General features: G+C 63.8%; 57 protein-coding genes (2 of these 57 cut by a window edge). 29 read left to right on the top strand and 28 right to left on the bottom strand.

What is annotated here, in order from left to right; genetic code table 11:
- Positions 1-24, top strand: the 3' portion of a protein-coding gene (locus ACFR99_RS15625) for a HesB/IscA family protein (RefSeq protein WP_390289089.1). Its footprint begins 351 nt before the window's first position; the window shows 24 of its 375 coding nt (coding positions 352-375); the start codon falls outside the window, past its left edge; the stop codon is at positions 22-24.
- Between the two features lie 147 nt (positions 25-171).
- On the opposite strand, the gene ACFR99_RS15620 is transcribed toward ACFR99_RS15625, so the two are convergent.
- The 4 genes from ACFR99_RS15620 to ACFR99_RS15605 form a co-directional block, all read right to left on the bottom strand.
- Positions 172-372, bottom strand: coding sequence for a dodecin (locus ACFR99_RS15620; RefSeq protein WP_008014475.1), 201 nt, complete (start codon positions 370-372; stop codon positions 172-174).
- Between the two features lie 63 nt (positions 373-435).
- Positions 436-1,095: a DUF2238 domain-containing protein gene (locus ACFR99_RS15615; RefSeq protein ID WP_390289086.1), complete on the bottom strand. Its 660-nt coding sequence runs from the start codon at positions 1,093-1,095 to the stop codon at positions 436-438.
- A complete protein-coding gene (locus ACFR99_RS15610) occupies positions 1,088-1,705 on the bottom strand; it encodes a hypothetical protein (protein WP_390289082.1) in 618 nt (205 codons plus the stop codon). Before ACFR99_RS15610 ends, ACFR99_RS15615 begins: the two co-directional genes overlap by 8 nt.
- Positions 1,706-1,779: 74 nt before the next feature.
- A complete protein-coding gene (locus ACFR99_RS15605; RefSeq protein ID WP_390289080.1) occupies positions 1,780-2,766 on the bottom strand; it encodes a metal-dependent hydrolase in 987 nt (328 codons plus the stop codon).
- Between the two features lie 190 nt (positions 2,767-2,956).
- On the opposite strand from ACFR99_RS15605, the gene ACFR99_RS15600 reads away from it, so the two are divergent.
- Positions 2,957-4,168, top strand: a complete 1,212-nt coding sequence (locus ACFR99_RS15600; RefSeq protein WP_390289077.1) for a pyridoxal-phosphate-dependent aminotransferase family protein — start codon at positions 2,957-2,959, stop codon at positions 4,166-4,168.
- Positions 4,169-4,199: 31 nt separating this feature from the next.
- On the opposite strand, the gene ACFR99_RS15595 is transcribed toward ACFR99_RS15600, so the two are convergent.
- Together ACFR99_RS15595 and ACFR99_RS15590 are read right to left on the bottom strand one after the other, a co-directional pair.
- Positions 4,200-4,508 carry a DUF7116 family protein gene (locus tag ACFR99_RS15595; RefSeq protein WP_390289133.1) on the bottom strand — a complete coding sequence of 103 codons (309 nt, stop codon included), beginning with the start codon at positions 4,506-4,508 and terminating at the stop codon, positions 4,200-4,202.
- A 241-nt stretch (positions 4,509-4,749) separates the two neighbouring features.
- Positions 4,750-4,989 carry a DUF5816 domain-containing protein gene (locus tag ACFR99_RS15590; protein ID WP_390289075.1) on the bottom strand — a complete coding sequence of 80 codons (240 nt, stop codon included), beginning with the start codon at positions 4,987-4,989 and terminating at the stop codon, positions 4,750-4,752.
- A 265-nt stretch (positions 4,990-5,254) separates the two neighbouring features.
- On the opposite strand from ACFR99_RS15590, the gene ACFR99_RS15585 reads away from it, so the two are divergent.
- Positions 5,255-5,665 carry a universal stress protein gene (locus ACFR99_RS15585; protein ID WP_390289072.1) on the top strand — a complete coding sequence of 137 codons (411 nt, stop codon included), beginning with the start codon at positions 5,255-5,257 and terminating at the stop codon, positions 5,663-5,665.
- 47 nt (positions 5,666-5,712) lie between these two features.
- On the opposite strand, the gene ACFR99_RS15580 is transcribed toward ACFR99_RS15585, so the two are convergent.
- Both ACFR99_RS15580 and ACFR99_RS15575 read right to left on the bottom strand, forming a co-directional pair.
- Complete coding sequence (locus ACFR99_RS15580) at positions 5,713-6,156, bottom strand: universal stress protein (RefSeq protein ID WP_390289069.1); 444 nt, start codon at positions 6,154-6,156, stop codon at positions 5,713-5,715.
- Positions 6,157-6,273: 117 nt separating this feature from the next.
- Entirely contained in the window at positions 6,274-7,278 is a 1,005-nt protein-coding gene (locus ACFR99_RS15575; protein WP_390289066.1) for a mechanosensitive ion channel family protein, read from the bottom strand.
- Between the two features lie 139 nt (positions 7,279-7,417).
- Between ACFR99_RS15575 and trmB the strand changes: the two genes are divergently transcribed.
- The 8 genes from trmB to ACFR99_RS15535 all read left to right on the top strand — a co-directional run bounded on the left by trmB (position 7,418) and on the right by ACFR99_RS15535 (position 16,380).
- Complete coding sequence (gene trmB, locus ACFR99_RS15570; protein ID WP_390289063.1) at positions 7,418-8,485, top strand: HTH-type sugar sensing transcriptional regulator TrmB; 1,068 nt, start codon at positions 7,418-7,420, stop codon at positions 8,483-8,485.
- 408 nt (positions 8,486-8,893) lie between these two features.
- Positions 8,894-10,363: an extracellular solute-binding protein gene (locus ACFR99_RS15565; protein WP_390289060.1), complete on the top strand. Its 1,470-nt coding sequence runs from the start codon at positions 8,894-8,896 to the stop codon at positions 10,361-10,363.
- Positions 10,353-11,390 carry a carbohydrate ABC transporter permease gene (locus tag ACFR99_RS15560; protein ID WP_390289057.1) on the top strand — a complete coding sequence of 346 codons (1,038 nt, stop codon included), beginning with the start codon at positions 10,353-10,355 and terminating at the stop codon, positions 11,388-11,390. The genes ACFR99_RS15565 and ACFR99_RS15560 overlap by 11 nt, the downstream gene beginning before the upstream one ends.
- The gene (locus ACFR99_RS15555; protein WP_390289054.1) at positions 11,390-12,421 is read left to right on the top strand and encodes a carbohydrate ABC transporter permease; all 1,032 of its coding nucleotides are present in this window, start codon (positions 11,390-11,392) and stop codon (positions 12,419-12,421) included. The genes ACFR99_RS15560 and ACFR99_RS15555 overlap by 1 nt, the downstream gene beginning before the upstream one ends.
- A 9-nt stretch (positions 12,422-12,430) precedes the next feature.
- A complete protein-coding gene (locus ACFR99_RS15550; protein ID WP_390289051.1) occupies positions 12,431-13,615 on the top strand; it encodes an ABC transporter ATP-binding protein in 1,185 nt (394 codons plus the stop codon).
- A gap of 268 nt (positions 13,616-13,883) precedes the next feature.
- Positions 13,884-14,951 (top strand): Gfo/Idh/MocA family protein, encoded by a 1,068-nt coding sequence (locus ACFR99_RS15545; protein WP_390289047.1) that lies wholly within the window; start codon positions 13,884-13,886, stop codon positions 14,949-14,951.
- A gap of 129 nt (positions 14,952-15,080) precedes the next feature.
- Positions 15,081-15,326, top strand: coding sequence for a DUF7127 family protein (locus ACFR99_RS15540; protein WP_390289044.1), 246 nt, complete (start codon positions 15,081-15,083; stop codon positions 15,324-15,326).
- An 85-nt stretch (positions 15,327-15,411) separates the two neighbouring features.
- Positions 15,412-16,380, top strand: coding sequence for a sugar phosphate isomerase/epimerase family protein (locus ACFR99_RS15535; protein WP_390289041.1), 969 nt, complete (start codon positions 15,412-15,414; stop codon positions 16,378-16,380).
- 12 nt (positions 16,381-16,392) lie between these two features.
- Here the strand turns inward: ACFR99_RS15535 and ACFR99_RS15530 are convergent, their stop codons facing one another.
- Complete coding sequence (locus tag ACFR99_RS15530) at positions 16,393-16,698, bottom strand: HalOD1 output domain-containing protein (RefSeq protein ID WP_390289038.1); 306 nt, start codon at positions 16,696-16,698, stop codon at positions 16,393-16,395.
- 153 nt (positions 16,699-16,851) lie between these two features.
- A complete protein-coding gene (locus ACFR99_RS15525; RefSeq protein WP_390289035.1) occupies positions 16,852-18,249 on the bottom strand; it encodes a cryptochrome/photolyase family protein in 1,398 nt (465 codons plus the stop codon).
- Positions 18,250-18,526: 277 nt separating this feature from the next.
- Between ACFR99_RS15525 and ACFR99_RS15520 the strand changes: the two genes are divergently transcribed.
- The 3 genes from ACFR99_RS15520 (at position 18,527) to ACFR99_RS15510 (ending at position 21,183) form a co-directional block, all read left to right on the top strand.
- Positions 18,527-19,690, top strand: coding sequence for a tubulin/FtsZ family protein (locus ACFR99_RS15520; protein ID WP_390289032.1), 1,164 nt, complete (start codon positions 18,527-18,529; stop codon positions 19,688-19,690).
- Positions 19,691-19,879: 189 nt separating this feature from the next.
- Complete coding sequence (locus ACFR99_RS15515; protein WP_390289029.1) at positions 19,880-20,875, top strand: MBL fold metallo-hydrolase; 996 nt, start codon at positions 19,880-19,882, stop codon at positions 20,873-20,875.
- Between the two features lie 122 nt (positions 20,876-20,997).
- Entirely contained in the window at positions 20,998-21,183 is a 186-nt protein-coding gene (locus tag ACFR99_RS15510) for a hypothetical protein (protein ID WP_390289026.1), read from the top strand.
- A gap of 44 nt (positions 21,184-21,227) precedes the next feature.
- Here the strand turns inward: ACFR99_RS15510 and ACFR99_RS15505 are convergent, their stop codons facing one another.
- From ACFR99_RS15505 to ACFR99_RS15490, 4 genes are all read right to left on the bottom strand, one after another.
- Positions 21,228-21,935: a 6-hydroxymethylpterin diphosphokinase MptE-like protein gene (locus tag ACFR99_RS15505; protein WP_390289023.1), complete on the bottom strand. Its 708-nt coding sequence runs from the start codon at positions 21,933-21,935 to the stop codon at positions 21,228-21,230.
- Between the two features lie 200 nt (positions 21,936-22,135).
- Positions 22,136-23,329 (bottom strand): dihydropteroate synthase, encoded by a 1,194-nt coding sequence (gene folP / locus ACFR99_RS15500; RefSeq protein ID WP_390289020.1) that lies wholly within the window; start codon positions 23,327-23,329, stop codon positions 22,136-22,138.
- Between the two features lie 57 nt (positions 23,330-23,386).
- Positions 23,387-24,598, bottom strand: coding sequence for an AMP-binding protein (locus tag ACFR99_RS15495; protein ID WP_390289017.1), 1,212 nt, complete (start codon positions 24,596-24,598; stop codon positions 23,387-23,389).
- A gap of 175 nt (positions 24,599-24,773) precedes the next feature.
- Positions 24,774-26,003 carry a Cdc6/Cdc18 family protein gene (locus ACFR99_RS15490; RefSeq protein WP_390289014.1) on the bottom strand — a complete coding sequence of 410 codons (1,230 nt, stop codon included), beginning with the start codon at positions 26,001-26,003 and terminating at the stop codon, positions 24,774-24,776.
- A 900-nt stretch (positions 26,004-26,903) separates the two neighbouring features.
- On the opposite strand from ACFR99_RS15490, the gene ACFR99_RS15485 reads away from it, so the two are divergent.
- A complete protein-coding gene (locus tag ACFR99_RS15485) occupies positions 26,904-27,680 on the top strand; it encodes an RNA methyltransferase (RefSeq protein ID WP_390289011.1) in 777 nt (258 codons plus the stop codon).
- Between the two features lie 95 nt (positions 27,681-27,775).
- Positions 27,776-28,804: a hypothetical protein gene (locus ACFR99_RS15480; protein WP_390289008.1), complete on the top strand. Its 1,029-nt coding sequence runs from the start codon at positions 27,776-27,778 to the stop codon at positions 28,802-28,804.
- Positions 28,805-28,831: 27 nt separating this feature from the next.
- Here ACFR99_RS15480 and ACFR99_RS15475 read toward each other — a convergent pair whose 3' ends face one another.
- On the bottom strand, positions 28,832-29,491 hold the full coding sequence (locus ACFR99_RS15475; protein WP_390289005.1) for an HTH domain-containing protein: 660 nt from the start codon (positions 29,489-29,491) through the stop codon (positions 28,832-28,834).
- 70 nt (positions 29,492-29,561) lie between these two features.
- Positions 29,562-30,512: a DMT family transporter gene (locus tag ACFR99_RS15470; RefSeq protein ID WP_390289002.1), complete on the bottom strand. Its 951-nt coding sequence runs from the start codon at positions 30,510-30,512 to the stop codon at positions 29,562-29,564.
- Positions 30,513-30,693: 181 nt separating this feature from the next.
- Between ACFR99_RS15470 and ACFR99_RS15465 the strand changes: the two genes are divergently transcribed.
- The gene (locus ACFR99_RS15465) at positions 30,694-31,176 is read left to right on the top strand and encodes an Lrp/AsnC family transcriptional regulator (protein ID WP_390288999.1); all 483 of its coding nucleotides are present in this window, start codon (positions 30,694-30,696) and stop codon (positions 31,174-31,176) included.
- Positions 31,177-31,212: 36 nt separating this feature from the next.
- Here ACFR99_RS15465 and ACFR99_RS15460 read toward each other — a convergent pair whose 3' ends face one another.
- Both ACFR99_RS15460 and gatE read right to left on the bottom strand, forming a co-directional pair.
- Entirely contained in the window at positions 31,213-32,295 is a 1,083-nt protein-coding gene (locus ACFR99_RS15460; protein WP_390288996.1) for a DUF1214 domain-containing protein, read from the bottom strand.
- A 275-nt stretch (positions 32,296-32,570) separates the two neighbouring features.
- On the bottom strand, positions 32,571-34,439 hold the full coding sequence (gatE, locus tag ACFR99_RS15455) for a Glu-tRNA(Gln) amidotransferase subunit GatE (protein ID WP_390288994.1): 1,869 nt from the start codon (positions 34,437-34,439) through the stop codon (positions 32,571-32,573).
- 181 nt (positions 34,440-34,620) lie between these two features.
- Here gatE and srp19 point away from each other — a divergent pair, with 181 nt between their 5' ends.
- The 3 genes from srp19 to ACFR99_RS15440 all read left to right on the top strand — a co-directional run bounded on the left by srp19 (position 34,621) and on the right by ACFR99_RS15440 (position 36,251).
- Positions 34,621-34,902 carry a signal recognition particle subunit SRP19 gene (srp19, locus tag ACFR99_RS15450; RefSeq protein ID WP_373616772.1) on the top strand — a complete coding sequence of 94 codons (282 nt, stop codon included), beginning with the start codon at positions 34,621-34,623 and terminating at the stop codon, positions 34,900-34,902.
- Between the two features lies 1 nt (position 34,903).
- Positions 34,904-35,152: an H/ACA ribonucleoprotein complex subunit GAR1 gene (locus ACFR99_RS15445; RefSeq protein ID WP_390288990.1), complete on the top strand. Its 249-nt coding sequence runs from the start codon at positions 34,904-34,906 to the stop codon at positions 35,150-35,152.
- Between the two features lie 94 nt (positions 35,153-35,246).
- On the top strand, positions 35,247-36,251 hold the full coding sequence (locus ACFR99_RS15440) for a presenilin family intramembrane aspartyl protease PSH (RefSeq protein ID WP_390288988.1): 1,005 nt from the start codon (positions 35,247-35,249) through the stop codon (positions 36,249-36,251).
- Here ACFR99_RS15440 and ACFR99_RS15435 read toward each other — a convergent pair.
- The 4 genes from ACFR99_RS15435 to ACFR99_RS15420 all read right to left on the bottom strand — a co-directional run bounded on the left by ACFR99_RS15435 (position 36,248) and on the right by ACFR99_RS15420 (position 40,807).
- Positions 36,248-37,366, bottom strand: a complete 1,119-nt coding sequence (locus ACFR99_RS15435; RefSeq protein WP_390288985.1) for a PAS domain-containing sensor histidine kinase — start codon at positions 37,364-37,366, stop codon at positions 36,248-36,250. The two genes, ACFR99_RS15440 and ACFR99_RS15435, sit on opposite strands and share 4 nt — an antisense overlap.
- Positions 37,367-37,534: 168 nt before the next feature.
- A complete protein-coding gene (gene cysS, locus ACFR99_RS15430) occupies positions 37,535-39,037 on the bottom strand; it encodes a cysteine--tRNA ligase (protein ID WP_390288982.1) in 1,503 nt (500 codons plus the stop codon).
- A gap of 59 nt (positions 39,038-39,096) precedes the next feature.
- Positions 39,097-40,143: a PAS domain-containing sensor histidine kinase gene (locus ACFR99_RS15425; protein WP_390288980.1), complete on the bottom strand. Its 1,047-nt coding sequence runs from the start codon at positions 40,141-40,143 to the stop codon at positions 39,097-39,099.
- A 160-nt stretch (positions 40,144-40,303) separates the two neighbouring features.
- Positions 40,304-40,807 (bottom strand): DUF7523 family protein, encoded by a 504-nt coding sequence (locus ACFR99_RS15420; protein WP_390288977.1) that lies wholly within the window; start codon positions 40,805-40,807, stop codon positions 40,304-40,306.
- A 110-nt stretch (positions 40,808-40,917) separates the two neighbouring features.
- Between ACFR99_RS15420 and ACFR99_RS15415 the strand changes: the two genes are divergently transcribed.
- Both ACFR99_RS15415 and ACFR99_RS15410 read left to right on the top strand, forming a co-directional pair.
- A complete protein-coding gene (locus ACFR99_RS15415; RefSeq protein ID WP_390288974.1) occupies positions 40,918-41,244 on the top strand; it encodes a NifU family protein in 327 nt (108 codons plus the stop codon).
- Between the two features lie 64 nt (positions 41,245-41,308).
- Positions 41,309-41,569 carry a BolA family protein gene (locus ACFR99_RS15410; RefSeq protein ID WP_390288971.1) on the top strand — a complete coding sequence of 87 codons (261 nt, stop codon included), beginning with the start codon at positions 41,309-41,311 and terminating at the stop codon, positions 41,567-41,569.
- Between the two features lie 27 nt (positions 41,570-41,596).
- On the opposite strand, the gene ACFR99_RS15405 is transcribed toward ACFR99_RS15410, so the two are convergent.
- On the bottom strand, positions 41,597-42,409 hold the full coding sequence (locus ACFR99_RS15405) for an enoyl-CoA hydratase/isomerase family protein (RefSeq protein ID WP_390288968.1): 813 nt from the start codon (positions 42,407-42,409) through the stop codon (positions 41,597-41,599).
- Positions 42,410-42,438: 29 nt separating this feature from the next.
- Here ACFR99_RS15405 and ACFR99_RS15400 point away from each other — a divergent pair, with 29 nt between their 5' ends.
- Together ACFR99_RS15400 and ACFR99_RS15395 are read left to right on the top strand one after the other, a co-directional pair.
- Positions 42,439-42,615 carry a hypothetical protein gene (locus ACFR99_RS15400; RefSeq protein WP_390288965.1) on the top strand — a complete coding sequence of 59 codons (177 nt, stop codon included), beginning with the start codon at positions 42,439-42,441 and terminating at the stop codon, positions 42,613-42,615.
- Between the two features lie 20 nt (positions 42,616-42,635).
- Positions 42,636-44,051, top strand: coding sequence for a class II fumarate hydratase (locus ACFR99_RS15395; protein WP_390288962.1), 1,416 nt, complete (start codon positions 42,636-42,638; stop codon positions 44,049-44,051).
- Positions 44,052-44,092: 41 nt separating this feature from the next.
- Here the strand turns inward: ACFR99_RS15395 and ACFR99_RS15390 are convergent, their stop codons facing one another.
- The gene (locus tag ACFR99_RS15390) at positions 44,093-44,509 is read right to left on the bottom strand and encodes a universal stress protein (protein ID WP_390289130.1); all 417 of its coding nucleotides are present in this window, start codon (positions 44,507-44,509) and stop codon (positions 44,093-44,095) included.
- A 249-nt stretch (positions 44,510-44,758) separates the two neighbouring features.
- Here ACFR99_RS15390 and ACFR99_RS15385 point away from each other — a divergent pair, with 249 nt between their 5' ends.
- From ACFR99_RS15385 to ACFR99_RS15365, 5 genes are all read left to right on the top strand, one after another.
- Positions 44,759-44,992, top strand: coding sequence for an HVO_2901 family zinc finger protein (locus tag ACFR99_RS15385; protein WP_390288959.1), 234 nt, complete (start codon positions 44,759-44,761; stop codon positions 44,990-44,992).
- 317 nt (positions 44,993-45,309) lie between these two features.
- Positions 45,310-45,798, top strand: coding sequence for a PH domain-containing protein (locus ACFR99_RS15380; protein ID WP_390288956.1), 489 nt, complete (start codon positions 45,310-45,312; stop codon positions 45,796-45,798).
- Complete coding sequence (locus ACFR99_RS15375; RefSeq protein ID WP_390288953.1) at positions 45,795-47,384, top strand: PH domain-containing protein; 1,590 nt, start codon at positions 45,795-45,797, stop codon at positions 47,382-47,384. The genes ACFR99_RS15380 and ACFR99_RS15375 overlap by 4 nt, the downstream gene beginning before the upstream one ends.
- A gap of 1,414 nt (positions 47,385-48,798) precedes the next feature.
- Complete coding sequence (locus ACFR99_RS15370) at positions 48,799-49,194, top strand: DUF5805 domain-containing protein (protein ID WP_390288950.1); 396 nt, start codon at positions 48,799-48,801, stop codon at positions 49,192-49,194.
- Entirely contained in the window at positions 49,184-50,230 is a 1,047-nt protein-coding gene (locus tag ACFR99_RS15365) for a tyrosine-type recombinase/integrase (RefSeq protein ID WP_390288947.1), read from the top strand. The genes ACFR99_RS15370 and ACFR99_RS15365 overlap by 11 nt, the downstream gene beginning before the upstream one ends.
- A gap of 449 nt (positions 50,231-50,679) precedes the next feature.
- Here the strand turns inward: ACFR99_RS15365 and ACFR99_RS15360 are convergent, their stop codons facing one another.
- The 4 genes from ACFR99_RS15360 to ACFR99_RS15345 form a co-directional block, all read right to left on the bottom strand.
- The gene (locus tag ACFR99_RS15360) at positions 50,680-51,606 is read right to left on the bottom strand and encodes a hypothetical protein (RefSeq protein ID WP_390288944.1); all 927 of its coding nucleotides are present in this window, start codon (positions 51,604-51,606) and stop codon (positions 50,680-50,682) included.
- Between the two features lie 188 nt (positions 51,607-51,794).
- Complete coding sequence (locus ACFR99_RS15355) at positions 51,795-53,816, bottom strand: midas domain-containing protein (protein ID WP_390288941.1); 2,022 nt, start codon at positions 53,814-53,816, stop codon at positions 51,795-51,797.
- Between the two features lie 56 nt (positions 53,817-53,872).
- Complete coding sequence (locus tag ACFR99_RS15350) at positions 53,873-54,706, bottom strand: MBL fold metallo-hydrolase (RefSeq protein WP_390288938.1); 834 nt, start codon at positions 54,704-54,706, stop codon at positions 53,873-53,875.
- A 157-nt stretch (positions 54,707-54,863) separates the two neighbouring features.
- Positions 54,864-55,193: the final stretch of a DUF7344 domain-containing protein gene (locus ACFR99_RS15345; RefSeq protein ID WP_390288936.1), read on the bottom strand. 450 nt of this gene lie beyond the right edge of the window; only the last 330 of its 780 coding nucleotides appear in the window; its start codon lies off the right edge, out of view — the gene reads right to left on this strand; the stop codon is at positions 54,864-54,866.

Genomic DNA, 55,193 nt, shown 5'->3' with positions numbered 1-55,193 from the left:
TGTGGCGAGTCGTTCCGCACGTAACCGCTCCCTTCGCCATCGACCGACGCAGCCCCATCACCTCGAGAACGCACGACACAGCTTTTCCCTCGTCTCGGACCCGACTGCTCGAAAAAGCAGCGACCGGCGAGTGGCCGATCGACTCCTCGCATCGACTCGACGGCCGTCGCGTTACTCCTCGAGTTCGAACGCGACGGTGACTTCGGCCTGGTACTCCCGGTCGTCGGCGCTTGCGATCTCGACGCCGAGTTCGTCGACTTCGATCCAGTGGACGTTCTGGAGGGTTTCTTCTGCGCGGTCGATGGCGTCGTCGGCCGCGGCGTCGAAGCTTTCGGGGCTGGTTCCGATGAGTGTGATCTTTTTGAATACCATCGCCCCCGTTTCTACACCGTAACCCGACGTAAAACTGCACGTCGTTTCCGGGCCGTGGGAGTACTACTCAGTTCGCGCCTCGAGGCGCTCACGGATCGCGCCGGAGACATCGGTGAGGTAGGCACCACCCCACAGCGCGACGATCAGACCGCCGATCGAATTGAAGACGAAATCCAACATCGTGTCGTTGAGGCCGTACTGCGTGAGCACGGCGTCGATACCGAACGCGTCGGCCGACAGCGCAATAGCGAACTCGAGGACCTCCCAGAGGACGCCGAACGCGAGGACGAAAAGCAGGATGAAGACGGCGACGAACCGCCGGGGGAAGTGGATCCCGTCGGCGTGTTCGTGGAGCGCGCGGACGGTCGCATAGCCGACGCCAGCAACCAGCGACGCCGATAGCGCGTGGGTCATGTGATCCCACCACCAGACCTGACTGTAGAGCGTCCTGGTGGCGCCGGGGAGTCCGACAGTGCCGAAGGCGTGGAGGAAGACGGCGGTAGTGATCCAGAGCGTGAGCCGCGGGTCCATCGGAATCTCGTAGTCGCGCTCGAGGATCGGCGGGAGTTGCGTTACGGCCAGCGCCACGCCGGTGTTGATTACGATGCCGCCGTTGCCCCGATCGATGCCGACGAACAGCATGCCGACCAGCCCGAGTTCCATGAGGTAGGTGAGCTGGCGCTGGCGCTCCCGGGATGGCAGTAACCTGGCGAGGTTACGCATTGTTCCCCTCCGCGATGGACGTCTCATCGGGTGGATGACACTGCTCGTGGCGGCCAAGCCGCCGGAAATACAGTTCGAAGACGATACCGGCACCGAGCCCCGTGATCGTGGAATAGACGAACTCCCACATCACAGCGTCGTGGTCGGTGGGGAACGGGACGCCGAGGAGTCCGGCGGTACTCCACCGAAAGAGCGCCCAGAGGGCGGCGGCGGCCATCGTCGTGACGGCGACGAAAATAACCGCGAAACTCGAGGTCATCCGCACGGTCGTAAACGTCTGCAGTTCGACGGCGAAAACGAGGGCGATCGCGGCGACCGAGAGGTACGAGGCGACGTGGCCCGTCAGCCGGTCGGAGCCAAGCGCCAGTCCGAGGACGGGCAGCGCCGCGAGCAAGAGCACCTCCCAGGGAATCATCGCCTCCCACGACCGGACGGTGATCGGCGGCAGCAGTGCGAGCGCGACGAGCGCCACCGTAAACGTCGCCCAGAGGGTGCCACCGGTCACGAACTCACCGAGACCGATGAGCGCGATCGCAGCGACCAAGAGCCACGAGAGAACCGCGTTGGTCCGGCCGTCGACGATCAGTTCTTCGAGTGAAGCCTGAGACACACTGAATCGTACTGACCGTTCTCACAAAAACGTAGTCGTCATGCGGTGGCCCGGCGCAACGGCGATCGAGGCGATCATGCTGGGACGACGAGTAGGTAGACGGCCGCATACGCGGCCAACGCGACGGCGACGGCTGCCACCGTCGTGAGTCCGGTCTCGAAGACCGCGTCGACGGACGGACGCCACCGATCGCGCGCACCGAAGGGACGCCAGTAGGTATCCTGGACGACGCCACAGAGGAGGCCGACGCCGAGGATCGAGAAGACGAAATGATAGGAGACCTCGAGCGTCGGCGGCGTCACGGCGAGCGCAGCGACGCCGTAGGCAGCGCCGACGGTGGCCCGACGGTCGACGAACGCGAGGATCGATCGGTCGGTGAGCCGGCAGATTACGGCAGCCGCGAGCGCGATCGTCGCGAGTTCGATCGCGAACGCACCGAGCAGGTGTAGCGTCGGGTCCGGATGGAGGGCAACGCGTGACTCGAGGCCCGGCGAGCCGAGCGGGAATAGCCAGTCAGGGGGCGCTCCAGTGACCAGATCGCCCCACGGGTGCGACCAGAGTCCCCAGAGTGCGGCAAGGGCCACCGTCGTCGGTGCCAGCGTCGATAGCCGTGCGACTCCACGGGAGACGAGGACACCGCTGGCCGCGAACAGCACCATCACGAACGCGGCGAGGGGGCCGTCCCAGACGAGCGCGACCGCGACGAGGGCCACGAGGGCACCGAGCCCGGCGATGTGGCTGGCGCGCGAGCGCGCCGAGCGCCCGCGGACGGCGAGCAGCCCGAACGCCGGCGCGGCGACCGCCCCGACGACCAACGAGTGGGTGACCGACCGGTGGATGACCCGGCTCGCGCCCCAGAAGGCTGCCGGCGCTCCGAGCTCGCCACCGAGGGCCTGCCACTCGAGGAGGCCGACGAGCGCGTACGCGACGTCGATATCCGGGATCGCGGCGAAGGCGCCCGCGATGACGCCGACGAGCAGGGCCGGCCGGCGGTCCCAGCCCCGCCAGTCCGCGACCAGCGCCGCGACGGCGAACGCAAGCAGAGCGTGCCCGACGAACATGATATATCGGGTATGTGGCGGGTCGGCTTAAGCGACTCGCCGCTGTGTCAATAGCCAGCACGCATCGTCTGCGGACGGAAATCGGCGGTAGAGGTCGACGGAACCGAGCACACGGCCGTCGGTGTCCAAACGGTAGCTATCGTTCGGCGATGTCGGTAGGCCTTTGCAAGTAGCACGCGAGCACACGCCCATGGCTCAGCAACCGTCGACCGACATGGATCGCGCGCCAACCGTTGGTGAACTCACTCCACCGGATCGGACCCTGATGGGGCCCGGCCCGAGCGATGTCAACCCGCGTGTGCTGCGGGCGATGAGCACTCCTCTTGTGGGCCATCTCGATCCCTCGTTCATCGAGATCATGAACGAGGTCCAGGAACTGTTGCGCTATACCTTCCGGACGGACAACCAGTGGACGATCCCGGTCTCGGGGACCGGCTCGGCCGCGATGGAAGCCGCGATCGGCAACGTCGTCGAGCCCGGCGATACGATGCTCGTCCCGACGAACGGCTACTTCGGCGGCCGAATGGCCACAATGGCCCAGCGAGCCGGCGGCGAGGTCGTCGAAGTCGACGCGCCGTGGGGCGAACCCCTCGAGCCCGACGTCGTCGCGGACGCATTAGCCGAGCACGACCCCGATATCTTCGGGTTCGTCCACGCCGAGACGAGTACGGGCGTGCTTCAGCCCAACGTCCCCGAACTGACGGCTGCAGCCCACGACCACGACGCGCTGGTGATCGCCGACACCGTCACCTCGCTGGGCGGCGTCGAACTGCGCGTCGACGAGTGGGACATCGACGTGGCCTACTCGGGCCCACAGAAGTGTCTCTCCTGCCCGCCTGGAGCCAGCCCGCTGACCCTCTCGGACGAGGCGATGGACAAAGTCCTTTCGCGCGACGAAGACCCCCGCTCGTGGTACCTCGATCTCTCCCTGCTCGAGGGCTACTGGGGCGACGAACGTTCCTACCACCACACCGCGCCGATCACGAACGTCTACGCGATCCGGGAGGCCCTGCGGCTCGTCGCCGAGGAGGGTATCGAACAGCGATGGGCCCGTCACGAACGGCTCGCCGGCGCGCTGAAAGCCGGCGTCGAGGCGATGGGCCTCGAGATGAACGCCCCAGACGAGTACTGGTTGCCGAGTCTCAACGCCGTCCGCGTCCCCGAAGGCATCGACGACGGCGCAGTCTGTGATGCCTTACTCGAGCAGTACGACCTCGAAATCGCGGGTGGACTGGGCGATCTCGCCGGCGAGATCTTCCGGATCGGCTGTATGGGCCACTCCGCACGTCCCGAGAACGTGATCTACGTCGTGACGGCGCTGGGTGACGTCTTGGAGTCGATGGGCGCAGACGTCGAGCCGGGCACAGCCGTAACTGCGACGCGACGTGCGCTGAAAGAATAGGGCGGTTCGCAACTGCGGTATTCTGCCGTTTCTACGCCGATACGCGGGGCCCTGGAGGCGCTCGTTCGACCTGATAGTCTTCCCCGTCGACGACGATGATGGCCCACTCGTAGTTCGGGTTCGTCCGTTCGAGCCGTGTCTCGAGGTCGTCGGCATCCTCTGGTTCGGCGACGAAACAGTGGAACTGTCCCGACGATGCGGACGGAAGCTCCCCTGTCTCGAGAACGGTGTTTACGTGGACGACTTTCCACGCACGCTCGGCGCGGAATTCGGGGCCGTTGCCTTCGACGGTGTAACCCAACTCTGCGAAGATCGACCTGGCCTGCTCGACGAGTCGCATGTTAACAGGACCCATTCGATACCATCTATGGGGCCGTCCCTCATAAATGTTAGTACGTGACAATAATCCGCTGTTTCACTGCGCGTCTTCGAATCGACTCGTGGTGTTTTCGCTCGTCTGTATAGCAGTTGCGGGCGTCGAGGGTAGTAATCAGGTGTTATGGATCGGCGCAGCAGGTTCGGGATCGGCGACGAAACGCGTATGGGACGAACGACAGCCGCGAGAGCGACGGAGACGGCTGTTACTCGTGAGCGGCGTCCCACTCGGTCGGCTTGCGGAAGTTCCCACACTGGTTGCACTTGATTCGGCCCATCGCATCCATCGCGGTGTCGAGTGACTCACAGTTCGTACAGAACCAGCCATAGCGGCGCTCGGCGTCGCTGGACTCGTAGGCGACGAGGAACGGTCCCTTCGATCCCCTGTCGCCCTCCGTCTCCGAGATGTAGACGGTATCGCCGTCGTCGGTCGACCAGGTTTGCATGCCCTGCTGTAGCGTCGCTTGCGATAAATGACTGTCTTTCCGTTGTGGATGAGCGGACACACGACAGTAACTATAACCATAGAGACAACTGAAACGGTTGACACACTGATCGCACGACAGCCCCGCAATCGGTATGGTCGTCAGTCGGGACGCTGACTCGTATTCGACTGAAGGCGCGTGCTACAGCCTACCGCATGTGATAAGTCCTCAATAAGGACAGTCCGTACTGAAAGGTTTACCCGCCCGGAAATCGTCCGATTGGCTAATGTCGCTGGTCGTCGTTCCTGTTCGATATCCCTTGTCAAAGCACTCGCGGCGAACGCTCGAGCGGGCGATCGAAATCGCCCGCACGCGAGATGCAGCGTTGACGGTTCTCCACGTTAATCTCTATCAGAACGGAAAGAAGGTGACGCGGGTCGATCTGAAAAACGCCGTCGAGAAGGCGTTCGGTCGGATCGATCGGGCCCGATACGTCGTCCGAACCGGCTTTCTCGTCGAGGAGAGTATCCTCGACGAGGTCGCTGCGGAGGGCGCCGACGTCGTCGTGATCGGCTCCAAACAGGCAAGTCGACTCCGGCGGATCTTCCAGCGATTCACCGACAACCCGGACATCGACCGGTATCTGCGGAGCCACCTCGACTGTGAGGTGATCACGGTCGAAAGCGCACGCGCCTGATACGGGCTGCTGTCTCTGTTTCCCGGCTATTGTCACAGTCTCCCGACTTACTCGTGTTCGCCCGCGTTCCGGACGACGAACACCGGAACCGAGGCGTTGTCGACGACTCGTTCGGACACACTGCCCAGCGAGGTAACCTTCTCGCGTGGACTCTTGCCCCGCGTTCCGATGACGATCAGATCGATATCCTGCTCGTCGGCGTACTGAAGGATCGTCTTCGACGGCGTTCCCTGTCGAACGTCACTGACGGTCTCGAGGCCCTCGTCGACCGCTCGCTCCTCGACCTCGGCGACGGCCGCCTGCCCTTCGTCCTGCAGCGAGCGTTCGAGGTCTGCACTGGTCTCGTCGTCGGCGGCAGCGGTGATGCGGCTGTCGACGACGTACAACGCGTGAACCGTCGCGTCGTTGTCGGCGGCGATCGGGAGTCCGTGAGTGAGCGTCTCGGAAATCGTGTCGCTTCCGTCCGTGGGAATCAAAATATCGTCGTACATCTGTCGGTCGAGTTTGGAATTGGGTCGGACCCAGTATAAATTACACCCACACTACGAGTCGGTGGGAGCGACCCGGCCGGACGAACGCTGGATCGGCTCGCACAGCAGCCGGGGCGATCACTGGTCCGCCGGATCCGCGGGACTCTCGCTCGGCTCGACGGCCGAGTCGGTCGGCGACCGTTGGAAGCCCGATTCGTCGACGGCCAACCGGGCGACGCCGCTGGTCTCGTCGAAGACGTGGTGGCGGCGGGGGTAGGCGAACTCGACGTCGAGGTCCGCGAATCGCTCACCGATCTCCTCCTGGACCGCCGACCGGATGATCGGCTGTTTGTATGGATGTTTCATCCAGAAGTAGAGTTCGAGGGCGATCCCGTGATCTCCGTACTCATCGATCACGCAGTTCGGGGCCGCGGCGTACCGGGCGCTACCGATTCGAATGTCAGGCCCGCCGGAAATGACGTCGTCGACGGCCCGAGCAGCCCGCTCGGCGGCTTGCCGTGCCGCCTCGAGGTCGCTCTCGTAGGTGATATCGAGCGTCAGCGAAACCCGCGTGCGCTCGTCTTCCGCGGAGTAGTTGATGACGTCACGTTCGTAGATCGCGGAGTTGGGAATGACGATAAAGGTGTTCTGGAGAGTGAAGATCTTCGTGTACCGGATCGTGATGTCCTCGACGAACCCACGGTGGCCAACGTCGGTCACCTCGATCATGTCGCCGATCTCGTAGGGGCGGTCGGCCAACACGTAGAACCCGTTGATTAGACTGCCGACCACGGGGGCGAGGACGACCGCGATCACGGCCGAGATGACGGTCACGGACAGGAGGATCTGTGTATTGCCGACGCCGAGGATGCGGGCAGCGATGGCCACGGTCCAGATGAGGGCAATGGCTCTCACGCCGCTGAGAACCGATCGTGTGACGCTCGGTCGTTTGATCCGGCGTGCGACCGTCCGGCCGGCGAGGCGAACGATGACCTTCGAGAGGTACCAGCCGGCGGCGAGCACGACGAGTGCGAGGACGATCTCGATCACGTCCAGGGGAACCGTTCCCGGGAGGAGGTCTTGGATCACCCTGGCTACCGAATTCTCGGCGGTACCTTCGTTGGCCTGAAGGACCCCGCGCATGCCAACATACTCAGGCCCGCTGTGGTTAAGCGTTCTGACCCTCTCTCCGAGCGACCGGTCTCGGAACAACCCGATTTCGAAAACGCGTGCTACTCGATGTATAATAAATCATTTAGTCATTGGTGTCGTAGGGTTGGGTATGGCACCAGACGAACTTCGCTCGACGGTCGAACGCGTCGGCGACCGGTTTAATCTCGGCGAGTACGAAATCGACGCCTATCTCACCGTCTTGGAGCAGGGACAGCTCACTGCAAGCGAGATCGCAGACCGGACGGAGATCCCCCAGCCCCGCGTGTACGATACCGTTCGCAGCCTGAGCGACCGCGGCCTGGTCGAACTGCGCGAGTCCCGCCCGATGAAGGTCGTCGCGATCGATCCCGCGGAGGCCTTCGACGATGTCCAGACCTCATTCGAGCAGATGATCACCGAACTCGAGGCCCGCTACACCGCGCCGGCCAGAGATACGGAGGCCGTCTCGCTGGTCAAATCGCGGTCGACGATCCTGCGCTATTTGGAGGAGGTCATCGACAGCGCCGAGTTCGAACTTGCACTGTCGCTGACGCCGGACCTGCTGACCCGGTTCGAAGCGGACCTGCGTGATGCGGTCGAGGCCGGCGTGAGCGTCGACCTGATCGTGACGCCGGCGAGCGAGGCCCCCGATCCGGACGAGTTCGATTACGGCGCGGTCGCATCGACCGCACGCGCTCGACGCGGGATCACGACGCCGGTCGTCGCCGTCGCCGACGGCAACTACTCGATGTACGCGACCCAGGACGCCCTGCGCGACGATCAGGACCGCTACGGCGTCATCTTCAACCGGTCGGCGCTTGGCTTCCTCATCTCTGGCTTCTTCGGGACCGTCCTCTGGACGACCGCCGAACGAACGCTCGGCGAGGACGACACCGCCCGTACCTATCCTCGCAAATACGCCTCGATCCGCCGGTGCGTTAAAGACCTCATGGACGAGGGCGGCGAGTTCTACGCGACCATCGACGGCCGCGACGTCGAAGTCGGCGGTCAACGGATCGTCCGCGGCCGCATTCTCGATATCTCCTTCGAGATCAGCGAGGAAGTCGCCAGCCTCACGATCGAAACCGAGGAGGGCGAGGAGGTCTCCGTCGGCGGCCGTGTCGCTGCCCTCGAGGACGTCGAGGCCCACGAGATCCACATCGGTCGGACCGAGCCGCCGACGCTCGAGGACGCCTGATACGGGCTGCTGTCACTGTGGCTCGGCGTATCCGCAACTCGTCATGTGGGTGCGTCGGCACTGACTGACAGGAGTCCGTATGGGGCCGGTCGATCGACACGAGTGACAGGACTCCCACGATCACACGTACTCGGTCGTGGGGGCACTCGAGCGTCACTGGTGTCAGAGAAGCGGCCCATACCTCCTTGCTTTGGTGATATATCCGTCGTCTGCTGGCACCTGCCGACCGCCGAACGACAATGAGCGATTAGAACGTCCAATATCACTGTCGAGCAGGAATGTACTCGTCCGGCGCTGGCGTGGGCGTTGACCGGTTCGTCGGAACCGGCACGACGACTCGACAGTCATGCTTTATTACAATATTTATAACCAACAACTAAGTTCGGGGCCGTGGACTGATTACTGGTCATGGGACGCGATACTGCCGGCGGACGCGACCGGTCGCGCCTCGAGCGGCGGTCGTTTCTGAAGGCTGCGTCAGGAGCGACTGCGGCCGGCGCCATCGCCGTCACCGGTTGTCTCGGACGTGGTCGCCAGCCGGGAACGGTGGTGATGACCGCCGCCTCGGACGTCGCGGGGATCATGCACAGTGACGGCGACGGGCCGTCGATCCAGCAGGCGCTCTGGGACGCTGGCCTCGACCAGGACATCCGCGTCGAGATCCAGACCGTCGTGAGCGATTCCGCATCGCGGATGCAGACCACCCAGTCGGCGCTCGAGGCGGGACGTTCTCCACCCGACATCCACATGATGGACAGCGGCTGGACAGTTCCCTTCATCCTTCGGAACCAGACTGTCAATTTGAGCGAACAGTTCACGGACGAGACGCTTCAGTACGTGAATGATAGTTACCTCGAAGCGATCCTCGAGACGGCGCGTGATCCCCAGAACGGCGACCTCCACGCCCTACCGCTGTTTCCGGACCTCGGCTTTACCCTGTACCGTCAGGACCTCATCGAGGACGCCGGCTACAACACGGGCAGCTGGGGAACCGATCCACCGAGTTGGGAGGAGTTTTCGGCGGCGGTGCGCGACGCGAGGGACCAGGCCGACCTCAACTACGGGTACACGACGCAGGCGGCCGCCTACGAGGGACTGTCCTGCTGTACGTTTAACGAGGTAATGACCTCGTGGGGCGGGGCGTACTACGGTGGGACCGAGAACCTGTTTACCGCCGGGGAGCGACCGATCAGCGTCAACGAGCAGTCGACCATCGACGCGATCCGGATGATGCGCTCGTTCATCGAGGGAGAGGAGGACAACACCCTCGATGGCTACCCTCAGATCTGTCCGTCGGCGATCGTCCAGTGGACGGAACAAGAGTCACTCAATCCGTTCTCGAACGGCGAAGCCGTCTCGAACCGCAACTGGTCGTACGCAATCGCGGAGACAGGGACGGAAGACGCCTTCGGTGAGGACCTCGGAGTCATGACGAGGCCGTATGCGGTCTCCCAGGAGGAAGCCGAGTACGAGGGAACCGGCGGAACTACCGCGGCACTTGGCGGCTGGAACCTCGCGGTGAGTCCGTTTTCGAACCGCCAGGAGGAGGCGCTGCAAGTCCTCGAGGCGTTCGCCACCGATACGGTCATGCTCAGCGTCTTCGAGCTCGGCGGCTTTCTCCCGCCGAACCTCGAGCTGGTCGCGGAAGCCGATCAGAGCGACGTTGGTCCCGTCGCTCGCTACGCCGACGTGGTCCAGTCGGCCAGCGAGAACGCGATCCCACGGCCGGCGACCGACCTCTGGCCGGAACAGTCGGCGCTGATCTATCAGGGGATCAACGCGGCCTATCGCGGCGTACAAGCGCCCGAAGTGGCGATGAACGATCTCGCGAACGAACTCGAGCAGAGCGAAGCGGAGGTACAAGCAAATGGCAACTGATACGGACGGATTGATCGGCGGAGAATCCGAACGGAGACCGGATCGTGAGCGGACGGGCAATGCAGTCATCAACTGGATGGAAGGCCTGAGCGAGGCGGCCTACGCGTACCTGTTGTTGTTGCCGGCCTTTGCGCTGCTGACGCTGATCGCGTTCTATCCGATGGTGCGGACGTTCCTCATGTCGCTTCGCGCAAACCAGACGCGGGGACTGGACCCGCTCGGTGGCTTCGTCGGCATCGAGAACTACGTCGACATCCTCGCCGGGAACGCACGGCTCGCCCGGCAGTTCCTCGACGTGGGGCTGACGTCGTCGTTCCCCTTTATCGAGCTCGGTACCCCGTTCTTCCAGCAGGCGCTGTTCGTCACGCTCGCGTTCGCGGTCATCAGCGTCGTCGTCGAGACGGTGATCGGGTTCGGGCAAGCCTACGTGCTCGATCAGGAGTTCACGGGGCGGCGCTGGGTCCGCGTGGCGATCATCCTCCCGTGGGCGGTGCCGATCGTCATCCAGGGGATGATCTTCTTCCTGCTGTTCCAGCCGACGGTCGGGTTCGGCTCCGACCTCATGCAGAGTCTGGGGCTCTTCAGTGCGACGCCGCTGGCCAACAGCCGGGATGCCTTCATCATCATTCTGGTGGCCGACATCTGGAAGTCGTCGGCGTTTATGGCCTTGCTGATCCTTGCGGGGCTCCAGAGCGTCGACCGGAACCTGTACGATGTCGCACGCGTGGCCGGTGCGTCACCGTGGCAGCGGTTCAAGATGATCACGCTACCGCTCGTCATGCCCGCACTTCTCGTCGCGATGCTGTTCCGGACGATGGACGCGATGCGGGTCTTCGGACTAATCGAGTCGACGGCCGGCTGTACGACCGTGCCGTCGCTGAGCTGTCTCGTCGTCGAGGCGATGTTCGGCGGGACGCGCATCTACGCGACGGCCGCCGCAGTGGCCTTCGCGACGGCGTTGGTGATCGGCCTGATCATCGGCGTGTACGTACTGCTCTTCCGTGATACCGAAGGAGGGATGTACTGATGACCGATCCAACAGACGACACTGACTCCACGACCGTGACCGAGTCGACCGACAACAGCGAGCGCGACCCGACACTGCATCGCCCTGACGGCGGGACCGTCCTCGAGGACGACCGCGACGCGGAACTCGACCGCGGCCCACTCCAGCAGTGGGTCGCGGACTCCATCTCCCATCCCGAACGGGTCTACCGGGCGATGTTCTACGTCGCGGCGATCTTCTTCCTGTTTACCACACTATTCCCGTTCTACTGGCTGCTCATGGTCGCGCTGACGCCGGAAGGGCAACTGCAGGACATCGTCTTTACACCCAACGGCTTCAATCCGGGTGCATTCGTCGAGGTCTTCGAGGTCATCCCCTTCCACATCTACATGTTCAATAGCTTCGTGATCGCACTTGCATCGACAGTCGTCGTCCTCGTCATCGCCAGCCTCGCGGGGTATGCCTTCGGCCGTCTCGAGTTCCCCGGTCGGACGCCGTTGATGCTACTGGTGCTGGTGATCTCGTTTTTCCCGCCAGCGGCCTTCTTCATCCCGCTAAACGACCTCTTCAACACGTCGTTCGCGATCCTCGAGCCGATCACCGGCGACGGTACCCTCTACAACACGCCGTTCGCCATCGTGACCCCGCTGTCGGCGATCTTCATGCCGCTGGCGATCTTCATCCTCACGACGTTCTACTCGCAGATCCCGGACGGGTTAGAGGACGCGGCCCGCGTCGAGGGGACGACCCGGCTGGGCGCGCTCTTCAGAGTCATCATCCCGCTGTCGGCACCCGGTGTCGCGACTGCGGGCGTGTTGACGTTCATCGCCGTCTACAACGAGTTCTTCTTCTCGTTCCTGATGACCGACGGCCAGCCCCAGAACTGGGCGCCGATCCTCGACGGCATCCTCGCCTATCAGGGGCAGTATCAGGTGTTGTACAACCTCATGGCTGCTGCGAGCATCCTCGGGGTGATCCCCGTCGCGATTCTCGTAGTGATCGCACAGGAAAAGATCGTGAGCGGACTGACTGCAGGCGCACTCAAGGAGTAAGACAAGACAATGGCACGAGTACGACTCGAGAACATCACGAAACGGTACGGAGAAGAAACGGCAGTCGACGATATCAGCCTCGAGGTCGAAGACGGTGAGTTCGTCACCTTCGTCGGCCCCTCCGGCTGTGGGAAGTCGACGACGATGGAGACGGTCGCGGGGCTGACCCAGCCCACGGAAGGTCGGGTGTACATCGGCGACGACGACGTCACCGACCTCGCTCCGAAGGACCGGGGTGTCGCGATGGTCTTCCAGAACATCGCGCTGTTCCCGCACATGGACGTCTACGAGAACATCTCCTTCGGGCTCCGACTGCGAAAGTACGACGACGAGGAGGTCCGGCGTCGCGTCGAGCAGGCTGCCGATATCGTCCAGCTCGAGGGAATGTTAGACCGGATGCCGGCGGATATGTCCGGTGGCCAGCAACAGCGGGTCGGCATCGCCCGCGCGATCGTCCGCAACCCGGACGTGTTCCTGATGGACGAACCGCTGGCGAACTTAGACGCGAAGCTGCGGGTCCACATGCGCACGGAGCTCCAGCGACTCCACCGGGAACTGGACGCGACGGTCATCTATGTCACCCACGACCAGGCCGAGGCGATGACGATGTCGAACCGGATCGCCGTCTTGAACGACGGGAAACTCCAGCAGATCGCCCCGCCGCTGGTCTGTTACAACGAACCGACGAACCGGTTCGTCGCCGGCTTTATCGGCTCACCCTCGATGAATTTCTCCGACGGTGAGGTCGTCGACGGCGGCCTCGAGACGAGCAACTTCACCGTCGACTTGGATGCCACGCGGCTGCCGGGGGTATCGGTCGGCGACACTGTCACGCTGGGTATCCGGCCGGAAGACGTCCATCTGACTCGGTATGCCGACTCGCTTGCCGCGCCGACCGATCCGATCGACGCCAAGACTGACGTGCTCGAGCCCATGGGTGACGAGGTGTTCGTCTACCTGCTGCTGGCCGAGGACGTGGAAGGGTCGATGGAAGAAGACCCCGCCACGTCGCCGAACCAGTTGCTAATGAGTGTCACCCCCGACACGGAGATCGAAGCAGGCCAAGACGTCGACGTCGTGTTAGACCGCTCGAAGATCCACCTCTTCGATGCAGACACCGGCGACGCACTGGTCCACGGCATCACCGGCCTCGAGGGATCAGAGCCCGGCGCAGCGCCGACGGAAGCCGAATAGCCTCCCAACGGACCCGATTCACACACCGATCGCGTCGTAGTCCCTCCACCTCGCTGGCGACGACCGGTCGTGTGCGATCGGGGGCTGGATCAGTCCGGCTGCTGATAGAACAGGTCTCCCGAATCGGCGGCCGGAGGAAGCGATCTTCGATCCACGCACTCAGTTGGCGATGGAGAGAAGTCGCTCGAGCCGAATGATTTGATATAGCGGGAATGGGTGTATCGGACTGAAACGAAACGGCCGCGGACAGCACACCAACGACATCGAAATGATACAAGATCGATCCGATATCAACGCTGGAATCGTCGGGCTCGGCAACATCGGCCAGTATCACGCGGAACGACTCGTCGAGCACGGCGTGACACTCGCCGGTGGCATGGACGTCGCCGCCGAGGCACGGACACGCTTTACCCGCCGATACGACGTCGACGTCTACGACGATCATCACGAGTTGTACGATACCGTCGACGCCGTCATCATCACGACACCGAACAAGTACCACGAAGAGTACGCGGTCGACGCCTTCGAACGGGACCTCCACGTTTTGCTCGAGAAGCCACTCGGTCACTCCGTCGACAGCGCAGAGCAGATCGCCGAGGCAGCCGCGGATTCGGACGGCTATGCCATGGTGGGGTTCAACAACCGGTTTGCGAACACGGTCCGGATCGTGAAAAACCGTATCGATCGGGGAGAACTCGGCGACGTGTCACACGTCGAGGCCAACTACGTCCGTCGGCGCGGGATCCCGGGCCGTGGCTCGTGGTTCACTCGCCGGCAGATCGCCGGCGGCGGTGCGCTTATCGATCTAGGCGTCCACGCAATCGATCTGGCGTTATACCTGCTCGGGTACCCCGACGTCGAGGAGGTAAGCGGCGTGGCTCGCAGTGAGTTCGGCTCCCGCGAGGAGTACGCCTATCTCGACATGTGGGCCGAGGACGCAGGTCCCGGCGGGTTCGACGTCGACGATTCCGCCAGCGCCTTCATTCGGTGTGCGGGGAACCGAACGATCTCACTCGAGGTCGCATGGGCGACCAACCGGCCGGCCACCCACGAGTTCATCGCTCGCGGGACCGACGCCGCCGCCCGCTTCGACCTCCTCGAGGGCGACCTTTCTATCTACTCGGCGAGCAGCATCGGTCCGGATCACCTCGAGGACACGTCGGTCGAGACGCGCCAGAACGATACCCATTCGGACGAGCAGCAGGCCTTTTTCGATCGGATCGCCAACGACGGGGAGCGCCAAAACACCGTCGAGGAGGCACTCGCAGTCCAGCGGGTCATCGACGGGATCTACGACTCGAGCGAAAAGGGACGGACGGTCGCACTCGAGGACTGATGCTCCCGGTGTTGGCACACCCGTGGCACCGCAGCCGTCCTGCGGTCACACCGGCAACTCGGTGCCAGAGCGTGGCTGACGAGCAGTATCGGGCACGACGTTTACGGTCGTGAGCCACCAAGAGGGCGTATGGAAACGCCCCCTGAACTGAAAGCCGCAGCAGGCGAGACGACAGATATTACGATCACCAACCGCGAATACGAGGACGAAAGCGTCATCGCCGTCGATTTCGGCCCCACCGGCGAGACGCCGACAGTCGACGTCGTCGACGACACGGCGATCGTCATCGTCGGCGACGAGCAGTTCGAGTTCGCCGTCCCAGACGACGCCGACGACGTGACCGTCAACGGCGGGGTTCTGACGATCAGCGGCTGACTCGACCACGTCCGGAGTCGACACCCGCCGCCACCGAGTGAATGCCAGCCCTCGTTTTATTTCGCCGGATGTGGTCGCTGTCCCCATGAAGATCGGCGTTCACACTCCGCCGCTGGCCGACGAATCGCTCGAGAAAGCCCTGCCGTATCTCGACGGGCTCGGCGTCGGCGCGATCGAACCCGGCGTCGGCGGCCACCCGGGAGACGACCACCTCACCCGATCGGCGTATCTCGACGACGAGAGCGAACAGGCCGAACTCACCGACTTGCTCGCGGAGTACGACATGGAGATCAGCGCGCTCGCGACGCACAACAACCCCTTGCACCCGGACGAGGAGCGTGCCGAACACGCCGACACCGAACTCCGTGAGGCGATCCGGCTGGCCGGCCAGCTCGAGGTCGACGCCGTCACTTGCTTCTCGGGACTTCCAGCGGGCAGTCCGGCCGACGAGACGCCCAACTGGATCACCGCACCCTGGCCGCCACAACACGCCGAGGCACTCGAGTACCAGTGGGAACGAGCGATCGAGTACTGGGGCGAGCTCGCCGATCACGCTGCAGATCACGACGTCGACGTCGCGATCGAGATGCACCCGAACATGCTGGTCTACGAACCGCATGGGATGGCACGGCTACGCGAAGAGACCGGCGACCGGATCGGCGCGAACTTCGATCCCTCGCATCTCTACTGGCAGGGGATCTCCATCACCGACGCGATCCGGTATCTGGGCGAGCGCGATGCGATCCACCACGTCCACGCCAAGGACACCCGGATCTACGACGCACAGGCTCGCGAGAAGGGCGTCCTCGATACGACGCCGTACGAGGACGAGCCGAACCGGTCGTGGCTGTTTCGCTCGGTGGGATACGGCCACGACGAAACCCACTGGAAGGATATCGTCTCCACGCTACGGATGGTCGGCTACGACGGTGCGCTGAGCATCGAACACGAAGACTCCCTGACCAGTTCGAGAGAAGGCCTCGAGAAGGCGATCGACCTGCTCGGGCGGGCGATCTTCGAAACCCAATCCGGGGAGGCGTACTGGGCAGAGTGAGCCGCCGAGTACCTACCCCTCGACCGAACTGTTGAGCGAGTCGGTCGACGACCGCTCGCGAACCTCGACGCCGTCAGCATGGACGACGACCTCGTAGCCCTCGTACTCGAAAGAGACCACCGCGTTGCTGGCACCGCCAGCAGTCGTGGTGAACAGGTCGTCGAGCGCCTCAGGATTGACGACCGTAAACAGCGGGTCGTACGCCGGGGGCTCGACGTCGGTGACGTCGACGCCCTCTTCGGCGGCGATGGCCTCGATGATCGCCTGCGACGGAGGGGCCGCCCCGTCAGATACCGACGTTTCATCCGAGGTGGACATACTAGCACTCTATGGCGTTCTGGTTCATAAGGATGTTGTCGAAGGCCGTAATTTAGTATCCAATGGTAATGTATTTTCCGCAATACTAGGTGGTACCGATCAAGAATCGCTCTCGGATCGGCGTCACGGTCGGCCGCGTGTCCGCTCTGCCGATCACTCGCCGCGGGCCCGTTCGAACAGGTCGATCGCTCGCTTCCGGCGTTCGGCGTGGTCGACGATCGGCGCCGGATATGCAGGAGCCACCCGTTCTCGTTCAGCCGGCTCGAGTTCGTGCCAGCTGTGGATCTCGTCGGCGGTCGCGTCGGCGAGTTCGGGGACGTACTCGCGGATGTACTCGCCGTCGGGGTCGTACTCCCGCCCCTGTTTCATCGGGTTGAACACCCGGAAGTACGGCTGGGCGTCGGTGCCGGTCGAGCCCGCCCACTGCCAGCCGCCGACGTCGTTCGCCGTGTCGTGGTCGGCGAGTTTCGCCCGGAACCAGTCGTAGCCCGCTCGCCAGTCGGTCAGGAGGTCCTTGGTCAGAAACGAGGCGACGAGCATCCGCACGCGGTTGTGCATCCACCCCTCCGCGAGAAGCTGGCGCATCCCCGCGTCGACGATCGGATACCCCGTCTCGCCGGTCTGCCAGGCCTCGAGCTCGGCCGGGTCGTTCTGCCACTCGATCTCGTTCTCGTAGCCGCTGAAGTTCTCGGTGACGGTTTCGGGGTTGAACGCCAGCACGTGGGCGTAGAACTCCCGCCAGGCGAGTTGGCGCTGGAACGCACGGACGCTCTCGCGGTCGTCGTCCGTCTCCGCCCGCTGGGCGGCTCGTTCGGTCGCCGCGTACAGTTCCCGCGGGCCGACCGTCCCCCACTTGAGATGGGGGGAGAGCCGCGAGGTCCCGCTCTCGGCAGGGTAGTCGCGTCGCGCCGCGTAGTCGTAGATCGGCCCCGAACAGAACGCCGCGACGCGCTCTCGAGCGGCCGCCGTCGTCACCGTCGGCGGCGTCGCCTCGGGGTCGTCGAACCCCAGGTCCGCGAGCGACGGGATCGGGTCGCCCGAGACAGTAGCGAGGTCGCCCGGATCGGGCTCGTCGGCCGGGTCCCGTTTCTCGCGGTCGCGCCACTTCTTCCAGAAGTAGGAAAACACCGCGTAGTGTGTGCCCTGATTCGGCGTGATCGACCCCGGTTCGTGGTGAATGGCGTCGTGGATCGACTCGCACGTGACGTCGGCGTCCTCGAGCGCTGCCCGAACGGCTCGATCGCGCTCCGCCGCGAGGCCGCTGTAGTCCTCGTTCCAGACGACGCGACGCGCGTCGTACTCGGTTGCGACCTCGGGGACGACCGCGCTCGCCTCGCCGCGGACGACGAGCAGGTCGCTCCCGCGCTCGCGGTACCACGTCCGCAGGTCGTCGAGGGCCTCGAGCAGACACGCGACCCGGATCGGCGAGGCGTGCTCGAGGACGGTCGGATCGAGGACGAACAGCGGAACGACCGGCCCGTCGCCAGCGGCGCGTGCGAGCCCGCGATTGTCGCTCGGGCGGAGATCCCGGCGGTGCCAGTGTACGATCACACTCGAACTGACGACTCGTGGAGGGAAAATATCGTGTTTCCGGCGATCCGTGAGCGACGGCCGGACGCGAGTGTCCCCAACGATCACCGATCAATGAACGTCGTCGTTGGAAGAGTATAATGAGTCCGTGAAAGTCTTTGGTCCATTCGTATGCCGGCCATAACAATGCCTGCGTCCCCGGACCGTCGTGGTGTGGAACCCGTTCCCACGTCACTGGGACGCGCCGATCCTCGCCGATCGGTCGCGGCCACCCAGGGAGCGGCCACGAGAGACAGCTATGAAACTCGCACTCATCGGCTTCGGTCAGGCAGGCGGGAAGGTCGTCGACGAGTTCCTGGCGTTCGACGCTCGAGTCGACGGCGGCTTCGTCGAATCGGCGATCGCAGTCAACTCCGCGACGACGGATCTCAAGGGGCTCGAGCACGTCCCGACCGAGAACCGCGTCCTCATCGGACAGGCTCGCGTCAAAGGCCACGGCGTCGGTGCGGACAACGAACTCGGCGCGGCAATCGCCGAGGAAGACAGCGACGAGATTCAAGGCGCGATCGATCGGATTCCGACCCACGAGGTCGACGCGTTCCTCATCGTCGCCGGCATGGGCGGCGGCACCGGCAGCGGCGGCGCACCGGTGCTCGCGAACCACTTACAACGGATCTACACCCAGCCCGTCTACGGGCTGGGTCTCCTGCCGGGGACCGACGAGGGTGGTATCTACACGCTCAACGCCGCCCGGTCGTTCCGGACGTTCGTCGACGAGGTCGACAACCTGCTGCTTTTCGACAACGACGCCTGGCGCAGCGCCGGCGAGTCCGTCGGCAGCGGCTACGACCGGATCAACCGCGAGATCGTCGAACGGTTCGGCCTCCTCTTTGCCGCCGGCGAGGTCCAGCAGGGCGACCACGTCGCCGAGAGCGTCGTCGACTCCTCGGAGATCATCAACACGCTCTCGAGCAGCGGCGTTTCGACGATCGGCTACGCGAGCGAGACGGTCGAGACGAACGACGGCCTGCTCGCCTCGCTGACCGGCGGTGGCGAGACGTTCGACGAAGGGACGGCAACCAACCGGCTGACTAGCCTCGTCCGTAAGGCGACGCTCGGGCGGTTAACATTGCCCTGCGACGTCGCCAGCGCAGATCGCGGCCTCGTCGTCGCCACCGGTCCGCCGTCCCACTTGAACCGCAAGGGCGTCGAGCGCGGCCGCCAGTGGCTCGAGGACGAAACCGGCAGCATGGAGATCCGCGGCGGCGACTACCCGCTCCCCGACCGCGACGAGGTCGGTGCGATCGTCCTGCTGTCGGGCGTGACCGACGTGCCACGGATCGACCAGCTCCAGCAGGTCGCGATCGAAGCACAGGAGACGACCGCGGACGTCCAGGCCAGCGCCGACGAGGAGTTCGCGTCGCTGATGGACACCGGCGGAGAACTCGACGCGCTATTTTAGACGATCGATTCGGCTCGTCCTCGAGCGAGCCGTGCTCTCGGAGCCGGCCGTTCCCTCGCCGGGGTCGAACAGGGCGACTAATACGGTCTACTGTCAGTCAGTGCCGGTGGGACCGCGACCGCCCTGCGGTCCCACCGGTAAATCGTGACAGCAAACCGTATAAGGGATCTCGAGCCGGACACTCGCGTCATGGCTGCTGATTCCGTTTCGCGAATCGACGTCGGCGGGGACGGACCCGAAGGTGGCAACAGCGCGTATCTCGTCGCCGACCGCGTCGTCGTCGACCCAGGTCCACCGACCGACCGAGCGTGGCGGGAGCTACAGGCGGGTCTCGAGCGCGCCGGCGTCGCTCCTGTGGCCCTCGAGTACGTCCTCGTTACCCACTGGCACGCAGACCACGCCGGGCTCGCGCCGCGGCTGGCCGAGGTAGCCGACGCGACGCTCGCGATGGGCGCCGGCGACGCACCACTGGTAGCCGACTACGCACGCGAACGCGAACGCCGCCTCGAACGTGACGCTGCGGTGATGCGACGCTGTGGGGTGCCGACCGCAGCGGTCGACAGCGTGATCGAGGGCGATTCGATCTCCCCGATACCCGACGAGACGCCGGTCGAACGGCTCGCGGACGGGGATCGGATCGCGGGGCTCGAGGTCGTTGCGACCCCAGGCCACACGCTCGGCCATACGGCCTTCGCCGGCGACGATTTCCTGCTGGTCGGCGACGCCGTGTTGTCGACCATTACACCGAACGTCGGGGGCAGCGATACCCGGACGCTCCGGAACGACGGACGCGAGTCGGAGGCAGCGTCCGCGACCGACACCACCGAATCGGGGGTCGAACGCGATCCACTTGGAGCGTTTCGTGCGACGCTCGAGCGACTCGCCGATCGCCCGGAACGGCTGTTGCCCGGTCACGGAGCCGCGATCGAACGGGGACGCATCGCGGAGATTCTGGATCACCATCGGGAGCGGTCCCAGCGGGTGCTTGCGGCGCTCGAAGGCGACGAGCCGACGACAGCCGCGAAAACGCCGTGGGCGGTCGCCCGCGAACTGTTCGGCGATCTCGAGGGCATCCACGTCAAGTTCGGTGCCGGCGAAGCGGCGGCACACCTGCAGGCGCTCGAAGGCGAGGGCCTGGTCGAACGGGTCGCCGACGACCCCGTTCGGTACGACGTCGTCCGCTGAGTGTCGAGAAAGCGGGCGCTCGAGGCCGTAGGGGCCGATTACCGCATCAGATCGAGATCAAATCCCGTTTCAGTTCGTATAACGAGACAATAACGAATTGTGATATTCGCAACTGACCGGCCATGCGGGGTCAGAAGAACGATCCGAAGCGGCAGTCGACGATGCGGAAAGCGCTCGCAGCGGTCCTGTGCCGGCGTGACGATCACACGGTCATCGAGGAGTGTCGACGGTGTGGAACGACACTCGAGTCGGAGGTAACGTGTCCGTCCTGTGGCAGCAGCGATATCGTCGAGTATCGAATCCGGTGAGCAACACGTGGCAGACGGAGAAAACGAATCCGACAACGTCGGCGCTACGGCTCGGCGACGGGAATCGCGTCGGTATCGATCGCGTCTCGCCGACCGTCGAGAATCGCAAACCGCTCGTCGCGGCGCGACTCGAGCCAGTAGAGGAGTCGTTCGGCCCACTCGAGTTTGCGCGCTTTCACGGGGTCGACTGCGGGATCGTCGAAGTCCCAACCGACGAAGGTGAGGCTCGCGGCGTCGAGGTGGTCGGCGAGAAAGGCCGCTCGATCGCCGTCGGTGAAGCCGCCGTAGTTTCGGACCGGGCCGCGGGGCGTGGCCTGCGTCGTGGGGAGGACGTGGGAAACGTCACAGTCGGGAACGACCCTACGGATCGCCTCGAGATTGTCACCGTGGGCGTGGACCGCGACTGGAACGCCGCGTTCGGTGAGTGCCACGACGGTGTCGGGATTCTTGTCGAGATCGGTCACCATGCAATCGACGTCGATTCCGTGGCTCGCAAGGGTGTCGACGGCAGTCGAGGCGGCGACGATGGCGTCGGCCGCGCGCGCTCGCTCGAGAGCCCGCTCGGTCTCGAGCGATGGACCGGCACCGGCGACCGCGACGGTCGCGCCGCGGATTTTCGAGAGCCCAGCGGGATCGAACGCTGTCTCGAGTAGCGACGCGAGGAGGTCTCGTCCGCGCTCGTCACCGGCCCGGTCGTACCCGAAATCACGCAGGATGGCCTCGTAGACCGGTTCCCACTCGTCGAACTCCATACTCGACTCGTGCTCGGCGCTGTACGCGTTTGTGTGTTCGGTCTCGACCGACACCGCAGAATGGATCCAGTCGTCACTGGGAAGCGTAGTACCGCAATAATTCCGTGTTGTGGGCCGGGGGTCGCCTCCAAAGTACCCCTACCCGGGAGGCCGCCCGGCGTCCACTTCCCAATTTCGAAGCCTCCGGCATAAGCTTTCTCTTAACGCAGCAGCCCTGACAGCTTTTCACCGAGTACCCCGAGACGGCCGGTCTCAGCTGCGAGCTCGCCAGCAACGCCGGAAACGTCAGCTGTCGATCCTACGAGCAGATACGAGCCGTCAGTCGCGCGTCTGACGACCGCTCCCTGTTCGGCCGCGATGGCCGCGAGCCGATCATTCGCGTCGGGATCGAGGCCGTCGAACTCGAGGAGTTGGCCCTGCCAGTTGTCAGCGACCGCGGGATCGACACCACGCTCGCGAAGCTGCGTTCGGAACTCGCGGGTCGAGTGGGCGTCCAGTTGCGAGACCTCGAGTCCGTCCGCGGTCGCGCTCGCACGCTCGGTAAACGCCTTCCCGATCAGTGCTGCATCGCGCGTCTCAGCGACATCGTGGGTCCGGATCACGTGCGCGCCGTGCTCGACGGCCATCGCGGTCGCTGCGAGGCTAGCCGGGAGCCGCTCGTCGGTCTCGCGGCCGGCGATCTCGCCGAGGAAGTTCTTTCGGTTGATCGAGACCAGCAGCGGCCGCTCGAGCGCCCGAAACTCCCGCAGTCGACGGAACGTCTCGCGGTCGTCGGCGAGCGTCTGGGCCTCGCTCCAGCCGCCGAATGCGGGGTCAACGATCGTTTTGTCGGTCAGGCCGTTCTGTTTCAGCGCCTCGTAGACCTGATCGACGTAGTCGGCCTGTGCGGCCCACTTTGGTGATTTCCGGGCGGCCCAGTCGGTCTCCTCGACGGCACCGGGGCGCTCGATATCCGGCGGGCTCGCCATCTTCGCGACCGCGGCGTCGTGATCCTCACAGACTGCAGGCATCTCCGGATCGGCGAAGCCACAGATATCGTTGACCATGTCGAAGCCCTTCGAGAGAGCCTCGTCGGCGACGTCGGCGTAGCGGGTCTCGATCGAGAAGATCGCGTCCCCGGAGACGCTCTCGATCGTCTCGAGCGCGATGTGGAGTCGGTCGAGTTCCTCCTCGGCCGAGAGCACCTCGAAGCGTTTGTTCGCCGACTCGAGGCCGATGTCGACGATGTCGGCTCCTTCGCCGATCAGTTCCTCGTCGACGTACTGGGCCGCCTCGCCGGGGTCGTCGTAGACGCTCGGATCGTACGGCGACTCTTCGCTGATGTTCAACACGCCCATGATCCGGGGTGGATACTCGTCACCGATCCCCAGGCCGGCGGCGTCGACGCTGTCCATACCCCGTCTGTGGCGGCGACGCCAAAAGGCATCGTGGTTCCGGCGAACGGTGCTCGCTCACGTCGCCGCCGTCTCACGGGCAGCGTCGGCGTCCTCGGCGAGAAAGACCGTCCCGTCCTGGGCGGTCGCGGGAACGCCGGTCCTGAGCCAGCACGTGCCGTCGATGGTAACAGTCACGTCGTCGGTCAGCGACGGCCGTTCGTAGTAGGCAGCCATCGAACCTGGCCCGCTGACGGCGAGTTCCCCGCCCGTCGGTCCGCTGACGACGCGAGCTCGCGCGTCGGAGAGCGGTCGGCCGAGCCAGCCGGCGTCGATGTCCTCACGCGTGCGAACGTGGGTGATTCCCGTCTCCGGCCGGCCGACGAGCCGGACGGCGTCGTCGGTCTCGGCCACCTGGTCGACGGTCGTCGTGGGCATCGCGTCGACGATCGCGAGCCCGCGTCTGGCCATGCTCGTCTCGCTCGCTCGAAGCGCGTCGTACTGCGCGGGGGTGACAAAAGCCCGATCGACGTCGGTGGCGACGAGCAACGACCGGATCGTGTCCGGGTCCGGGCTTGCGACCGGTCGGTATCGGCCACCGCTGACGAGCGTCGCGTTCGCACCGAACAACAGCTCGATCGGGTTCGAGAGCGGACACGCCCCGAGGTGTGCCTCGAGCGTGGTACTCTCCTCGTCCCGACAGATCGTCGCCCCGGCAGCGGCACTAGCGCTGAGAGCAGCGTGCGTGTAGACGACGGCGAGTGGCTCGTCGGTGTCCCGCTCGAGGTACGCGATCAGCCCCGGTGTGTCGTCCGCACATCGCACGACATCGATCCCGGTCCGCGAGTTTGCGCCGTTCATCCCACCGTTATCGAGGAAGTCAGGAAAGTCAATTCCCATCCGCGCGTCGCTGTCGACGGTGACCGCGACGCGCAACGGCTCGCTGCTCGCGAGCAACCCCATGATCGGACTCGAGTCGGTGACCAGTGCCTTCGCCTCGGTCTCGTTCAATACGTGTCTGACGTCCCAGCTTTCGTACGACTGTGGGAGGGTAACGGGGACGCAACCGGCTCTAAGCGTCCCGTAGACGGCGATCAACACGGCTCGCGGATTCGAGGTGTGAATCACCACACAGTCGCCGGCCGAAATCTCCCGGTTCGTGAGCCCACCCGCGAACGAGTTCGTCGCGGACCACAGCTGTGAGAACGTCATCGAATCGTCGCGCTCGAGTGCGACCGCCATCCGGTTTGCCATCACGGACGTTTGGAGTTCGGTAACGAAGTTCGTCATCAGTTGTAGTTTGGAATTAGGCTATGTTACTATAAGATTTCAGTCCAATCTAGATTAGCACCTATTTGTTCACCTAGTGTCGGTTTTCGACATCACGTGACCAATATATAAGGAGCAGTAGTCGTCTAGAGAGACTGATTGAAAAAGAGACGACAGTAGCTAAGCAGCCGATCCGCTACTCGTCGTCTTCCAGAACGGCCAGCCGCGAGTCACGCAGGAGGACTTTCTTGACGATCGAGGGATTCTCGAGCAGGCGATGTTTCGCGTGTGCGCCGCGGCCGCGGCCGCGTCCCTCGCGTTCGGACTGGATGACGTTGAGGAAGTTCTGTTCCTGGAGGATCTCCTGGACCCGGCGTTCGGAGAGGACGTCGAAGTCGAGTTGGCGGGCGACTTCCTTGTACTGGTTGTAGATGATCTTCGTCGGGAACTCCTTTTCCGAGCTGTTCTCGGTCAGCAGCGTCAGCGAGTAGAGGATCGCCTTGGCCTGCTGGGGCGAGCCCTCGATGAGTTCGTTGAAGCGGTCGGCCTCGGTTTTCTCTTTCGCGTCGCGGACGTGGTCGGCCGTGACCTGAGACTCGTTTCGTTTCTTGGCGATCCGGCCGGCGTTTCGGAGAATGTCGATCGCCTTGCGCGCGTCACCGTGTTCCTGGGCGGCGAGCGCGGCGGTCAGCGGAATCACGTCGTCGGAGAGCACCCCATCGTGGAACGCGTCGCGGCGTTTCTCCAGAATCTCGACGAGTTGGTTCGCATCATACGGCGAGAAGACGAGTTCGTCACGCGAGAGACTCGACTTGACGCGTTCGGAGAGGTGATCCGGGAAGTCGATCTTGTTCGAGATGCCGATAATGCCGATACTCGAGTCCGAGATGCGTCGGTTCTCCCCGGCTCGCGACAGTTTGCGGAGGACTTCGTCGTCCTCGAGCATGTCGATCTCGTCCAAAATGACGATGGTGACGTCGGTACAGTGGTCGACGGCCTGCCAGAGGCGCTTGTAGTAGTCGCCGGTCCCCAGGCCGCGATCCGGAACGGTGACCCCGCTCTGGTCGGGATCGTTGACGAGTTGGGCGATCGTCTTGACGATCGACGCCTCCGTGTTCTGTTCGCCACAGTCGATGAAGGCGTACTTCACGGTGACGTCGTCGTGCTGGGCCTCCGTAATAACGCGTTGGGTGACCGAGCGCGAAATAAGTGACTTGCCGGTTCCGGTCTTGCCGAAAATAAAGAGGTGGTTGGGCTCGCTCCCGAAAATCGCCGGGTTCAGGGCGTCCGCAACCCGTTGCATCTGCTCGTCACGACCGACGATCCGATCCGGACCGGGCAGGTGCGTGATCTCGAGCAGACGCTCGTCGGCAAAGACCGGATCGTCGTACCGAAAGAGCGGGTCTCGATCGTCGTTGGCGGACATTGCGCTACTCCGACCCTTTCAACTGGACTGAAATAAAGCTGTGGAGATCGCTCGCGGATGTAAATCAGCCGTCAGAGCGACTCGGATAGGGTACAACGGCCGCATACGCGATTATCGTTCGAAACGCCAGCCTCGCGCTTGTGATCGATCACGGTGGACACCCCCACCCCCGTCGCGAGTGTAAAGCACGCACGTTCGACCCAGTTAGCAATACGTTGTCTCCGGTTTCGGCTCCCTATTTCTGTTTGATAGCAGCGGACAGGATACCCGTGATACTGTCCATACCGGGTTCGAGAAGGGCTCGAGGAACGGATCTGTCGATTAGCCACCGGGCCCACACCCCCCTCGCGTTTGTAACGGTGAGAGGGGAAGGGTGGTCGAGACAGATCACCGGATTTGCGGAATAAAATGCCGGTTTCAGCCCGAATTTACATTCGCGACGGAGGTGTGTTCCAGATCAGAACCTCCACACGGATATGGCGTTACAAACGCGAGGGGGGTGTGTCCCCCTCACATTCGATCTCTTGCAGCTATACTATCAGTACGCTCCGTTCTGAGGGCTCTCCAGGCGAAAATACATCCGCTAGTGACCCCCGCAGTGCTTCAGGGATGACTGGCGTCTCGGTTATCTAGATCATCTCACTACTAGATATTCTCTATCTCTTCACTATCTACTTACTAGCTAGAACACAACTAGAGAGAAGAACAACACTAGAACGATAGAGAATCGATCGATAGCTGCCACCGAAACGCGAACGCGTCTCTTTTTGCGGTCCCACACTGAATCCCGGCTATGAATCCGATGGGTACAGCGTTCCAGTCACGATCGCCGTCTGCCACCGATGTGGACAGCGACCTGACAGCACCGACCCCCCTCGAGCACGTCACACCCTCGAGCCAATGACCGACGACTCGTCACCGACCGACCCACCTGCGAGTCGAACGCCGCCGGCGGTTGCGGTCGTCGACGCACAGTCGCCCGGCAACGTCGGCACCATCGCCCGCGCAATGAAGAACTTCGGCTTCGAGGAGCTCTTGCTCGTCGAACCGCCCGAACTCGACCCCGACGGCGAGGCATACGGCTTCGCCGGTCACGCTCGCGAGGACGTGCTCCCGAACGCCGACGAGATCAGTTTCGATCATCTCGTAGAAAACTATCACACGATCGGCTGTACGGCGGTGACGAACGAAGACGACAACAGCCACGTGCGATTTCCCTACTCGACGCCCGCCGACCTCGCCGACCGGCTGCCGACCGTCGAGGCACCGACCGCGCTCGTCTTCGGGCGCGAACGCGTCGGCCTGACGAACGAAGAACTCGCCCGGATCGACGAAATCTGCTCGATCCCGGCAAACGCGGACTACCCCGTGCTCAACCTCGGGCAGGCCGCCACGATCGCGCTCTACGAACTCCGATCGCTGACCCTCGGCGACGAGACCCAGTTGCCCGACGTCGAGCGCGTCCGCGCCCCCGAACCGACCGTCGATCGGCTCTACGATCAGTGGGGTGCGCTGCTCGAGGAACTTAACCATCCCGACGAAAAGCGTGACAAGACGATGCGGATGCTCCGTCGGGTGTTCGGCCGAGCCGATCTGACCGAGCGCGAGGCGAACACGTTACTCGGGATACTCCGCCGGGCGACCGAACGACCGGCCGAGAACGCGGATCGGTCGTAACAGGACCGCGGTTCGATCGTAACGGAATACGTGTGCGACGGGCCATCGCCCACAGGCCAGTACAATAATACGGGTTCGGTGACCATCACCACGGGATGACTGATCTTCACCGACGGAACGCGCTGGGACTGCTGGCTGGCGGAATGGCGTTTCTCGCCGGCTGCTCGGAATCATCCGACGGAAACGGGAATGGCACGGATCCTGCCACTGATGGATCGACCGACTCGGCTGGCGGCGAGTTGCCACCGTACGCCTCGATGCTGCCGACGACCGAGCAGCCGGAGTACTTCTACGGGGCGATCGACGTCGAGACGATGTACACCCTGGTCAACGACGAGGGAGCCGAGGCGGGCAAGGAACCGACGGATCCACTGGTCGGTAACCCCGTCGTCGTTGCGCTCCTCTGTTGGTTCGGGCTCGGACAGCTCGGCACCTCCGCTGGCTTCGACGCATACAACGACAACAACGAGACCGAAAACGGCGAGGAACAGTTCGTCTACGCCGACGGCGTGTACGCACTCGTCGGCTCCTATGACCGCGACGGCGTCGCAACCGACCTCGAGGCCGCAGGCTACTCCATCGAGACCGAGGCCGACGGCTACTCCGTCTACGCCGACAGCAGCAGCGACGAGGTCGTTGGCGTTACAGACGACGTGTACGCGTACTCGTATCCGAACGGGGGCGACTCGTCGTTCGATCCGGTGACCGCCGTCGAGCGAACGGTCGCGACAGCAGCCGGCGAACAAGCACCGAAACACGAGGCCGACGACGACTTCGAGCAACTGCTTCGAGCCGGCGACAACAGCGGGATCGCCTGTTGTCTCTACACCGACGACGACGCGTTCGACTCGAGCACGCTTTCGGACGATCAGGCGAGCGACACCGACAGCTTACAGTTCGAATTCGGTGCGTTCGACGGGTCCTATGGCGTCCACCAGGGTCTGTCGGTTGCCGGAGATGCCGCGACTGCACGCGCGACCGTCAGCTACAGCAGTGACGACCTGGTCGACGAAGACGGACTCGAGTCCTCGCTGGGGACGGAAGCGACCACGAAGTCGGTCGACCGTGCCGAGACGACGGTGACGATCGACGCCGAGTACGGCGAGGAGTTCGCACGCGAGTAAGTGCGAGCGGTCGTCGTGGGGCGCTGCTTATCGAGTCGCGATCGGCGACGGCTCGCCCTCGCTCGTGAGTTCCTCCGGCCGTGACTCGTACCGGCCGGCTTCGGTGATGGTGCCGATCCAGCCACAGTCACTGCAGGCGAATAGCCCCTGGCCGTCGACCAGTGAGCCGCCACAGTCGGGACACGTGTTCGATGTCGCGGACGCGCGCGTGTCCGTCGTGACCGAGCCGAGCGGTTCCGGCACCTCGCCGGTTCTGAGTGTGGCGATCGCCTCGTCGGTCGTATACGTCTCCTCGGTTCGCTCGTCCGTGTGGGGGAAGACGCCGATCAGTTCGTCGTCGGCATAGACCTCGAGACACAAAAGCGGTGTCACCAGCCGTTCTCGCGTCTTGCCGGTCACCTGTGAGGTCGTCGATCGCTCGCGGAACGGCGGCCGGACGCTGACACCGCGCTCGTCGGCCCACTGGGCGAATCGTTCGTAGTTGTCGATGACTTCCTGATAGGGACTCTCCTCGGTGAGGGCGACTTCCTGTGGCCAGCTTCGCAGGAGCAACTCGTCGATCGCGCCCTCGGACTCGCAGGCCTGCAGCGTCTCGATCTGCTCGTCGATCGGCTCGAGCAGTAACGGTGCGCGCACGTGACAGACCGCTGTAAGCGCCGCTGTGTCGGTGTCAATCGTCTCAGACATTGGTCATGGGATCGACCAACGTCCGTGTTGATAAGCGTTTCTCCGATCGCAAATATTCGGTAACACCCGCTCACGAGGTCGGGGCCGATCGCCGCTCGAGGGCCGATCGGAGCAGCGATCGCAGTGCTCGGCGTTTGATGACGACGAAGCCGGCGAGGATCGTCGCCAGCCCCACGAGCGTCAGCGAGTCGACGACGTGTCCCAGCGCGAGCCAACTGACGCCCATCGCGACGACCGGCTCGGCGTAGCTGACGAGCGTAACCTGTGTCGCCCCGCTTCGCTCGAGCAGGTCGAAGTAGAGGAGAAACGCGAACACGCCCGAGATGACCGTCAGGTAGCCGAAGGACGCAAGCGAGGCGGCCGTCACTTCGATCGCCGCGACCGATTCCCCGCGCACGAGCGCCCAGCCCAACAACACGCCGGCACCGACGAGCATCGCCCAGGCCTGGAGCGTCTCGAGGGGCAGCGTCGCGTCGATCGGCCGAACGAGGACGCTCCCGAGAGCGAAGGCGACCGCCGAAGCGAACACGAGGGTAGCGCCGACGGTTGCGTCACCCCCGAGCGCGTCCGGCGACGGCTGAACGATCGCGGCCACGCCGACGAGCCCGAGCAGGAAGCCAACGACCCCAGCGGGTGCGAGCCGTTCCGACGGGAGAACGACGCCGGCGAAGCCCGCCGTCAAGATCGGTGCCGTGCTGACGACGGTCGCTGCCACGGCACCCGAGACGTACAGTTCGCCGAGGTACAAGAGCCCGTGATAGAGCGCGATGACGAAGACGCCGGCGACCGTGACGGCCAGCCACTCCGCTCGCCCGCGCGGCCGCGTGCGATCGGCCGCGATAGCCGCGTATCCGAGGACGATTACGCCCGCGAGCGCGTAGCGAAGCCCGGCGAACAGCAGCGGTGGCACGTACTCGAGACCGATCTCGATCGCGACGAACGAACTTCCCCAGCAGAGCGCGAGGATCGAAAAGAGCACCGCCTCGCGGTACCCGTCTGGCACTGATCGGAGTAGATTCATACCCGATTCGGAACCGACTGTGATATTTAGATCTGTCTACAACCAGCCGTAAATTCCCGAATTACAAATCACACATACGAATATTATCCGAATACGGAACCCACAGACAGGATCTATCTTGTAGATTTCTCCAATTACATCGGTCGGAAGACACATACGGACTGCCGTCCGACGCGGACGTATGGACGACCGCGACGTGCGCCTGCTCAAGGCCATCGCCGAACTCGAGACAGGAAGCCCCGAGCGGCTCCACGAGGCGACCGGCATTCCGGTCTCGACGATCCACTACCGACTCAACAACCTCCGCGAGGAGGGCATCATCGCGAACGACCGTTACGACATCGACCTCGAGGCACTCGGCCTCGGCGTCACCGTCCTGGTCGAGATCCATGCCGATTACCAGGGCTCCTACGAGGAGTTCGCGGATCGACTGTTGACCGTCGAGGGCGTCACGAACGTCTACTTCACGATGGGAGAAACGGACTTCATCGTCGTCGCGCGACTGAGCGGCAGCGAGATGGTCGAGCGGCTGATCGCCGAGTTCGAGGACCTCGAGGGCGTCGATCGAACCGTCTCGACGTTCGTCATCTCGGCGGTCGAAGAACGGGATGCCTTGCAGAGCTACAGTCTCGAGACGCTGCTCGAGGAGCTAGTCGATACCTGACGAGCGGCGTGAAACGACCCGAGCGCGCCGCGTCTCTCACTCGAGGGGCTCTGCCTCGGGGAACTGATAGCTCCCGTCGAGGATCTCCTCGCGCGGCTCGTAGAGCCGGACCGTGTAGTTCCACCCTGCCGGCGTATAGAGGTAGTTTGGCTGATCGGGGTCGCCGCCGAAGTGAATCGTGACGCTGCCGTCGTCGGCTCGCTCCGCGGTCACGTTGTTGATCGAGTACGCCTCGTACTCGTTTTCCTCGAGGTACCAGTCGCTGTTGTAGACGGTGACCGACCAGTATCCGTCGACGGGGACGTCCCCGACGGTGAGCGTGTACGGCGTGTCGCCGTCGTTCCGTTCGGGCGTTCGCCAGAGGACGAACTCGTCCGTTTCCGGACTGCCGCCCCAGCCGACCGCGGTACCGAGAAAGTGCTTGACCGGGTCGACCTCGTCGGCGTCGCCCCACACGCCCCGGGAGTCCTCCATCGTCTCTCCGACCGTGATGAGCGCATTGCGGATTTCCTCGAGCGAGTCCTGATCCCAGTTGGGGATCTCGAACGTCCCGGTCGATTCCTGACTCGCCGTGAGGTCGTTCTGGATGGCGTGAACGGCCTCGACGTCGTCCGGATCGTCCGGGTCGAGCAACGTGCGGACCAGGACCAGACAGTACCGCGTCCCGACTTCGTCCTGCGTCAGCGTGTATTCGCCGCCGGTCGTGGACGATCCCTTCACGTAGTGGTCCTGATCGATGACGATCAGCAACTGGTAGCGGTCACCCGTGTCCGGTTGGGTGACGGTGACCGGCTCGGTCAGGTCGAAGACACCAGCCGAGTAGAGCGTGTCGCGATTCATCTGGATGACGTCCTGCTGGTCGATGGGGACCAACTCTCGGAGGTGATAGAACTCTCCGAATCCGCCCAGTTCGACGTATCGTGCCAGGTACGTGTCGGACTCTGCGCGCGGGTAGTTCTCCCACGTTACTGAAACGGACTCGTCGTCGGTTGTCTCGGTTCGGGTTTGGCGAGCGGTCGCCTCCGAAAAGTCCTGGCTCGCACTGGCGCTGCCGACGCCCAGCGCGAGCGCGCCGGCGAGACCAGTCCCGCGAAGCGCGGTTCGGCGCGTCGTTCGCATCGATTCAGAGTCCGATTCGTCCCTCGTGTGCTGTGTCTCGTTGCACATACCCATGTCTCTCCGAGCGCCCCACAGCGGCCGTGCGGACGGCTCAACGGGTCACACACTAGCGCACCATATAATACGAAGACGCGACTGACTTGCACTCTCTTGACATGATGAGGGTATAGACTGGATGGTAATCACTGCGCTCACTACGCTGGCTACCCGCGCTGTCCCTGTAGCGGAGCGTCGCGAACACCGCGCCAGTAAAAGAGTCGCGTTATCGACGCCTGTTAGGCTCGTTTCTGAATCTCTTCGCGAAGCAACTGGCTCACCAGATCACCGTCTGCCTTGCCGCGAAGCGCGCCCATGCACTCGCCCATGAGTCCGGAGAACGCCTGCATGCCTTCGTCTTCGACCTGCGCCTCGTTTCGTTCGACGACTTCGACGACCGCCTCGCGGACCTCGTCCTCGTCGGCACCGCCGAGTCCGGCTTCTTCAGCTGCCTCCGCGGCCGTCCGGTCGGGCTTCTCTGCCAGTTCCGTCAGCAGGTCCGGCACGCCCTCGTTGGGCAGGTCGCCGTCCTCGACCATGCTCAGGACGTCCGTGATGTGTTCCTCGGTGAGCGCCTCGACGGGGACGTCGTCGCGTCGGAGTTCCGTCAACGTCGACTCGAGCGTCGTCGCGGCAAGCGTCGGGTCGATACCGTCCGCGACCACGTCCTCGAACAGCGGCATGTACTTGCCGTAGGCGACCTGCTCGGCCAGTCCCTCGCCGAGATCGTACTCGGCCTGGTAGCGCTCGACCTTTGCGGTGAGGAGTTCGGGTTCGGGAACGTCGCTCGGGTCCGGTTCGACCGGCGGCACGTCCGTCTCGGGGTACATCCGCGCCGCCCCCGGAAGGGGACGGAGGTAGCGAGTGGTCCCGTCGTCGTTCGCGCCGCGGGTCTCTTCGGGGACGCCCTCGAGGGCGGTCGCGGCCCGGTCGGCGACGGCCTCGATAGCGTTTTCCGCGATTTCGGTCTCGTCGGCGACGATCGCGACGGCGTCCTCGGGGTCGACGCCGACCGCGTCGCGCAGCGCCGCCACTTCCTCCTCGGTGACGCCGTAGGCGGGGAGTTCGTCGGTGTGGAAGATCCCGCCCGCGCCGTGGCGCTTGGCGTGGTCCGAGAACTCGGTACCGAGGCGGCGGTCGGGCGCGATCTCGCGGCCGACGAGGCCGTCGAAGCCGTACAGCGGGACGGCCATCACGCTGCCACCGGCATCCAGCGCGCTGCGGATGACGCCGCTGTCGGTGTCCTCGAAGACCCCAGTCACGTCCTGCGTGTCGCCGACCGACGCCTCGCGTGCCTCGAGCTCGTCGCGGATCTCGACGAGTTCGGCCTGTCGACCGACCTCGTTGCGGACGATGTCGTCGATGTCGTCGAGGCTCTGGACGCCTTTGATCTCGACGCGTGCGCCCTCCTCGATGGAGACGTTGACGTCCTGGCGGATCGTCCCCAGGCCGCGCTTGACCTTGCCCGTCGAGCGCAGCAGCATCCCGATCCGTTCGGCGGCCTCGAGGGCCTGTTCAGGTGAGGAGATGTCCGGTTGGGTTCCGATTTCGACCAGCGGAATCCCCAGTCGATCGAGGCTGTAGCGTACTCCGTCGTCGGTCTCTTCGACGCGCTGGGCGCTTTCCTCCTCGAGCATCAGATCCTCGATCCCGACGGCCCCGTCGCTCGTCTCGATTTCGCCGTCGGTGGCGATCAGCGACGAGCGCTGGAAGCCACTCGTGTTCGAGCCGTCGACGACGATTTTGCGCATCACGTGGGCCTGATCGACCGGCGACATGTCCATCAGCTGGGCGATCTCGAGGACCGTCTCGAGGGCCTCGTCGTCGAGTTCGTGGGGTGGCTCGTCGTCTTCCTCGACGAGACAGGTCGAGTCGTAGGCGAGATATTCGAACTCGCGTTCGACCATGCTCTCCTCGACGGCGGCGTCGTCGAGTTCGCCCAGTTCACTCCGGGTGGGATGCAGATAGCGCGTAAACCGACGCGTCGACTCCGCCGGCTCGCGGAGGTCGGTCGGACACTGGCAGAACAGCTTCGTCGCCGTATCGAGTTGCTGGTGGATTTCCAGCCCGGCGACGAGTCCGAGGGCCTCGTAATCGTACTCGGTCATTGGCGGCCACTCGGAGGCGGAGGGGTAAAAAACCGTCCAGTCCGCGCCGTCGACACGATCGAGACGATCGTCGAAGAATTCATCCGAACGTATTCGTTCAGTTCGTTTGGATCGTACTGGTATCGGCAGCCGACGTATCGTTTTGAAAAGGGTTTACTCGCCGGACCGCCCAGAGGGGCGCATGGTCGAGAACGTCATCTGGCCCGCCTATCTCGATGCGGACCTCTCACGGAGCGACGGTCGCCGCGTCTCACAGGAGTTGGCGGTCGAGGAACCGACGGTCGACGAGATCGCGAAGGCCGTCCAGCAGATCGGGTACGACGCCACGATCGAGCGAGACAAGGCCTACTCCCGGGAGCACTGGGCCGACCGGGGCCGGGTCGTCGTCCGCGGGGCCGACGACTCGACGAAAAACGACCTCGTGCAAGCCGTCGCGGCGTACGTCGTCGCGATGCGCGAGTGAGATGCGCCGGGTCGGCGCGGTCGTCCGCACGGCACAGGGGCTTGCGGTGCTCCGCGCGGACGACACAGACGACGATGCGTCTGCAGAACTCCGCGACGAGATCGGGACGATCGTCCTCGACGACTCCCTCGAGGAGGTCGGCCGCGTCGTCGACGTCTTCGGACCCGTCTCGCGGCCCTATCTGGCGGTGACGCCCGACGACGATGTCCACCTGCCGTCGCTGGTGGGGGCGACGCTGTACGCGCGGTAGCGTCGCCACCGCGTGTCGGGTTCGACCGTCGGCGACGAGCCGTCGCCGACCTGGAGTGGAAAAGCCAATACGAGCGGGGTGCAAACGCCGCGCCATGAACGATCGGACGCGGGTCCTCGTCGCCGTCGGCACGACGGTCCTGCTCTTTCTCGGTGTCCAGCTCGGCGCGCTGGCGCTGATCGATCCCTTCACCGAATCGGGCCGGCAAGCCGTCGAGGACCCCCAGAACCCGACGAACAGCGTCCTCTACTTCGGGGTGATGCTCGCCGCGACCGGGCTGATGCTCGCGGCGTTCAAGTACGATCTCGAGTGGCTCATCCGCCTGCTGATCGTCGGCGTCAGCGTGATGATCTCGTGGTACGTTTTCGCCGAACTCGTCCCGGCGTTGCTCGCGCCACTCGCGGGGAGTGGGAGTGTGGTCGACGCACTCGCGATCGTCGCCGCGCTCGCCGTCGGCGCAGCGCTGTGGGTGTACCCCGAGTGGTACGTCATCGACGCGACTGGCGTCGTGATGGGTGCCGGTGCTGCCGCCCTGTTCGGGATCAGTTTCGGCCTGCTGCCGGCGCTGCTGTTGCTTGCAGTGCTTGCAGTCTACGACGCCATCAGCGTCTACGGCACCGAACACATGCTCGACCTCGCCGAAGGCGTCATGGACCTCAAGATCCCCGTCGTCCTCGTCGTCCCGATGACGCTGTCCTATTCCTACCTCGCAGCCGGCAGCACCGACGACGTGCTCGAAGACGACCGCGACGGCGGCACTGATGACGATACTGCGGCCGACTCCGACGCCCACGAAGGCGCACTCGACCGCGACGCCCTGTTCATCGGTCTCGGCGACGCCGTCATCCCGTCGATTCTCGTCGCCAGCGCCGCAGCGTTCCTCGAGGTCGGGATGCTGTCGGTCCCCCTGATCGCGTTGAACTGGCCCGCACTCGGCGCGCTGGTGGGAACGATCGCCGGCCTGCTCGTGCTCATGTACATGGTCCTCAAAGGTCGTCCGCACGCCGGCTTGCCGCTGCTCAACGGTGGCGCGATCGGCGGCTATCTGCTCGGTGCGCTCGCAAGCGGGCTCTCAGTCGCCACGGCACTCGGATTCTAGGCGGACAACTCGAGCATCGAGACGCCCCGAATCTCGAATCGAGCGCCACCGTCTCGGCTCGCAGTCACCGAGACCGACCAGCCGTGTGCGTCGGCGACTTCCCGAACGATCGCGAGCCCGAACCCGGAGTTTCGCCCAGCCTCCCGTGTCGACTCCGTCTTTTCCGCTCCCGACTCACTCGCCTCACTGCAGTCGGCCGAATACCCCGAGTCGAACACCCGTTCGCGGCGCTCGGGTGGTATCCCCGGGCCATCGTCTTCGACGTAGAACCCGCCGAGCGCCGTGTCACCCGCACTATCCGTGCTCGAGCGCTCGAGCGGGCCGACTGTCACGGTCACGTCGTCGCCGGCGTGTTCAACGGCGTTCCGAAAGAGGTTCTCGAAGAGATGACTCACCAGCGACTCGTCGGCCCGGATCGCGACGGTGCCGGTCACCGAAAGGGTCGCCGATTCCGTGTAGACGTGTTTCCATGCGTCCTCGGCTGCCGTCGCGAGCGGGATCGTCGCCAGCTCGGTTTCGGCGACCTCGTCGATCGTCACGAGCGCCAGCGCGTCGTCGATGATCGACTCCATGCGCTCGAGCGACGAGCGCAACGAACTGCGGTCGCCGTCGTCGTCGCGCTCGAGGGCATAAGCCTCTGCCAGTGCGACCGACAGCGGGTTTCGCAGGTCGTGTGAGAGAAGCTTCGCGAACCCCTCCATTCGCTCGGCCTGGGCCTGGGTTCGTTGCTCGAGTCGATGTCGCTCGGTGATGTCGACGTGCATAACGAGCACGAACCGCTCGCCTGCGTGGTCGTACGGTGTCGCCCGCATCATAAACCAGCGCTCGCGCTCGGGCGTGTGACAGGGATACTCGAGGGTAAACTCTTCGCGATCTCCGTCCGCGACCGCCCGAATCCCGCGTACCGTCTCCACCGCCTCGGTACCGTCGCTTCTCTCACAGACCGTAAGATAGTTTATCCCGACGCCGCCCGCAGCGTCGGGCAACCCCTGCTCGTCCCCGAACGCGTCCCATGCCCTGTTGGTGTAGACGATTTCCCCCGTCTCGTCGAGGATCGCCACGTGGGCAGGCATGGCATCGAACCCAGCGGTGACGACCGAGCGAGAATCAGCCATACCGTCTAGAGACGCGCCACCCACTTGAGCGAGCAGGTTACAAATAAGAATACTGTCAATATATGTGACTGGATGGTTGGTACTCGGACGGTTCACACAGCGATCGCACGCGATCGGTCGCCACTGAGCCGTGTCACGCGCGTGTTCACTGACAGCTGTCCATCCGTATCACTCGCTCGATGGCAGCCGATACGTCGCCCCCTCGTCGGTGTCCTGGACTTCGATGCCGAGTGCCTCGAGTTCGTCGCGCAGTTCGTCGGCGCGCTCGTAGTTGCCGGCGTCGCGTTCGGCCTCGCGCACGTCAAGGACGAGTTCCACGACATCACCGGCGAGTGTGGCCGTGCCCGTTGTCTCGCCCGTAAAAGAGAGGCCCAAGATGTCGCCCAGTTCCTCGAGGGTCTCGACGGCGCGTCGAAGCCCGCGATAATCGGAGCCATCGTCGGAATCGACCGCCTCGAGATGCCGGTTGATCGCCGTCGCGACCGACAGCAGCGCGGACTGCGCCTCGCGGGTGTTGAAGTCGTCGTTCATTGCGGTCGTGAACGTTTCGCGCGCATCGGCGAGGTCGTCGCGCAGCGACTCGTCCGTGGCCTTCGAACTCGCCTGTGGCGAGTCTAGCACGTCGACGGCAGCCTCGTATGCCCGCTCGAGTTGGTCCCAGCGCTCCTGGGCCTCGGCGATCGTCTCGTCGGAGTACAGCTGTTTGCTGTTGTACGATCCCGCGGTCAGGAACGTCCGCATAACGTTCGTCCCCCAGCGGTCGATCGCCTCGTCGACGGTGACGAAGTTGCCCAGACTCGAGGACATCTTCTCGTCGTCCATCTGGAACAGTTCGCAGTGGAGCCAGTAGTTGGCGAACTGCTGGTCGGTTGCGGCTTCGGATTGGGCGATCTCGTTTTCGTGATGCGGGAAGACCAGATCCCGACCGCCGACGTGGAGGTCGAGCGTCTCGCCCAGATGGGTCATGCTCATCGCCGAGCACTCGATGTGCCAGCCGGGCCGTCCCTCGCCCCACGGCGCGTCCCAGGTCAGACCTTCCGGCGGGGTATCCCCATGGTCGACGCCCTCGTGGCGATGTTCCTCGAGTGCGTCGGGGTCGACGCCGTCGGCTTTCCAGAGCGCGAAGTCCGCCGGATTTCGCTTCTCGGTTCGCTCGTCGGGATCGCCCTGAGACTCGATTTCCTCGAGATCCTGATTCGAGAGCTTGCCGTACTCCTCGAAACGAGTCACGTCGAAGTAGACCGAGCCGTTGGATTCGTAGGCGTAGCCCTTCTCGATCAGCGTCTCGACGAGATCGATGATCTCGGGGACGTGTTCCGAGACGCGTGGATAGACCTCCGCGCGCAGGAGGTTCAGCGAGCGCATGTCGTCGATCGTCCGCTGGATGTAGGTCTCGGCCACCTCGGATTCGCTTTCACCGAGGTCGTCCTCGCCGATCCGGGCGACGATCTTCTCGTTGACGTCGGTGAAGTTCTCGACGTGACGTACGTCGTAACCGAGGTGCTCGAGCCAGCGGTGCATGACGTCGACGTGGACCCACGAGCGTGCGTGGCCCAGGTGTGGCGGATCCGAGACCGTCAGGCCACAGTAGTAGAGCAAGACGTTCTCGGGGTCCTGTGGCTCGAACGGCTCTTTTTCGCCCGTCAACGTGTTCGTCACGTGCAGGGTCATTGGGCTCATTTCCCCCGGCTGAAAGTTAAAGCGTGTGATGCCCTCCGGTCGGCTCGTCGCTACGCCCCGACGGACTCAGCCCGTGGCAGCAAGAATCGCACGACGTTTCCACGGGGGGTGTTCGCCTCGAAGACGAGTTCGCCACCCAGCGAGTCGACACACCACTGCATCACCCACAGCCCGATGCCGGAGCCGTGGTAGGTGGCACTCGCCGCGACCTCCTCTCTGAGCACGTCGACCTCGACGTCCGGGATCGGTGGGCCGTCGTCGCTGACAGCGATCTCGGCCTGTCCAGTGGCCGAGTCGATGCCGACCGACACCTCGACGGACGGGACCTCGCGGTCGTTGTGCTCGATCGCGTTGTCGATAGCGTGGGTGATCGCGTGGCGGAGGCCCGTATCGGCGTTGACGCAGATGTCGTCCCGAATCTCGACGGTTATCTCGGCCGCCACTGCGTCCGCTCGTGCCTCTGCGGCGACCTCTTCGACCAGTTCGCCGACATCTATGTGAGACCGCTGTGTCGCGTCGGGTGTCGTGATCTCCTCGATCTGGCGAATCGAATCGCTCAGCGACCCGATCTCGGACGCAATTTCGAGGATCGTCTCGACTTCCCGCTCGAGTGTCTTTTCTTTGATCGCTCGCTTGAGCCGATCGGCATAGCCCATGAGCACGTTCGTCTCGTTTCGGAGGTTGTGGCGGACGACGCGGTTGAGGAGCCGCAACCGGCGTGTCTGAGCCTTGTACTCGGTGATTTCCCGAACCTCGGCGATGATACACGTGGTGTCGTCGATCGTCGTCCGATCGAGCCGGACGCGAATCCAGACCAGTTCACCCGACGGTCGTTCGATCCGCCACTCGAAGACCTGCGACTCGCCGGCGGCAGCAGCGCGCAGTCGCCGGATCGCCTCGTCCTGGGAAAACGTCGTCGATGGTGCTGTAAACTCCTCGATATCCATCTCGAGAAGTTCCCCTCGAGAGTAGCCGTACAACTCCTCGATCCGGTCGTTCGTGTCGAGGGCCGCACCGGTTTCCGGATCGCGTACGACGACGCCGATCTCGAGATCGTCGAACGCTGCCGGTAACGACACGTCCTGAGAACGCCCCATAGGTACTCCCAGAAAGTGTGACTATAAAAACCCATAACCAACGGAAGTAGCCTTCTGCTATGGCTCTCCTCATACGGACTCCTGTCAGTGGATGCCAGCCGGCCGCGACCGTCCTGCAGTCCCTAAACAGTGACAGCAGCCCGCATCAATCATTGCGCTCTCACCCGGACCGCGCAGCCACACGCTCGAGCGCGTCTTCGACCGCCCGCAGCGCGTTCGCACCCTCGAGTCGCTCGACCACGACTACCAGTGCGTCCCCGGCGACGCCGGCTGCAGTTGGCGACAGCCCCTCGGCGGTAAGTCGCGCAAGCACGGCCGCGAGCGCGGCCGCGTCGACGTCGCCGGCGGCAACGATCGCGGTCAGATCGCCGCCGACAGGACCCAACGCCTGCCCGCCGACCCTCACGAGTGCGTCGGCGTCGTCGCTTGCGTCCTCGAGCGGGCCGATCCCGCTTTCCATCCGGACGCGAACGTCTCGCGAGTCGGTCTCGTAGGCCGGCAACTCGTCGGCGTAACGGCGCAGCGCCGTCGCGATCGCATCGGTCTCGCCGTCGACGGCGAGCATGCGGGCGGCGGCGGTGTAGTTGACGACGCCGGCCCGCAGCGCAGTTCGGAGGAACGGCCGCCGGTCGACTGCCCGGCGCGTCTCGGCTGCCAGTGACATATCGGGGACGGCGTCTCGAGTCGGTATAAAGTCCTCTCATCGCCGCTCTGGTGATCGCCGCACGAACCGATGCCCGACAGTATATACCGCTCCAGTCCCTCGCCACAGCCATGAGCGAGCCCGAGTCGGACCAGTCCCCAGAGGACGCCGTTCGCGAAGCGGTCACGCTGTTCCTTCGCCGCAACTTTCCCCAGATCGAGGGCCACGGCGGCGACTCCTCGATCACCGAGGTCGATCTCGAGGAGAGCCACGTCGGGATCAACTTGAGCGGTGCGTGCAGCGGCTGTGGGGTCAGCCCGATGACGACCCAGGCGATCCAGCGGCGACTCCCGGCCGAGATCGACGCGATCGATCACGTCACTGTCACGACCGGCCTCGACGGGCTGGGCGAGCAGGGCTCGTCGGGCCCGGACGTGCCGCCGGACGTCCCGTTCTGAGCGTGCGACCGTGTCGCTGGCCGCGACCGGGTCGTTTTTGGCTCGAGCCACGTATGCACCCAGTATGAAGCCAGCAGCCGTCGAGGAACTCATCGAATCGAATCTCGAGGACGCCGAGGCGACAGTCACCCACGCCCGCGACAAACACGACGAGGATCACCTCGCCGCGACGGTCGTCTCGCCGGTCTTCGAGGGGCTGCCGCTGGTCCAGCAACACCAGCAGGTCTACGACGCGCTCGACGAGCACATGACGACCGACATCCACGCCCTCGAACTGTCGACGTACACGCCCGCCGAGTACGACGACCTCGAGGCCGACCAGTAACCGGAACCGATCGGTCCTGCGCGGCCGCTATTCGCCGGGCCACTCGTCGGCGTCGAGTGGCTCCCCCTCGAGGAAGGCCGCAATTCCTTCGTTTGCGTCGTCCGTCGTACAGAGCGTTGCGAACTGCTCGTTCGAGTAGTCAAGCGCCTCGTCGTAGTCCAACTCGACCATCTCGTAGAACGCCTGTTTGCCCAGCTGGACCCCCATCGGGCTCTTCTGTGCGATCGTTTCGGCAAGCTCCATCGCTGCCGTCAGGTGGTCGCCTTCGGATGCGACGCGATTGATGAGACCCCACTCGAGGGCCGTCTCGGCGTCGATCAACTCGCCGGTCAAGATGAGCTCGAGACACCGTTTTCTGGTGAGTGCCTTCATCAGCGGGACGGCCGGCCCCATACAGAACAGGCCGACCTTGGGTGCTGTCGCGCCGAACTTGGTTCCCTCGGCGGCGACGGCCAGATCGCAGGCCGCGACCAGCCCGATCCCGTTGGCGGCTGCGTGGCCGTGGGCCGCAGCGATCACGGGCGTTCGCATCTCTGTGACGGTGTGAAACGGTTCTTCCATCCGTGTGACCCACGCCTCGTATTCCGACTCGGTTTCGTGGTCCCCGTGTTCGGAGAGGTCGATGCCGGCCGAGAAGCACTTGCCTGCGCCGTCGACGACGATCGCACGCACGTCGTCGTCTTCGTCGAACGCGTGCAGCGCCGCGTCGAGATCCTGCGCGAGTTCGGTGCTGAACGTGTTCATCGCCTCGGGCCGCGCAAGCGTGATCCGGCCGACGTACTCGTCGCGGCTGCATTCGACGGTCTCCCACTGCTCGGTCGTGGATGTCTCGGAAGCCATGTGAACTGATTGACCAGATAGTGTGATAAATGATGCCGTTACCCACCAGCCGCTCGCCATCGGCTCGCCCACCGTCGAACCGGAACGATGATCTCGACCTCGAGACGGCCCACGAGCTCCACAGCGTCGGGCGGGAACGGCTCCAGTCGGTCATTCGAGAGCGCGCCCGCGCGACCGAGACCGGGCTTTCGGTGGATTTTACCTGACTGACTGTGAGCCATCGCGTATGGGAGACGAAGACGAATATCGAATCGAGGAGGACAGTCTCGGCGAAATGCAGGTGCCAGCGGACGCCTACTGGGGTGCACAGACCCAGCGCGCGATCCAGAACTTCCCCATCTCGGGAATCACGTTCGGCCGCCGGTTCGTCCGCGCGCTCGGCGTCGTCAAGAAAGGTGCTGCACAGGCCAACCGCGACCTGGGCCTGGTCGACGACGACGTCGCCGAGGCGATCATCGAGGCCGCCGACGAGGTTATCGCCGGCGAACACGACGACCAGTTCCCGGTCGACGTCTTCCAGACCGGCTCCGGGACGTCCTCGAACATGAACGCGAACGAGGTCATCGCCAACCGCGCCGCCGAGATCATGGGCGCAGAGATTGGCGACCGCGTCGTCCATCCTAACGACCACGTCAACTACGGCCAGTCCTCGAACGACGTCATCCCGACCGCGATGCACGTCGCCGCCCTCGAGGCCGTCGAAAAAGACGTTATCCCCGCACTCGATACGCTTCGTGAAGCGCTCGAGGAGAAAGAAGCGGAGTTCGACGATGTCGTCAAGACCGGCCGTACGCACCTCCAGGACGCGACGCCGGTCACGCTCGGCCAGGAGTTCGGCGGTTACCGCACGCAGGTCGAGAAGGGCCTGGCCCGCGCCGACAACGTTCGTGACCACCTCGCGGAACTCGCGCTGGGCGGGACGGCGACCGGCACTGGCCTGAACACCCACCCCGAGTTCCCCGGTCGCGCGGCCGAGTACATCACGAAGGAAACCGGCGTCCAGTTCCGCGAAGCCGACAACCACTTCGAGGCCCAGGCGGCCCACGACGCCATGAGCGAGGCCCACGGCGCGCTGCGAACCGTCGCCGGCTCGCTGAACAAGATCGCCAACGACCTGCGCCTGCTCGCCTCCGGTCCACGCAACGGGCTCGGCGAGATCGAACAGCCCGAGAACCAGCCCGGCTCCTCGATCATGCCCGGCAAGATTAACCCCGTCGTCGCCGAGGCCGTCAACCAGGTCCACAAGCAGGTCGTCGGCAACGACGCCGCCGTCTCCGCCGGCGCTGCCGAGGGCCAGATCGACCTCAACCTCTACAAGCCCGTGCTGGCACACAACTTCCTCGAGTCGGCCGAACTCATCTCGAACGCGAGTCAGGTCTTCGGCGACCGGTTCGTCCGCAAGCTCGAGGCCAACGAGGAGTACTGTGCAGAGCGCGTCGAGGAGTCGATGGCGATGGCCACCTCGCTCAACGTCCACATCGGCTACGACAAGGCAAGCGAGGTCGCCAAGACCGCACTCAAGGAAGACAAGACGGTTCGTGAGGTCGTCCTCGAGAAGGGCTACCTCGACGAGGACGAGGCCGACGAGGTCCTCGACCCCCGGAAGATGACCGAGCGCGGCATTCTCGGCCAAGACGACTAACTGAGCCGACGGCGCTTTTTTCGCTCCGCGATTCGATCCTCTCAGGGCCGTGCGATGAGAACCGACGTGTCGACCGTCCGCACGACGCGATCGGTCGTGCTCCCGAGAAGACGCTCTTTCACCCCCGAGCGGCCGCTCGCACCGATGACGACGAGATCGACGGTCTCGTCGTCGCAGTAGGCCGCGATCACCTCGTAGGGTTCGCCCTCGCGGGTGAGTCGCTCGTAGGACATGTCGGCCAACTCGGCCCGGTTGGCGGCCTCCTCGAGAGCCGAGTCGGCTTCCTCCTCGAGTGTCTCCGTGAGCTGTGGCGCGATACTGCCGGACGCACCGGCGGACATCTCCGTCCTGACGTCGATGAGGTGAAGGAAATGGACGGTGGCTGCTTCGGCGTCTGCGATCTCGACGGCCTGTTCGACCGCTGCCGTGCTCGAGTCGCTGCCGTCGGTCGGCACCAGGGATTGATCCAGTCACGTGTCTCTACCTACCAACATCACTACATATAGTGAAGGTATATGTTCACATAAAACACGATGCGATCGATTCGCCAGTAGATGGACAACACGATGTCGAGTAAACACGAATTCCAACTGTTCTTTTTTGCCAGACTATCGTCGACAAATCGGGGCAGTGACGCCGAATCACGCCAGAATTGAGCGGAATAAAAAACCCAAGCAGTTTTGGCAAATGCTCGCGTCAGATGAACTATGCACACCTGTCGTAACTGCAACCAGTCGTTCCAGACCGAGCTCGCTCTCGAGTTACACCGCGATACGTGCAAAAAGGGACAGCTCTTCTGTCAGGTATGTGGTGATCGATTCCGAGAAGGTGACGCGACTCAGGACGGATGGCACTACGAGTGTCCGAACGAGGACTGTGACGGCGACGGGCTGCAAGAAGACCTCTATCGCGTCGAAGACGTTCGAGCCACGACCCACTGACTGCTTTCCGTCGAGTTTCCCGCTCCCTGTACTCTGATATCCGAGCGACGGCGCTCTCGTTAACGACGATTACTCTTCGTTACTCGAGGCCACGTCGACGACTCTCCGTCTCACCTGCCAGCGGTCGTGGAAACGCGAACCGAACGAGACCGATGCCTCGAACGGCCCCTTTCATACGTTCTGCTGTACCGGTTTCCAGGCGCACCCCAGGACGGGTCGCGGGCGCGCCGGCACCCACTGACAGCAGTCCGTCTCACACGGTACGAACGACCGCCGCTTTCCCACACTTTAATCAAGCCTGTTCCGTCACGACATGTATGGAACGGCTCACGCCACGAGTTCGAGTCGTCTGGCTTGCGCTCGCACTCGTTCGAGCCGCGATTCTCGGCGGTCTCCTCGTCGGCGGGGCGATCGCCCTCTCGCGGACTGCGCTCTCGGACGTTGCGCCGGTTCCCCTCGTGCCGACCGCAGCGGGACTCGCCGTCGTGCTCGCGATCGTCCGCATACTCGTCGCCTGGCGACGCTACGGCGTCTGGCGGTTCGAGCTTCGAGACGACGACCTGTACATCCGCCGGGGCGTCTTCACGCGAACCAAGACGGTCGTCCCCTTCGTCCGGGTCCAGCACGTCGACTCCAGGCGCTCGCCGCTAGAGCGAACGGTCGGCCTCGCGACGGTCGTCGTCTACACGGCCGGTTCGCGGAGTTCGGACGTCGCGATCCCCGGCCTGACGCCGGGACGTGCCGAGGCGCTTCAAGAGTCGCTTCGCCAACTCGCAATCGAGAGTGCGGGTGAAGACGCCGTATGAAGAAACTCCATCCAGCATCGGTCGCCGTCCGATCGCTCTCGCGCAGCCTCAACACCGGCTTCGTCTTTTTCGTCATCGGTGTCGTCGTCTCGCCGGGCGGCAACGGGATGGATCTGCTGTCGATCTTCGGCCTCGTCGTCCTCGGGATCATCACGGGAATCGCCTACGAGTTCGCCTACTACCAGCGGTTCAGATACGAACTCACCGCAGACACGTTCGACGTCACCTCCGGCGTCCTCTCACGTCGCACCCGTGAACTCCCGATCGGGCGGATCCAGAACGTCGACATCAGACAGAACGTGGTCGACCGACTCCTCGGTATCTCCGCCGTCCACATCGAAACCGCCGGCGGTGGTGAGACCGAGGTCAGCCTCCGATACGTCTCCGAGGCGGAAGCTCGCCGTCTCAGACGCCAGCTCCGGCAGGGCGCACGTACCGAAGCCGAAGAGACGGAATCACTCGAGGGTGAGGAAGCCGCTGCTGAATCCACAGCAGAGACGGCCGAGGAGGAAGAACTCCTCTTCGAGATCCAGCCCCGCGAACTCGCGATTCTGAGCGTTTTCACGATCGATCCGGGTGCGAGCGTACTGGGCGGGATCGCGCTCTCGTTTGCCAGCGGGTTCGATCCGACCACGCTAGTCCCCGCCGATCGCGTCGGGGGCTTCCCCGGACCGGCGACCGGCGTGTTCGCGCTCGCGTGGGGGCTCTTGCTCTTTTTGCTCGCCGCCTGGGTCATCAGTGCGCTCCTCACGTTCACCCGCTACTACGGCTTCCGGCTCACCCGTGCCGGCGACGAACTCTACTACGAGCGGGGGCTCCTCCAGCGTTACAGCGGGACGATTCCGCTCGAGAAGGTCCAGGCACTGACGATCTCGGAGTCGATCCCCTTCCGCTGGTTCGGCTACGCCGCGTTGAGCGTCGAGACGGCCGGCTACGCCCCTGGCCAATCCAACTCTCGCGGAACCGAGTCTGCGATCCCCCTCGCGGACGCCGACCGCGTCGCCGCACTCGCACGTGCGATCGAGCCCTTCGGTCCGATCGACCTCGAGTCGCCGCCCCGACGTGCTCGAGAACGGTACGCGGTCCGATACCTGCTGGTCGTCGCCGCCGCCGTTGGCGTCGCGTATCTGGTGGCGCGGTACACACCGTACCTTCGGCAGTGGTACGCCGTCGCCGTCGTCGCTGTCCTCGTTCCCGTCGCTGCCCACCTCAAGTGGACGAATCGCGGCTTCCGTATCGGCGAACGGTACTTCCTCTCGCGGACGGGGTTCTGGCGGCGAACGACGAAGATCATCCCCCACTACCGGGTGCAGGCCGTCCTCCACGAGGCGACGATCTTCCAGCGTCGCCGACACCTTGCCAGCGTGACGGCTGACACCGCCAGTTCCGCCTCGTTTTTCGGTCGGGCCGCGACGGCCCACGACGTCGATGCCGATCGGGGACTCGAGTTACAGGCCGATATCGAAGAGCGGCTCCAAGAGCGGCTTCGGAGACGAACGCGCCAACGCACCGTCGATCGGTGGTTTCGAAACTCAACAGAGCCGACCGACGACGCGTCGGTAGTCGACGAAGACGAGGACACCTGACGACCGTCTTCCCGCATTTCGCTGTCGGCACCTCGGCAACTCTGTATACCGTTATGTGATTTATGTGTCCAGGGGTGGACAGTGCTCAGCTCGAGGTACTGGAATTGAAAGCCACCGATAGGCGTCACAACGGTGGAACACACTGTTTGCACGATGGCTGTACAATAGGTTTGGAACCGGCCTCAGTGATGTCTGTCGTCGCTCTACCATCGGTGACTGCTGTGGGGTTCCGGACAACCCACGCCTTTCTTTGTCTTGCTCCGAGCAGAACCGACGCTGGGACTGGCTACGACGTTGACCGCTCGACCGCTATCCGCCCTAAATTGATTGCCGGACGAGAGCCGTATGCACTCTGTTGCCGGACGAGGGTCCGTGACCACCAGACCGCGTCGAGTGCAATCGAGATGAACCGGTTTGTCCGGCAGGATCGCTCGCGTCGAATCGCGTCGACGGTTCGTCCGACAGTACCTGTCGGAGCTGGACCGAGAACCGCTGACGCGCTCTGTAACGCTAAACGTGATAGAATCGCCACAGGCGCGTTCTAAGACGGTTCGATCGTAACTGATACCAGACGACCAGCGGGATGTCCACTGGCTTGATACCAGCATAGATCGTCCTGCGTGACGTACTGTGGCCGGAACTGGGAACCCTGGTTTACGGCAATTACCGGACGGACGTCCAAAACCTCACCCGTCGCACGTGGCCTGTGTGCACCAGCATCGCCGTCGGTGAGCGTGCTGGAGCCAATCGTAACGGTGACTACCCACGCTCAGCCGAACAGTTCGAGTCCGCGTCATCACCATGGAGATCGATCCGTGGCCGAGACTCGATGCGTTCCGACGGTACCCTCCTCACTCCGTTTGGATCCTGCCATACCCAGTGACCGTATCACATCGACGTGACGTTGACTCGAGCAACGAACAGGGCACACTGCGCAGATCAGTCAGAAAAGCGGAGAGAGCGACGACCGAGCGGACCCTCGTCAAGGACCCGTACCCACACAAAGCTGTCCGAGACGGTCGTCGAATCTCGCTGTCGCCGGCAGCGGCTGGACTGTTACTCCAACCAGACCGGTCTCGCTCGAGTCGTGGTGCCGACCGCGGATCGAGGTGTGATCGCTGGCTGGTGTTTCGCTCGAGCGAGAGAATGATACCGCTCATTGATTCCGACCAGACAACTTAGACACACGAATGCCGACTACGTATTGGGCCGGCGAGGCTGCGTCCAAAATAACATATCTGAAACGGTAGGACCAGTCTGTGGTATCTTGTATACGAATTTGTGGGGCCTTTAATGAAGCATATCTCAATCTGTAGGGTCATAACTGGCGCTATTTGGGTGCTGCTAACTGAGATAAATATACTTAGCTCAAATAATGGGTAGATTGAATATCATCGCGTTTGATGGATGCCGTATGAGCGATTCGGCCGACACGTCTCGAAAAACTGTCAAAACCTACGTCCCGGCCTACCAGAAATCCGAGTGGCAATCCCACGCCGACGACCTCGACATGAGTCAAAGCGAGTTCGTTCGGACGATGGTGCAGGCCGGGCGAACGGGGTTCGATCCCGCCTCAGAGGAACCCGATTCTCCGGACCCAGACCCTGGGGGTAACACCCTCGAAAGGCAGGTCCTCGAACTACTATCTTCTGACACGTATTCGTGGGACGAACTGCTCGAGGCGGTCTCCGACGACATCGAGTCGCGACTGGACGAGACCCTCGAGGACCTCCAGGCGACCAACCGGATTCGATACAGCGGACGCCACGGCGGGTACACGACTGTCGACGGTGGTGGCGATGGCGACTGAGCCCACTGGCGACGCGCCAGCGGACGTGGCTGACCCGATCGCGTACTTCCTCGACGACCAGCGGTATCACGGCAAGAGCGAACGGACGCTCGAGGCCTACGAACGAGTGCTGCGGCGATTCGAGGCCTTTCTCCGCGAGCGCTTCGACGTCGACGCGGTCGGCGCAGCCAAACGGCGGGAGTGTATGGCCTGGGTGCACTCACTGCGCGGCGAGTTCGAAGACAGCACGATCGCGACGTACGCCTCCTATCTCAATCGGTTCTACGACTACATGACCCGCGTCGGCGTCTTCGACGACAACCCGATGGCGCTCGTCATGGAGGAACTGTCCGAATCGATCGAGACCAATCCAACGCGACGCGACATTTCGGTGCCGGAAATGCGGTCGTTCGTCGCCGAAATCGCCCATCCTCTCGAGCGAGCCATCGTCGTTACCCTCCTCAAGACAGGAATGCGCGTCGGTGAACTCTGCAACCTCGATCTGCGGGATCTCCACCTCGAGACCCCGGGACTCGACCTCGCGTGGACGCCCCGCGTCGGGCTCGAGCAACGCCCCGAATCGATGTTCGTCTCTGCCGAGCCGGCCCGCGGAACGACCGTCAACGGTGAGGAACGGACGGCCTCGAACAAGCGAAAACGGGACACGGTCGTCCCCGTCGACAGTGAACTCCGGCGAGTGGTATGCGAGTGGCTGGCGATCCGCCCGGACGCGGCATCGCCGTCACGGCCGCTCTTTCTCGATACCCGTGACTCGTGGGGCGAGCGACTCACGCCGTCGGATGTCCGCTATATCGTCGAGAAACATGCCCGCGACCACGGCTGGTATCGCACCGGCGGCGGGACCCAGGAGAACGTCACGCCACACTACTTCCGGCACTTCTTCACGACACATCTGCGGGATCGAACCGGGGATCGAGGAATCGTCCAGTACCTCCGGGGTGACGTCGCCGGCGACGTGATCGATACCTACACCCACAACTGGGGCGATCGTGTCCGAGAGACATATCTCGGATCTATCTACTCCGTGACCCAGTGACTGAAGTCGGGTGTTTGGAGCGATCTCGGCTATTACGGCGGTTGTAGGTCGGTTGACTGTTGATTACTTGCGCTTGTACCCACGGTCTGCCGAAATGAACCTTGGCCGAACCAGTTTCCCGAGAAATAACTACTACTATACTCACATCTACTGTCGCAGTTCGCACTAATAAATCGCATACTGCTATACCAATATGTGCGATCGTTGTGGCCGTCAGCGAGAACTATCTCTCGAGATTGCAGCGTCGGCCTCCGAGGAGACCATCGACCTCTCCCATCTAGCTGTCAACTAGCAGTAGTATTCGTTGTATTCGGGAATCGAACAACGTGCGACGAACGATCGATACCAGTGACGACCTCGAGGCTTTGAAGTCGTCACTGAACGTTTCCGTAACTGACTGTACAATCGGGATTGGCTGCTACCCACACCGACAGCCTGCGTTCGAGTGTTTATTGACCGACCGCGAGTTCCGTCTCGAGATCTGCACCGTTCAGCAGCGTGCGGACGCGATCGACCGTGTCGGTGGTTTCCGCGGTGTTCTCAAGTAGGACGGTCTCGCTCGGGAACAGCTGTTCGCCGAGCAGAAGGCCGTGGTCCCGTGCGGTCGAACCGGTGACGGTCAGATAGACACCGAGGCCCGCGTCGGCGATCGCTGCCTCTTCCTCGCGGCCGTCTTCCGGATAGTGAAAGTCGACGCCGTCGAGCGTTCGCGTGCCGAGTACCGCCTGCACGAGCCGTTCGTATCTGGGCTCGATACAGAGTGGCCCCTCGTAGGTCTCGAGGAAGTCCCGATCGATCGATTCAGCGGACGGCGCGACCTCGGGCGTGGCCAGTAGCGTGTGGTAGACGGTGTCTCCGAGTCCGGTGACGACTTGTACGTCGGTGTCGGCGGGATTGATCCGAGCGTTTACGTCGGCGATCCGGTCGAGCGGCTCCGGCCGGAGCTCGACGACCTCTTCGAGGACGAGATCGGCGCTGTCGAATCCGAGCGCGAACTCGTGGGTCCGCAGCGCGCGGAACGGCTCCTCGCGGCCCACGAGTTGGACCGCCGCGCCGGCGGGTGCGCCTTCGACGTCCGACAGCGGGATCGTGACGCTGTCGAAGACGATCCGTCGCGGTTTGCCGGCGCGGTCGTCGCGCAACAGCGTGTACTCGGGTGCGGTCGAGTCGTCGACAGTACTGTAGTCTGCGAGACGATGGTAGACGTCCTCCTCGTCGGGATCGATAGTCCCTTTCGTGAGTGCCTTTTCGTGACGAAGCGTCGAGGTAATGTCGTCGGCGAGGTCGGGGACGCCGAGGCGACCTGCGATCCGATCGAGTACTGACTCGAGCGGTCGCCCCTTTCGTGGAACAGCGATCGGTATCGTCTCGCCCATCGACCAGTTCTCAATCGGCGACGGATAAACGAGTTGCGTTTCCGGCACAGTCCGAAATCGATGGGTGACACTGCCGGACAACACGGGTCACACACCGATCGCGCAAGACGCCGTCAACAGCAGTGACAGGCGTTGCGACGCAATCGGGTGATCGCGAATTCTGTTCGATAATATGATAACTGTGTCGCTCAGTCGGCGAACATCGAACCGAGCTGGTCGCGCCAGTCCTGGATGTCCGTCACGTCCTCTCGAACCGTCTCGAGGTCGTCCGCGACGGTTTCGAGGTCGGCTTCCACGTCGTCGACGGTGTCCGTGAGGTCGGTGACGTCCTCGTCGATCTCCGCGACGGTCTCGTCCAATTCGTCGATGTCGCCGGTGACATCGCTTAGGTCCGTCTCGAGATCGGCGTTCCAGTCGGTGAGATCGGCTACGTCAGCGTCGAGTTCATCGACGTGCGATTCGGTGTCCTCGAGTCGCTCGTCCATCGACGCGAGATCGTCTTCGAGTGCCTCGAGATCGGCCTGGACCTCCTCGATGAGCTGTGCCCCGGTGCCGTTGTCCTCGAGGAACGTTTCGAGTGCGTCGGTGTAAGCGGCGACCTCCTCGACGCGGGACTGAAGGTGGTCGACTTTCGCGATCTCCGGCCCAGAGGGCTCGAGGTCGAGTTCGGCCTGAATCGTCTCGAGATCGTCGTCGTCGACCGTTCCGTCGCGGATCTCGGTCGCAAGGCGGGCCGCAATCGAGCCCTCAAATTCGACGGGAGCGGTTTCGGCGACAGCCGACTCATCAGCTGCGTCATCAGTGTCTGCTGCCGGTTCGTCAGCGTCGGCTCCGTCGGCCGGATCCGTCTGCTCGGCTGCCGCTTCGACTGTCTCGTCGCTATCGCTGGCTTGCTCGAGTGACTCCGCGGCGTCGTCGGCCGTGTCGGCTTCGACCTCGGGGCCTTCCGTTTCAGGCTCGTCGGCGCTTGCCTCGAGCGGTTTGGTCGCGTCGTCAGTCTCGAGCCCCGTCTCGTATTTGTCTTCTTCGTCATCGGTGTCCGTACTCGATTCGTCCTCGGGAGCCGTCTCGTCCGCGTCAGTCTCGATCGTCACATCGAGTTCGTCATCGTCGACATCCGATTCGGTATCCGCCTCAGCAGTCGGTTCGTCGTCAGCTTCGACAGCCGGTTCGGTGTCCTCCTCAACAGCCGGTTCGTCGTCGTCCTCGGCAACCGGCTCGTCTTCGTCAGTCGATTCGGTCTCGCCCTCGCCGGCCAGTTCGGTGTCGTCCTCAGCAATCGCCTCCTCGTCTTCGATGGACGGCTCTTCGTCCTCGTCGAATCCGAGATCGATATCCGGCTCATCGTCCTCGACGGAGAGGTCCCCATCCTCGTCGAACCCGAGATCGATATCCGGCTCATCGTCCTCGACGGAGAGGTCCCCATCCTCGTCGAACCCGAGATCGATATCCGGCTCATCGTCCTCGACGGAGAGGTCCTCGTCCTCGTCGAATCCGAGGTCGATGTCCGGCTCGTCTGAAGCGTCCGCCTCGAGCGCGGATTCGTCGTCTTCCGGGAGCTGTTCGTCCCCAAATCCGAGGTCGATATCCGGTGTCTCGTCGTCGTCCTCGTCGTCGACTGGATCGGGATCGGTGTCGACGTCCCCGAGATCGAGATCGAGTCCCGAGGAGTCGTCAGCTACGTCGTCTTCGTCGGCTGCGTCGTCTTCGTCGTTCTCGAGGCCGGGAACGGCATCCGATTCACCCGCAATCATGTCCTTGACGGCCTGATTACGGTCTTCAGAGACGATGTTGCCAATGACCTCGTCGTCGACTTCGTCGGCATCCGAGCGGTCGTCGTCGCCGGCCTCGAGTTCGACGATCACCGGCTCCGTGAGAAACTCCGCGGCTCGGCTTTCGTCCTCGATCTGAATCCCGTAGACGGTTTCGAGCTCGCTGTCGGGCTCGAGCGTTGTGGTGAACTCGACGTGGTTGTCCTGGTAGGCAGTCCAGTCGTCGCTGTGATAGTCGGGGTGGAATCCGACTTTGTCCATCGGGAACGATTCGGGGATTTCCTCGGCGAGCTGGATCGCGACCGGCTCGTCACGGGCCGATTCGATCTCGAATCGGATCGCAGGAACGGGAAACTCGTCCGCTTCGAACGTCTTCTGAACTGAGATCCCGTCGGCGCTGACCTCGATTACGTCGTCCGTATCCGCGGTGCTGGTCATATGGGACCAACGTTACCATACCATTACTATAAAACGTGCGGACAGTTTGGAAATCGTTACAAAACCGCGCGATCGCCGATCTCGACGATCTCGAGCCGCTTTGGATACGCGAAACTGGCCGTGTGGTGGTGCAGCGCCGTGGGATCGGCAGTCAGACCCTTCCACATGTCCCAGTGACTCGGCAGGAGCCGATCACACTCGAGGGCGGCGGCACATTCGACGAGCTGGTTTTCGTCGTTGTACCAGCGGGTTCGTTTAGGCTCGCGGGTCTGTTTGTCGGGGATCTGCCCGACAGTGCCGAAGGCAAACACTGCGAGATCGATGTCGTACTCGTCGCCGATCCGTTCGAACTCGTCGGTCGGCTTCGTATCGCCACCGTGGAAGAAGGTGCCGGCGTCGTGTTCGAACACGTAGCTGACGGGATGGGTCGCGTCGGGATCGTTGGCCTGCTCGACGTGGACGGTGAACTCGCCGATCTCGAGGGTGTCGCCTTCGGAAACCTCGGTCAACTGCTCGTCGTCGACGTCCCACTCGTCGGTCCACGCCTCTTCGTCGCGGGCTTTCGCGACGCTATCGTCGGGAGCATAGAAAGTCGCGCCCGTGTTCGCGAGGATCGGCGCCTGACTCGGGCCGTGGACGTGGTCGGTGTGTTCGTGGGTCGCGAAGACGGCGTCGGCCTCCGCGACGTCGTCGGGATCGAACGGCACGGGGATCATCCGGACCGTCCGCGGCGGATCGCCAAGCCCGAGGTACGGATCGATGTAGATCGTCGTTCCCTCGGACCCTTTCAGGACGAAGCCGTTACAGCCGAGATACCAGACGGCGACACCGTCCGGAGTCGCGTCTTCGACGTCGCGGACGAGCCAGTCGTCCCAGTCGCTTTCGATCATACTCGAGGCTGTGGGGACCGACTGGGTAAGTGTTGTCGTCTCCTCGTCTATGGGAGGACGAATCGCGGTCGGCGTCCAAGCGGAGTCAGTGCCGTCTCATCGCCCGATACTGCCGTCGCTCACGCCACGCTCTCGCCACCGTCTGGCTTCGGCGCAGTTACGAAGAGCGTGGCTGGGCGCGATAGATCTGGTGGTGGGCCGCGAGCGTGTGGCTGTCCTCACGCCGTTCGACGGTAATCTGCTCATCGGTCGCTGTCGCCGCCGTGTCGTCGTCGGACTGTCGCCACTCGGCGCGAACGATCGGCTGGTCCCCATCGGCGACTCGTCCCGTTTCGGGGTCGTACTCGACGAGCGAGGCGTCGGCCAGCATGGGCACGTGAACGTGAACAAGCGAGGTCAGTACCTCGTCGACGCGGTCCCGAGCGACCTCACGGGCGGTCGTCTCTGCCTTGCGAGCCGCAATACGACGAGCCAGTGTTTCGGTCTC

The organism is Haloarchaeobius amylolyticus (assembly GCF_042678045.1).
GTDB lineage: Archaea > Halobacteriota > Halobacteria > Halobacteriales > Natrialbaceae > Natrinema > Natrinema amylolyticus_A.
The sequence above is the reverse complement of the archived record's forward strand: the minus strand, read 5'-3'. Positions and strand labels throughout refer to the sequence as shown.

Excerpts from the sequence above, each read along its gene's own strand:
- ACFR99_RS15470 (WP_390289002.1), bottom strand. The coding sequence starts at position 30,512 with ATGAATCTACTCCGATCAGTGCCAGACGGGTACCGCGAGGCGGTGCTC.
- ACFR99_RS15605 (WP_390289080.1), bottom strand. The coding sequence starts at position 2,766 with ATGTTCGTCGGGCACGCTCTGCTTGCGTTCGCCGTCGCGGCGCTGGTC.
- ACFR99_RS15585 (WP_390289072.1), top strand. The coding sequence starts at position 5,255 with ATGTCGCTGGTCGTCGTTCCTGTTCGATATCCCTTGTCAAAGCACTCG.
- ACFR99_RS15620 (WP_008014475.1), bottom strand. The coding sequence starts at position 372 with ATGGTATTCAAAAAGATCACACTCATCGGAACCAGCCCCGAAAGCTTC.
- ACFR99_RS15445 (WP_390288990.1), top strand. The coding sequence starts at position 34,904 with ATGCGCCGGGTCGGCGCGGTCGTCCGCACGGCACAGGGGCTTGCGGTG.
- trmB (WP_390289063.1), top strand. The coding sequence starts at position 7,418 with ATGGCACCAGACGAACTTCGCTCGACGGTCGAACGCGTCGGCGACCGG.
- ACFR99_RS15460 (WP_390288996.1), bottom strand. The coding sequence starts at position 32,295 with ATGCGAACGACGCGCCGAACCGCGCTTCGCGGGACTGGTCTCGCCGGC.
- ACFR99_RS15540 (WP_390289044.1), top strand. The coding sequence starts at position 15,081 with ATGGAAACGCCCCCTGAACTGAAAGCCGCAGCAGGCGAGACGACAGAT.
- ACFR99_RS15575 (WP_390289066.1), bottom strand. The coding sequence starts at position 7,278 with ATGCGCGGGGTCCTTCAGGCCAACGAAGGTACCGCCGAGAATTCGGTA.
- ACFR99_RS15505 (WP_390289023.1), bottom strand. The coding sequence starts at position 21,935 with ATGGAGTTCGACGAGTGGGAACCGGTCTACGAGGCCATCCTGCGTGAT.
- ACFR99_RS15405 (WP_390288968.1), bottom strand. The coding sequence starts at position 42,409 with ATGGCTTCCGAGACATCCACGACCGAGCAGTGGGAGACCGTCGAATGC.
- ACFR99_RS15365 (WP_390288947.1), top strand. The coding sequence starts at position 49,184 with ATGGCGACTGAGCCCACTGGCGACGCGCCAGCGGACGTGGCTGACCCG.
- ACFR99_RS15475 (WP_390289005.1), bottom strand. The coding sequence starts at position 29,491 with ATGTCTGAGACGATTGACACCGACACAGCGGCGCTTACAGCGGTCTGT.
- ACFR99_RS15465 (WP_390288999.1), top strand. The coding sequence starts at position 30,694 with ATGGACGACCGCGACGTGCGCCTGCTCAAGGCCATCGCCGAACTCGAG.
- ACFR99_RS15615 (WP_390289086.1), bottom strand. The coding sequence starts at position 1,095 with ATGCGTAACCTCGCCAGGTTACTGCCATCCCGGGAGCGCCAGCGCCAG.
- ACFR99_RS15350 (WP_390288938.1), bottom strand. The coding sequence starts at position 54,706 with ATGATCGAAAGCGACTGGGACGACTGGCTCGTCCGCGACGTCGAAGAC.
- ACFR99_RS15545 (WP_390289047.1), top strand. The coding sequence starts at position 13,884 with ATGATACAAGATCGATCCGATATCAACGCTGGAATCGTCGGGCTCGGC.
- srp19 (WP_373616772.1), top strand. The coding sequence starts at position 34,621 with ATGGTCGAGAACGTCATCTGGCCCGCCTATCTCGATGCGGACCTCTCA.
- cysS (WP_390288982.1), bottom strand. The coding sequence starts at position 39,037 with ATGACCCTGCACGTGACGAACACGTTGACGGGCGAAAAAGAGCCGTTC.
- ACFR99_RS15515 (WP_390289029.1), top strand. The coding sequence starts at position 19,880 with ATGGCTGCTGATTCCGTTTCGCGAATCGACGTCGGCGGGGACGGACCC.
- ACFR99_RS15415 (WP_390288974.1), top strand. The coding sequence starts at position 40,918 with ATGAGCGAGCCCGAGTCGGACCAGTCCCCAGAGGACGCCGTTCGCGAA.
- ACFR99_RS15535 (WP_390289041.1), top strand. The coding sequence starts at position 15,412 with ATGAAGATCGGCGTTCACACTCCGCCGCTGGCCGACGAATCGCTCGAG.
- ACFR99_RS15370 (WP_390288950.1), top strand. The coding sequence starts at position 48,799 with ATGAGCGATTCGGCCGACACGTCTCGAAAAACTGTCAAAACCTACGTC.
- ACFR99_RS15495 (WP_390289017.1), bottom strand. The coding sequence starts at position 24,598 with ATGACGAACTTCGTTACCGAACTCCAAACGTCCGTGATGGCAAACCGG.
- ACFR99_RS15425 (WP_390288980.1), bottom strand. The coding sequence starts at position 40,143 with ATGGGGCGTTCTCAGGACGTGTCGTTACCGGCAGCGTTCGACGATCTC.
- ACFR99_RS15400 (WP_390288965.1), top strand. The coding sequence starts at position 42,439 with ATGATGCCGTTACCCACCAGCCGCTCGCCATCGGCTCGCCCACCGTCG.
- ACFR99_RS15380 (WP_390288956.1), top strand. The coding sequence starts at position 45,310 with ATGGAACGGCTCACGCCACGAGTTCGAGTCGTCTGGCTTGCGCTCGCA.
- ACFR99_RS15600 (WP_390289077.1), top strand. The coding sequence starts at position 2,957 with ATGGCTCAGCAACCGTCGACCGACATGGATCGCGCGCCAACCGTTGGT.
- ACFR99_RS15590 (WP_390289075.1), bottom strand. The coding sequence starts at position 4,989 with ATGCAAACCTGGTCGACCGACGACGGCGATACCGTCTACATCTCGGAG.
- ACFR99_RS15555 (WP_390289054.1), top strand. The coding sequence starts at position 11,390 with ATGACCGATCCAACAGACGACACTGACTCCACGACCGTGACCGAGTCG.
- ACFR99_RS15375 (WP_390288953.1), top strand. The coding sequence starts at position 45,795 with ATGAAGAAACTCCATCCAGCATCGGTCGCCGTCCGATCGCTCTCGCGC.
- ACFR99_RS15485 (WP_390289011.1), top strand. The coding sequence starts at position 26,904 with ATGACCGACGACTCGTCACCGACCGACCCACCTGCGAGTCGAACGCCG.
- ACFR99_RS15550 (WP_390289051.1), top strand. The coding sequence starts at position 12,431 with ATGGCACGAGTACGACTCGAGAACATCACGAAACGGTACGGAGAAGAA.
- ACFR99_RS15395 (WP_390288962.1), top strand. The coding sequence starts at position 42,636 with ATGGGAGACGAAGACGAATATCGAATCGAGGAGGACAGTCTCGGCGAA.
- ACFR99_RS15480 (WP_390289008.1), top strand. The coding sequence starts at position 27,776 with ATGACTGATCTTCACCGACGGAACGCGCTGGGACTGCTGGCTGGCGGA.
- ACFR99_RS15355 (WP_390288941.1), bottom strand. The coding sequence starts at position 53,816 with ATGACCAGCACCGCGGATACGGACGACGTAATCGAGGTCAGCGCCGAC.
- ACFR99_RS15440 (WP_390288988.1), top strand. The coding sequence starts at position 35,247 with ATGAACGATCGGACGCGGGTCCTCGTCGCCGTCGGCACGACGGTCCTG.
- ACFR99_RS15510 (WP_390289026.1), top strand. The coding sequence starts at position 20,998 with ATGCGGGGTCAGAAGAACGATCCGAAGCGGCAGTCGACGATGCGGAAA.
- ACFR99_RS15565 (WP_390289060.1), top strand. The coding sequence starts at position 8,894 with ATGGGACGCGATACTGCCGGCGGACGCGACCGGTCGCGCCTCGAGCGG.
- ACFR99_RS15530 (WP_390289038.1), bottom strand. The coding sequence starts at position 16,698 with ATGTCCACCTCGGATGAAACGTCGGTATCTGACGGGGCGGCCCCTCCG.
- ACFR99_RS15595 (WP_390289133.1), bottom strand. The coding sequence starts at position 4,508 with ATGCGACTCGTCGAGCAGGCCAGGTCGATCTTCGCAGAGTTGGGTTAC.
- ACFR99_RS15580 (WP_390289069.1), bottom strand. The coding sequence starts at position 6,156 with ATGTACGACGATATTTTGATTCCCACGGACGGAAGCGACACGATTTCC.
- ACFR99_RS15435 (WP_390288985.1), bottom strand. The coding sequence starts at position 37,366 with ATGGCTGATTCTCGCTCGGTCGTCACCGCTGGGTTCGATGCCATGCCT.
- folP (WP_390289020.1), bottom strand. The coding sequence starts at position 23,329 with ATGGACAGCGTCGACGCCGCCGGCCTGGGGATCGGTGACGAGTATCCA.
- ACFR99_RS15385 (WP_390288959.1), top strand. The coding sequence starts at position 44,759 with ATGCACACCTGTCGTAACTGCAACCAGTCGTTCCAGACCGAGCTCGCT.
- ACFR99_RS15420 (WP_390288977.1), bottom strand. The coding sequence starts at position 40,807 with ATGTCACTGGCAGCCGAGACGCGCCGGGCAGTCGACCGGCGGCCGTTC.
- ACFR99_RS15410 (WP_390288971.1), top strand. The coding sequence starts at position 41,309 with ATGAAGCCAGCAGCCGTCGAGGAACTCATCGAATCGAATCTCGAGGAC.
- gatE (WP_390288994.1), bottom strand. The coding sequence starts at position 34,439 with ATGACCGAGTACGATTACGAGGCCCTCGGACTCGTCGCCGGGCTGGAA.
- ACFR99_RS15360 (WP_390288944.1), bottom strand. The coding sequence starts at position 51,606 with ATGGGCGAGACGATACCGATCGCTGTTCCACGAAAGGGGCGACCGCTC.
- ACFR99_RS15520 (WP_390289032.1), top strand. The coding sequence starts at position 18,527 with ATGAAACTCGCACTCATCGGCTTCGGTCAGGCAGGCGGGAAGGTCGTC.
- ACFR99_RS15490 (WP_390289014.1), bottom strand. The coding sequence starts at position 26,003 with ATGTCCGCCAACGACGATCGAGACCCGCTCTTTCGGTACGACGATCCG.
- ACFR99_RS15560 (WP_390289057.1), top strand. The coding sequence starts at position 10,353 with ATGGCAACTGATACGGACGGATTGATCGGCGGAGAATCCGAACGGAGA.